This window comes from Pseudomonas sp. AF03-9 (assembly GCF_020515815.1).
Taxonomy (GTDB): Bacteria; Pseudomonadota; Gammaproteobacteria; order Pseudomonadales; family Pseudomonadaceae; genus Aquipseudomonas.
On record NZ_JAHPJF010000005.1, the window covers coordinates 1 to 57,671 of the forward strand.

The window sequence follows — 57,671 nt, forward strand, 5'->3', positions numbered from 1 at the left end:
ATCCCGCTCCCACATTTTTAACCGAGCAGGTCCTTCAGTACTTGGGTGAATGCGCGATTGCTGTCTTCTTCGTCAGCGTGCCGACCCTCCCGCACCACCCACTTCCCGTTCACCAGCACATCCCGCACCTGCCGATCCCCACCGGCAAACAACCAGCGATTGAGAATGCCATCGTCGCTCGCCGTCGCCAGGTACGGATCATTGCCGTCCAGCACCAGCCAATCCGCGCGCCTACCCACCTCCAATCGACCAATCGGTTGGCCCAGCGCCTGTGCGCCGCCGTCCAGTGCCGCATCAAACAGCGTGCGGCCCACCATCGGTTGATCGCTGCGATACAAACGGTTGCGCCGCTGATCCCGCAGGCGCTGGCCGTATTCCAGCCAACGCAATTCCTCTACCACGCTCAACGACACATGGCTGTCGGAACCAATCCCCATGCGCCCGCCTTGCGCGAGAAAGTCTACCGCCGGGAAGATCCCGTCACCCAGGTTCGCCTCAGTGGTCAGGCACAGCCCGGCAATCGCCCGGCTCTTGGCCATGCGCGCGACTTCATCCGCATCGGCATGAGTGGCATGCACCAGGCACCAGCGTTCATCCACTGCAACATTGTCGTACAGCCATTGCAGCGGGCGCTTGCCGCTCCAGGCCAGGCAGTCGTCGACTTCCTTCTGTTGCTCGGCGATGTGGATATGCACCGGGCAGGCTTTGTCGCTGGCGCTCAGCACTGCGCTGATTTGTGACGGCGTGACCGCGCGCAGCGAGTGGAAACACAGCCCCAACTGCTGCGCCGGTTGCGCGGCGAGGATGGGCTGCAGGCGCGCTTGCAGTTCCAGATAGCTTTCAGTGCTGTTGATAAACCGTCGCTGGCCCTCATTCGGTGCCTGGCCGCCAAACCCGGAGTGGGTATAGAGCACTGGCAGCAACGTCAGGCCGATGCCGCTGCTGGCCGCCGCCTGGCTGATCTGGCGTGACAGCTCGGTACGGTCGGCATACGGCTGGCCGTTGACGTCATGGTGCACGTAGTGGAATTCGGCCACCGAGGTGTAGCCGGCCTTGAGCATTTCGATATACAGCTGGCGCGCGATCACCTGCAATTGCTCTGGGCTGATCTTGCCGACCATGCGGTACATCAGCTCGCGCCAGGTCCAGAAACTGTCGTTCGGGTTGCCCGCCACTTCGGCCAGACCGGCCATCGCACGTTGGAAAGCGTGGGAGTGCAGGTTCGGCATGCCCGCCAAAACCGGGCCTCTCAGCCGTTCGGCGCCGTCTGCGTTGGCATTGGCCGCAACCTCTGTCAGCAGGCCATCGGCGCTGACTTCAAGACGTACGTCATTGGCCCATCCATTAGGCAGCAGTGCGCGTTCGGCAAAGAAAGCGGACATGATCAGAGCACCCCGGTCGTGTGTTTATTTGTATATACATATACAGACGTTTGCCTGCTCGGTAAACTCCGGCAATCTATGCATCTTTTCCACCTGCAAGGATTCCCTGTGCCGACTCCGCCCGCCAACTCTTCGCTGGCTGCCCACATGGACGAAAGTCCGGCGCCCTTGTATGCCCGCGTCAAACAGATGATCAGCCAGCAGATCCTCAACGGCAATTGGCCGCCCCATTACCGCGTGCCGTCGGAGAGCGAACTGGTCAGCGAGCTGGGCTTCAGCCGCATGACCATCAACCGCGCCCTGCGTGAGCTCACCGCCGAAGGGTTGCTGGTGCGAATGCAAGGCGTCGGTACGTTCGTCGCCGAACCCAAGAGTCAGTCAGCGCTGTTTGAAGTGCACAACATTGCCGACGAGATCGCCTCCCGCGGTCACCGGCACACCTGCCAGGTCATCCACCTGGGCGAAGAGGCCGCCGGTTCCGAGCGCGCCGTCGCCTTGGAAATGCGCGAAGGCGGGCGGGTGTTCCACTCGTTGATCGTGCACTTCGAAAACGATATTCCGGTGCAAATCGAAGACCGTTTCGTCAATGCCCTGGTCGCGCCGGAATACCTGCAACAGGATTTCACCCAACAAACCCCCTACGCCTATCTGAACCAGGTCGCACCGTTGACCGAAGGCGAGCATGTGGTCGAGGCGATCCTTGCCGACGCCTCCGAGTGCAAGTTGCTGCAAATCGAACCCGGCGAACCCTGCCTGTTGATTCGTCGCCGCACCTGGTCGGGCCGCCAACCGGTGACCGCAGCACGTTTGATCCACCCCGGCTCGCGCCACAGTCTCGAAGGACGTTTCAGCAAATGACTGCAGTCAAAGTCTGGCGCGCCGCCGATTACGTGCGCATGCCGTGGAAGAACGGCGGCGGCAGCACCGAAGAAATCACCCGTGATGCGGGCCAGGGCCTGGACGGTTTTGGCTGGCGCCTGTCGATTGCCGATATTGGCGAGTCGGGCGGCTTTTCCACCTTCGCCGGTTACCAGCGCGTGATCACCGTGATCCAGGGCGCTGGCATGGTGTTGACCGTCGATGGCGAGGAGCAGCGTGGCTTGTTGCCGCTGCAGGCGTTTGCGTTCAAGGGTGACAGCCAGGTGTCATGCCGCCTGATCACCGGGCCGATCCGCGATTTCAACCTGATCTATTCGCCACAGCGTTATCACGCGCGGTTGCAGTGGATCGACGGCGAGCAGCGGTTTTTCAGCACGGCGCAGACGGTGCTGGTGTTCAGTGTCGCTGATGAAGTGAAGGTGCTGGACCAGAAACTTGGCCATCACGATTGTCTGCAAATCGACGGTAACGCCGGCCTGCTGGACATCGCCGTCAGCGGCCGCAGCTGCATCATCGAACTGACCGCACGCGGTTAAAAGTGTGGGAGCTGGCAAGCCAGCTCCCACATTTGTTTCCCGCTGTTGATTCGATCTGTTTCCAACCGGCGCACCAACTTGTTACCGAACGCCCCAGCATGGCGCAAAGCCATGCGGACAAGACAACTATCCCCCGCCACAAAACTCCCCCGTAAGAAATTTCATCCAACGCGGAAGCCTTAATTTCCAAGGCTCGCACGCTCTTTCCAAAAAATTCTCAACAGCTCCCTCAGCAAGTTGGCCGCTCGATTGCATATGCTTGTATGTACAAGTAAAGATGTGTGCGTAAGAGTCCGCTTCGCACCAATCAGGTATGCGCATCGATCGCTGAGGAGTTCTTGTTGTGACCAAGCCTACTAAATACCGTGACGTAGAAATCCGCGCCGCCCACGGTAACAAGCTCACCGCCAAAAGCTGGCTGACTGAAGCGCCGCTGCGCATGCTGATGAACAACCTCGACCCACAAGTGGCCGAGAACCCGAAAGAACTGGTGGTGTACGGTGGCATCGGCCGTGCGGCGCGCAACTGGGAGTGCTACGACCAGATCGTCGAAAGCCTCACCAACCTGAACGACGACGAAACCCTGCTGGTGCAATCCGGCAAGCCGGTCGGCGTGTTCAAGACCCACAGCAACGCCCCGCGCGTACTGATCGCCAACTCCAACCTGGTGCCGCACTGGGCCAGCTGGGAACACTTCAACGAACTGGATGCCAAGGGCCTGGCCATGTACGGCCAGATGACCGCCGGCAGCTGGATCTACATCGGCAGCCAGGGCATCGTCCAGGGCACCTACGAAACCTTCGTCGAGGCCGGGCGCCAGCATTACAACAGCGACCTGACCGGCCGCTGGGTGCTCACCGCCGGCCTCGGTGGCATGGGCGGTGCACAACCGCTGGCGGCTACCCTGGCCGGCGCGTGCTCGCTGAACATCGAGTGCCAGCAGGTCAGCATCGATTTCCGCCTGGCCAGCCGCTACGTCGACGAGCAAGCCACCGACCTCGATGACGCCCTGGCGCGCATTGCCAAATACACCAAGGAAGGCAAGGCGATCTCCATCGCGCTGCTGGGCAATGCCGCCGAAATCCTGCCAGAACTGGTCAAGCGCGGCGTACGCCCGGACATGGTCACCGACCAGACCAGCGCCCACGACCCACTCAACGGCTACCTGCCCGCCGGCTGGACCTGGGACGAATACCGCGCCCGCGCCAAGACCGAACCGGCCGCCGTGATCAAGGCCGCCAAACAGTCGATGGCCGTGCATGTCAAAGCCATGCTGGACTTCCAGAAACAAGGCATTCCGACCTTCGACTACGGCAACAATATCCGTCAGATGGCCCAGGAAGAAGGCGTGGAAAATGCCTTCGACTTCCCTGGCTTCGTCCCGGCCTACATCCGCCCACTGTTCTGCCGTGGCATCGGCCCGTTCCGCTGGGCGGCCCTGTCCGGCGACCCGCAGGACATCTACAAGACCGACGCCAAAGTCAAAGAACTGATCCCCGACGACGCCCACCTGCACAACTGGCTGGACATGGCCCGCGAGCGCATCAGCTTCCAGGGTCTGCCGGCGCGCATCTGCTGGGTTGGCCTGGGCCAGCGCGCCAAGCTCGGCCTGGCGTTCAACGAAATGGTACGCAGCGGCGAGCTGTCGGCGCCGGTGGTGATCGGCCGTGACCACCTCGACTCCGGCTCGGTGTCCAGCCCGAACCGTGAAACCGAAGCCATGCAGGACGGTTCCGACGCTGTGTCCGACTGGCCACTGCTCAACGCCTTGCTCAATACCGCCAGCGGCGCGACCTGGGTTTCGCTGCACCACGGCGGCGGTGTGGGCATGGGCTTCTCCCAGCACTCCGGCATGGTGATCGTCTGCGACGGCACCGACGAAGCGGCCGAGCGGATTGCCCGCGTGCTGCACAACGACCCGGCGACCGGAGTGATGCGTCACGCCGATGCCGGTTACCAGATCGCGATCGACTGCGCCAAAGAGCAGGGCCTCAATCTTCCGATGATCAAGTAACTAATGTGGGAGCGGGCTTTTGTGGGAGCGGGCTTGCTCGCGAAAGCGGACTTTCAGTCAATGCATCTGTAGCCGACCCACCGTATTCGCGAGCAAGCCCGCTCCCACATTTGATCTGCGCTGATCTAGATAACAATCCACCAGAGGTTGAACCGACATGGCTGCAAATGACACCACCCCGTTGATCGAGAAACGTTCGATCGACTACATCCCGGAAGCGGAAAGACACGGTCGTCTGTTCAGCCAATTCACCCTGTGGATGGGGGCCAACCTGCAGATCACCGCGATTGTCACCGGGGCCCTGGCCGTGGTGCTGGGCGGTGATGTGTTCTGGTCGTTGATCGGTCTGTTGATCGGCCAACTGATCGGCGGTGGCGTGATGGCTTTGCATGCGGCGCAAGGGCCCAAGTTGGGCCTGCCGCAGATGATCTCCAGCCGGGTGCAGTTCGGGGTGTACGGCGCGGCGATTCCGATTGTGCTGGTGTGCCTGATGTACCTCGGGTTCACCGCCACCGGCACCGTGCTGTCCGGCCAGGCGCTGGGCCAGTTGTTTGGCGTCAGCGACAGCGTCGGCATCCTGATCTTCGCCAGTGTCATCGTGCTGGTCACGGTGCTCGGTTACCGGGTGATTCACTTCATCGGCCGCGTCGCCAGCGTCATTGGGGTGATCGCCTTTGTTTATCTGTTCAGCCGCCTGATGGGCCAGACGGACGTGGGTGCACTCCTGCAAATCCGTCACTTCAGCTGGAGCAGCTTTTTGCTCGCGGTGTCGCTCGCGGCGTCCTGGCAAATCGCCTTCGGCCCTTACGTGGCGGACTACTCGCGTTACCTGCCAAGCCGCACGTCGTCGGTGAAAACCTTCCTCGCCGCTGGCGCAGGTTCGGTGATCGGCGCCCAGGTGGCGATGATCCTCGGCGTGTTTGCCGCCGCCATGTCCAACGGCCAGTTCGCCGGGCATGAAGTGGCCTACATTGTCGGCTTGAGCGGCACGGGTGCCACGGCTGCGCTGTTGTACTTCAGCATCGCGTTCGGCAAGGTGACCATCTCCACGCTGAACTCCTACGGCAGCTTCATGTGCATCGCGACCATCATCAGCGGCTTTCGTGGTCGCCTGGAGGTCACGCGCCTGCAGCGCCTGGTGTTTGTGCTGGCCATCGTGGGTACGGCGACCCTGATCGCACTGCTCGGCCAGCACTCGTTCCTCGGCGCGTTCAAGTCGTTCATCTTGTTCCTGCTGGCGTTCTTCACGCCCTGGAGCGCGATCAACCTGGTGGACTACTACTGCATCACCCGCGAGCGCTATGACGTGCCGGCGCTGGCCGACCCCAATGGCCGCTACGGTCGCTGGAACCTGCTGGGTATCAGCGTCTATGTGTTCGGTGTGCTGGTGCAGTTGCCGTTCATCTCCACCAAGTTCTACACCGGCCCCCTGGTGGCCGCCCTGGGTGACGTGGATATTTCCTGGATCATCGGCCTGGTACTGCCCGCCGCCCTGTATTACGTGTGTGCGAAAAAATGGCACGGCAGCGTGCCCGATCAATTGATCCTGCCGGTAGAGCAGGGCGCTGCACCAACGACGACAAACGGGCTGGTTGCACAAGCCTGATGGGACGTGGACATGGCTGGATGCCTACTGACTGCCGTAATCCATTTCAAGATTGGGAGCGTCACAACAATGAAAATGCATAAGACCCTGTTGGCCACCTTGTTCTCTGCTGGCGTGCTGGCATCAGCCGGTGCCCAGGCAGCCGGCTGGTGCGAGTCTGGCAAGCCGGTGAAGTTCGCCGGGCTGAACTGGGAAAGCGGCATGTTGCTAACCGACATCCTGCAAACCGTGCTGGAAAAAGGCTACGACTGCAAAACCGACAGCCTGCCAGGCAACTCCATCACCATGGAAAACGCCCTGAGCAGCAACGACATCCAAGTGTTTGCCGAAGAATGGGTGGGCCGCAGCGAAGTCTGGAACAAGGCCGAGAAGGCCGGCAAAGTCGTCGGCGTCGGCGCCCCGGTGGTGGGGGCTATCGAAGGCTGGTACGTGCCGCGCTACGTGATTGAAGGCGACGCCAAGCGCAAGCTGGAAGCCAAGGCCCCGGGCCTGAAAAACATCGCCGACCTGGCCAAGTACGCCGCCGTGTTCAAGGACCAGGAAGAACCGTCCAAAGGCCGTTTCTACAACTGCCCGGCCGGTTGGACCTGTGAGCTGGACAACAGCGAAATGCTCAAGAGCTACGGCCTGGAAAGCACCTACACCAACTTCCGCCCCGGTACCGGCCCGGCGCTGGATGCGGCGGTGTTGTCGAGCTACAAGCGTGGCGAGCCGATCCTGTTCTACTACTGGTCGCCAACGCCGCTGATGGGCCAGGTCGATCTGGTCAAGCTGGAAGAAAAACCCGGCGTGGATAAAAGCGTGAGCATCAAGGTCGGCCTGTCCAAGACCTTCCACGAGCAGGCCCCGGAACTGGTGGCCGTGCTGGAAAAGGTCAACCTGCCAATCGACCTGCTGAACCAGAACCTGGGGCGCATGGCCAAGGAACGAATTGAGTCGCCGAAACTGGCGAAGATCTTCCTCAAGGAACATCCTGAAGTCTGGCACGCCTGGGTGAGTGAAGACGCAGCCAAGAAAATCGACGCGGCCTTGTAGGTCAAGCGTGCCCGGCTACCCTGAGAGGTCAGCCGGGCGCCTGGCTACAACCCATTGGATCGAGAGCACGCTATGTTTCCTGAGAGTTTTACGTTTTCCATCGCCGACTGGGTCAACGGTTGGGTGGACTCACTGGTCACCAACTACGGCGATGTGTTCCGGCACATCTCCGACACCCTGTTGTGGGCCATCGTCAACCTGGAAGGGCTGCTGCGCGCAGCGCCCTGGTGGCTGATGCTGGCCATCGTCGGCGCTGTCGCCTGGCACGCCACGCGCAAGGTCGTGACCACGGCGGTGATCGTCGGTTTGCTGTTTCTGGTGGGGGCGGTCGGCCTGTGGGACAAGCTGATGCAGACCCTCGCGCTGATGATGGTCGCCACGGTGATCTCGGTGCTGATCGGCATTCCGCTGGGCATCCTCTCGGCACGCAGCAATCGCCTGCGTTCGGTGCTGATGCCACTGCTGGACATCATGCAGACCATGCCCAGCTTCGTGTACTTGATCCCGGTACTGATGCTGTTCGGCCTGGGCAAGGTCCCGGCGATTTTCGCCACGGTGATCTACGCCGCGCCACCGCTGATCCGCCTGACCGATCTGGGCATCCGCCAGGTCGACGGCGAAGTCATGGAAGCCATCAACGCTTTTGGTGCCAACCGCTGGCAGCAACTGTTCGGCGTGCAACTGCCGCTGGCGCTGCCAAGCATCATGGCCGGGATCAACCAGACCACCATGATGGCCCTGTCGATGGTGGTGATCGCCTCGATGATCGGTGCCCGTGGCTTGGGTGAAGACGTACTCGTCGGCATCCAGACCCTCAACGTCGGGCGTGGCCTTGAAGCCGGCCTGGCGATCGTGATTCTCGCAGTGGTCATCGACCGCATTACCCAGGCCTATGGTCGTCCACGGCATGAGGCGAGCAAATGACTACTGTCAGCAAAATCGAAGTTAAAAACGTCTTCAAGATCTTCGGCGCCCGTGACAAGGAGGCGCTGTCGTTGATCAGCCAGGGCAAGACCAAGGACCAGGTGCTGGCCGAAACCGGCTGCGTGGTCGGCGTGAACGACTTGTCCCTGAGCATCGGCACCGGCGAGATCTTCGTGATCATGGGCCTGTCGGGCTCCGGCAAATCCACCCTGGTGCGCCACTTCAACCGCCTGATCGACCCCACCAGCGGCGCGATCCTGGTGGACGGCGAAGACATCCTGCAACTGGACATGGACGCCCTGCGTCAATTCCGTCGCCACAAGATCAGCATGGTGTTCCAGAGCTTCGGCCTGCTGCCCCACAAGAGCGTGCTCGACAACGTTGCCTACGGCCTGAAAGTGCGTGGCGAAAGCAAGCAGGTCTGCGTTGATCGCGCCCTGCACTGGATCGAGACCGTGGGCCTGAAGGGCTATGAAAACAAATACCCGCACCAGCTCTCCGGCGGCATGCGCCAGCGCGTCGGCCTGGCCCGCGCATTGGCGGCCGACACCGACATCATCCTGATGGACGAAGCGTTCAGCGCCCTCGACCCGCTGATCCGCGCCGAGATGCAGGATCAGTTGCTGGAGCTGCAAAAGACCCTGCACAAAACCATCGTGTTTATCACCCACGACCTCGACGAGGCTGTGCGCATCGGCAACCGCATTGCGATCCTCAAGGACGGCAGGCTGATCCAGGTCGGCACGCCACGGGAGATCCTGCATTCGCCGGCGGATGAGTATGTGGACCGATTTGTTCAGCGGCGGGCGGCGGTGGTCTGAGCCAAAAGGTGTGGTGCGCCTGCTGGCCCTTTCGCGAGCAAGCCCGCTCCCACATTTGGAATGCATTCCCCCTGTGGGAGCGGGCTTGCTCGCGAAGACGTCGGCAACGCTGCACAAGAATCAACGAAGGTATGAAGATGTCCCAGCCAACAAAAATCACTATCGCGGATACGCCATTGCACTGGCAGGACGTGGTCGCCGTCGCCCGCCACGGTGCGGTCCTCGAACTCTCCGGCCAGGCCTGGGCACGCATCGACAACGCCCAAGCCATCGTGCAGCGCATCGTCACCAGCGGCGAGCGTGCCTACGGGGTGAACACCGGCCTGGGCGCGTTGTGCAATGTCTCGCTCGCCGGCGAGCAACTCAGCCAGCTGTCTCGCAACACCCTGCTCAGCCACGCCTGCGGCGTCGGCCCGGTGCTCAGCGACGAGCAGACCCGCGCGATCATCTGCGCCGCCATCATCAATTACAGCCAGGGCAAATCCGGCCTGCACCCGCAGGTGGTGCACGCGTTGCTGGCACTGCTCAACCACGGCATCACGCCGCAAGTGCCGTCCCAGGGTTCGGTGGGTTACCTGACCCACATGGCCCATGTCGGCGTGGCGCTGCTGGGCGTCGGCACGGTGAGCTATCGCGGGCAGATCGTTCCGGCGCAACAGGCCCTGAGCGCCGAAGGCTTGCAGCCGGTGGTGCTGGGCGCCAAGGACGGCCTGTGCCTGGTCAACGGCACGCCGTGTATGACCGGCCTGAGCTGCCTGGCCCTGGCTGATGCGCACCATTTACTGCAATGGGCCGACGTCATCGGCGCCATGAGTTTCGAGGCTCTGCGCGGCCAGATCGACGCGTTCGATGAGCACATCATCGCCCTCAAGCCGCACCCCGGCATGCAGCACGTCGGCAGCAATTTGCGCGCGTTGCTCGACGGCAGTGAAGTGATCGCCAGCAGCAAAGGCCTGCGCACCCAGGACGCGTTGAGCATCCGCTCGATCCCGCAGATCCACGGCGCCGCCCGCGATCAAGTCGAGCACGCCACGCGCCAGATCGAAACCGAACTCAACAGTGCCACCGACAACCCGCTGCTGCTCGGCACGCCGGAGAATTACCGCGTCGTATCCCAGGCCAACCCCCACGGTCAGTCGGTCGCGCTGGCGGCGGATATGCTCGCCATCGCCATGGCCGAGATCGGCTCGGTGGCCGAGCGTCGCCTGGACCGCCTGATCAACCCCCATGTCAGCGGCTTGCCGGCGTTTCTCGTCAGCAACCCCGGGGTCAATTCCGGGATGATGATCGTGCAGTACGTCGCCGCGTCCCTGTGCGGGCAGAACCGCCAGCTGGCGCAACCGGCGGTGCTCGACAATTTCGTCACCTCGGGCCTGCAGGAAGACCACTTGAGCATGGGCACCAACGCCGCACTCAAGCTGCACCAGGTGCTGGCCAACGTCACCCAGATCCTTGCCATCGAGTACCTGCTGGCGGCCCAGGCGTTTGAATTCCTCAAGGACCGGCGCTTCGGCGCCGGCACCGACCGCGCCTGGCGCTTGCTGCGTGAAGTCGTCCCGGCCTATGAGCAGGATCGCTGGCTGGCGCCGGATATTGCCGCTGCCGCCCAGTTGCTCAAAGACACCGCATTACCCGATTTGCACTAAAAACAATTCAAAGGAGTAGGAATGTGACTGCGCTAAACCTGATCCCCGGCCAACTGAGCCTTGCCCAACTGCGGGCCATCTACCAGCAGCCGGTGACCCTCAGCCTGGATAACAGCGCCTCGGCGCAGATCGAAGCCAGCGTGGCGTGTGTCGAGCAGATCCTCGCCGAGAACCGCACCGCCTACGGTATCAACACCGGTTTCGGCCTGCTGGCCTCGACCCGTATCGCCAGTGAAGACCTGGAAAACCTCCAGCGGTCCCTGGTGCTGTCCCATGCCGCCGGTGTGGGCGAGCCGATCAGCGATGCGCTGGTGCGGCTGGTCATGGTGCTCAAGGTCAACAGCCTCAGCCGGGGCTTTTCCGGGATTCGTCGCCAGGTGATCGACGCGTTGATCGCGCTGATCAACGCCGAGGTGTATCCGCACATTCCGTTGAAAGGCTCGGTGGGGGCTTCCGGCGACCTGGCGCCGTTGGCGCACATGTCCCTGGTGCTGCTGGGCGAAGGCAAGGCGCGCTACAAGGGCGAATGGCTGCAAGCCAGCGACGCGCTCAAAGTCGCCGGCCTGACCCCGTTGACCCTCGCCGCCAAAGAAGGCCTGGCGCTGCTCAACGGCACCCAGGTGTCTACCGCGTATGCCCTGCGCGGCCTGTTCGAAGGCGAAGACCTGTTTGCCGGCGCACTCGCCTGCGGCGGCCTTACCGTGGAAGCGGTGCTGGGTTCGCGCTCGCCGTTCGACCCACGTATCCACGCGGCGCGTGGCCAGCGGGGGCAGATCGATGCGGCCGCGGCCTATCGCGACCTGCTGGGCGAAAGCAGCCAGGTGTCGCAGTCGCACCAGAACTGCGACAAGGTCCAGGACCCGTACTCCCTGCGCTGCCAGCCGCAAGTCATGGGCGCCTGCCTGACCCAGTTGCGCCAGGCAGCCGAAGTGCTCGTGGTGGAAGCCAATGCCGTGTCGGATAACCCGCTGGTGTTCGCCGCCGAAGGCGACGTGATTTCCGGCGGTAACTTCCACGCCGAGCCGGTGGCCATGGCCGCCGATAACATGGCGCTGGCCATCGCTGAAATCGGCTCCCTCAGTGAGCGCCGCATCTCGTTGATGATGGACAAGCACATGTCCCAACTGCCGCCGTTCCTGGTCGGCAATGGCGGGGTCAACTCCGGCTTCATGATCGCCCAGGTGACTGCCGCCGCACTCGCCAGCGAAAACAAGGCACTGGCCCATCCCCACAGCGTCGACAGCCTGCCGACCTCCGCCAACCAGGAAGACCACGTATCCATGGCCCCGGCTGCCGGCAAGCGTCTGTGGGAAATGGCCGAGAACACCCGTGGCATCCTGGCCGTGGAGTGGTTGGCCGCATGCCAGGGCCTGGACCTGCGCGAAGGCCTGAAAACCTCGCCGAAGCTGGAACAGGCGCGTGGCATCCTGCGCAGCAAAGTGGCGTTCTACGATAAGGACCGCTTTTTCGCGCCGGACATCATCGCCGCCAGCGAACTGCTCGCCAGCCGCTGCCTCAACGAGCTGCTGCCGGCCCAGTTGCTGCCGAGCCTGTAATGTGTGGGAGCTGTCGAGCCCCAGCGTGGCTGTGAACACGGCAGCACTGGCGATGGCAAGCCAGCTCCCACAGGGATGAGTTTCACCGACCACTGACGGAGGCGTTGATGAAAACGCTATGGCAACACTGCCACATTGCGACCCTGGCCCACGGCAAATACTCGATCATCGAGGATGGGGCTCTGGTCACGGCAGGATCGCTGATTGAATGGATCGGCCCACGCAGCGACGTGCCCGCAGCGGACTACAGCGCTATCCATGACCTGCAAGGCGCCTGGGTGACCCCCGGGTTGATCGACTGCCACACCCACACGGTGTTCGGCGGCAATCGCAGCGGCGAATTCGAGCAGCGCCTTGAAGGCGTGAGTTACGCCGAGATCGCCGCCAAGGGTGGCGGTATTGCCAGCACCGTGCGCGCCACCCGTGCCGCCAGCGAAGATGAGCTGTTCGACAGCAGCCACAAACGCCTGCGCAGTTTGTTGCGCGACGGTGTGACTACGGTGGAGATCAAGTCCGGCTACGGCCTGGACCTGGCCAATGAACGCAAGATGCTGCGGGTGGTCCGTCGCCTCGGCGAGGCGCTGCCGGTCAGCGTGCGTGCCACCTGCCTGGCGGCCCATGCGTTACCGCCGGAGTACAAGGACCGCGCCGACGACTACATCGAGCACATCTGCAGCGAAATGCTGCCGACCCTGGCGGCGGAAGGGCTGGTTGACGCGGTGGATGCGTTCTGCGAATACCTGGCGTTTTCCACCGAGCAGGTGGAGCGCGTGTTCAAGGTCGCGCAACAACTGGGCTTGCCGGTCAAGCTGCATGCCGAGCAGCTCTCGTCACTGCATGGTTCCAGCCTGGCGGCGCGTTACCAGGCGTTGTCGGCGGATCACCTGGAATTCATGACCGAAGCAGACGCCATCGCCATGGCCGCCGCCGGCACCGTCGCCGTGTTGCTGCCGGGCGCGTTCTACTTCCTGCGGGAGACCCAATTGCCGCCGATGGATGCCCTGCGCAAACACGGTGTGAAGATCGCCATCGCCAGCGACCTCAACCCCGGCACCTCGCCGGCGTTGTCGGTGCGCCTGATGCTGAACATGGCCTGCACCCTGTTCCGCATGACCCCGGAAGAAGCCCTGGCCGGCGTCACCCAGCACGCGGCCACCGCCCTGGGCATGGGCGATACCCACGGTTCGTTGGAAGTAGGCAAGGTCGCCGACTTTGTCGCCTGGCAGATTGATCGCCCGGCCGACCTGGCTTACTGGCTGGGCGGCGAGCTGGATAAACGCGTCGTGCGCCATGGCGTCGACGTCACCGTCTAAGGAGCAATGCTGTGGATAAGGTTCTGAACTTCAAACGAGGCCGCGTGCCGCTGCTGATCAGCATGCCCCACGCCGGCCTGCGCCTGACGCCTGCGGTGGCGGCCGGGCTGATCCCCGAGGCGCAAAGCCTGCCGGACACTGACTGGCATATCCCGACGCTGTATGACTTTGCCGAGGACCTCGGCGCCAGCACCCTGGCTGCCGAATATTCGCGCTTTGTGATCGACCTGAACCGCCCGTCCGACGACAAGCCGCTGTACGTCGGTGCCACCACCGGGCTGTACCCGGCGACGTTGTTCGACGGCGTGCCGCTGTTCCGTGAAGGCCTGGAACCGAGCAAGGCCGAGCGCGCGACCTATCTCGAGCAGATCTGGGGCCCGTACCACCAGACCCTGCAAGACGAACTGACGCGGCTCAAGGCCGAGTTCGGCTACGCCTTGCTCTTCGATGCCCACTCGATCCGCTCGGTGATCCCGCACCTGTTCGACGGCAAGCTGCCTGACTTCAACCTCGGCACCTTCAACGGCGCCGCTTGCGACCCCGCGCTGGCCAGCCAGCTGGAAGCCATCTGCGCCGAGCATCCGCAATACACCCACGTGCTGAACGGGCGCTTCAAGGGGGGGCATATCACCCGTCACTACGGCAACCCGGCGCAGGACATTCATGCGGTGCAGTTGGAGTTGGGGCAGTGCACGTACATGGAAGAGGTCGAGCCGTTTCGGTATCGGGCGGATCTGGCTGAGCCGACGCGGGTGGTGCTCAAGCAGTTGCTGGAAGGGTTGTTGGCCTGGGGGCAACAGCGATACGGCTGAAATCGCTATCGCAGGCAAGCCAGCTCCCACAGTTGACCGAGTTCCACCTTTGGAATGCAGTCAAAGGTGGGGGCTGGCTTGCCTGCGATGACGGCCTTACAGTCGCCCCAGTGCAACTGCCCGTCGCCCCAGTTCGTGTTCACCCAGGTCTCACTGGGTAAGGTTGTGCAATAACAACAGCCGAGTGAGACCACCCCCATGCAAAAAACCTTGTTGAGCTTGATCGGCGCCGCACTGCTCAGTGCGCAAGCCATGGCCGCCGAGCCGGCTTCCTGCAAAACCATCCGCATGGGCGTGGTCAGCTGGACCGATGTGGTGGCCACCTCCGGCATGGCCGATGTGCTGCTCAACGGCCTGGGCTACGACAGCAAGCAGACCAGCGCCGTACAGCAGATCATCTTTGCCGGCATCCGCGACAAGCGCCTGGATGTTTTCCTCGGCTACTGGAAACCGGCGATGGACAACAATATCGCACCGTTCCTCGCGGCCAAGCAGGTCAAGGTCTTCGATACCCCCAGCCTGGCCGACGCCCAGGCCACCCTGGCGGTGCCGCAGTACGTGGCGGACGCCGGGCTGAAGACCTTCGCCGACATCTCCCGCTTCAAGGACAAGCTGGGCGGCAAGATCTACGGCATCGAGCCCGGCAGCGGCGCCAACACCGACATCCAGAAAATGATCGATACCGACCGCTTTGGCCTTGGAGGCTTCAAGTTGGTCGCTTCCGGCGAGGCGGGCATGCTGGCGGCGGTGCAGCGCGCGGTGAATCGCAAGGAATTCGTGGTCTTTGTCGGTTGGACCCCGCACCCGATGAACATCAACCTGCAGATGGCCTACCTCACCGGCAGTGAAGACGTATTCGGCCCCGACGAAGGCCGCGCCACGGTGTCCACCGTCACCGCACCGGACTTCGCCGAGCGCTGCCCGAATGCCAATCGCCTGTTGCAGAACCTCACCTTCACCGCCGCCCAGGAAAGCCAGTTGATGGTGCCGATCATGGAGCGCCAATCGCCGCAGGATGTGGCCAGGCAGTGGCTGCGCGATCATCCCGAGGATGTGCAGCGTTGGTTGGCTGGGGTCACGGCGTTTGATGGCCAGGATGGCGTGGCAGCCGTACAAGCCAGCCTCAAGCCCTGAGGCCCCCCCTGTGGGGGCTGGCTTGCCTGCGCCCACATTTGCTCTCAAGTGTCAGGGAGACTGATGCATGGCCGACTACCCGATTTCTGCGCAAATGCTCGCCTTTGTGGATAAGACCGAATCTTTCACCAACACCGACACCTCCCTGGCCGGCCTGCGCCAGAACTACAACCGCATGTGCCAGGCGTTCACCCCATCACCGCCCCAGGGGCTGACGGTTGCGGACTCCAATTTGGGTGGCGTCGGCATCCGCAGCTACCTGCCCACCCCAACCACCCCATCCGACGGCTGGCCGTGCCTTCTTTATATGCACGGCGGCGGCTGGGTCGTCGGCGGTTTGGATTCCCACGACTTCATCTGCTTCGAATTGGCCAGTGCGCTCCAGGTGCTGGTGATCGCCATCGACTACCGCTTGGCCCCTGAATACCCGTTCCCGGCGGCGTACGACGATTGCCGCAGCGTGTGGCAGGCGCTCCAGGCGGGGCAGGGGCCGTATGCCATCAACCGTCAGCGTCTGGTGGTGGCGGGGGACAGTGCCGGTGGCAACCTGGCGGCGGCGTTATGCCTGGGGTTGCGCGACCACGGGCAGCCGTTGCCATTGGCGCAAGTGCTGATTTACCCAGGGTTGGGCGGGGCGGCGGATTTGCCGTCCCGGCGTGATTGCGCGGATGCGCCGTTGCTGAGTACGGCTGATACCGACGCCTACTTGGCCTTGTATCTGTCAGACGGGGCACAATCCTCACCCTATGCCATGCCGTTGCGTGCCGAAACATTCAGGGGTTTACCCAAGGCCTTCATCGCCGTAGCCCAATTCGACCCGTTGCGCGACGACGGCAGGCTGTACGCCGAACGCTTGCAGGCCGCAGGCGTCAACACGCTCCTGTATCCCGGCAAAGGCCTGGTGCACGGTTGCCTGCGGGCGCGTGGGCAGGTGGCGGAGGTGGATCAACTCTACACTCACCTGCTGCATTACCTCAGGAGCGAAGGGCTGACACAGGTCTAAGCGCGCAAGGACATGCTCATTGCACAATTCGGGTTTATAGTGCCAGACGGCAAAATAATAGACGTCCCCCCAGGGATGAACTCGACCCCTTACGGAGCGCGCAATGCAGACTTGGTTTCCGCAGATCAAACCCTACGCCCGGCACGATCTGGCCGTCGATGACACGCATACTCTGTACGTCGATGAAAGTGGCTCCCCCGAAGGTTTGCCCGTCGTCTTCATCCACGGCGGTCCCGGCGCGGGTTGCGATGCCAACAGCCGCTGCTATTTCGACCCGAACCTCTATCACATCGTCACCTTCGACCAGCGCGGCTGCGGGCGTTCCACGCCGCGCGCGAGCCTGGAAAACAACACCACCTGGGACCTGGTCGCCGACCTTGAGCGCATCCGCGAACACCTGGGCATCGACAAGTGGGTGCTGTTCGGCGGCTCCTGGGGGTCGACGCTGGCCCTGGCCTATGCGCAAACCCACCCCGAGCGCGTGCTTGGCCTGATCGTGCGCGGGATTTTCCTTGCCCGCCCGCAAGACATCCATTGGTTCTACCAGGAAGGCGCGAGCCGCTTGTTCCCGGATTACTGGCAGGACTACATCGCGCCGATCCCGGCCGATGAGCGCCACGACATGATCGCGGCCTACCACAAGCGCCTCACCGGCAACGACCAGATCGCCCAGATGCACGCGGCCAAGGCCTGGTCCGGTTGGGAAGGGCGCATGCTCGGCCTGTGCCCGAGCCCGCAGCATGTGGAGCGGTTTTCCGAGCCGCAGCGTGCGCTGTCCATCGCGCGGATCGAGTGCCACTACTTCACCAACAACTCCTTCCTGGAGCCCAACCAACTGATCCGCGACATGCACAAGATCGCGCACCTGCCTGGCGTAATCATCCACGGCCGCTACGATATGATCTGCCCGCTGGATAACGCCTGGGAGCTGCATCAGGCCTGGCCCAACAGCGAGCTGCAGGTGATTCGCGAGGCGGGCCATGCGGCCTCCGAGCCTGGAATCACGGATGCGCTGGTGCGGGCGACTGGCGAAATGGCGCGCCGTTTGCTTGACTTGCCGCCTGAAGAAGCATGAAGGGCCTGTTGCAACGGGTGCGTGGCGCCCGGGTCGAGGTCGCAGGCGAGGTTGTCGGGGCCATCGACCAGGGGTTGCTGGTGCTGGTGGCCGTCGAGCCGGGCGATACGCCCGAGAGCGCCGACAAACTCCTGCACAAGCTGCTTAACTATCGGGTGTTCAGCGACGACGAGGGCAAGATGAACCTGTCCTTGAAGGACATCGACGGCGGTTTGCTGCTGGTGTCGCAGTTCACTCTCGCGGCGGATACCAAGAGCGGGCTGCGGCCGAGCTTCTCCACGGCGGCCCCTCCGGCGCTGGGAGCGGCGCTTTTCGAACATTTGCTGTTACAAGCGCAACAATTGCATGGCGAGGTGGGGTCCGGGCGTTTTGGCGCCGATATGCAGGTGCATTTGGTCAATGATGGCCCTGTGACCTTCCTGCTTCAGACATGAATGTATTAAAAACGACTTTTAATGCCTAAAAACGCAGGATTTCACTACAAATACTTGGTCGCCCCTGATGCGTTGTCTCGCAGGCTACTAGATAATCGCGCGCTACGGGGATCAGCGTTGTTTGGTCCATTTTTGACTTAGGTAGAGACTTGTCCGATCACCAATGGGGAATCATTTTGACCCAGGGGAGTCGGAACAATGCTCGCCAACCTGGCATATAGATAGCTGGCCGTTGGTTTTTTGATCTGTTTTCGGCGAGGGTTGCTCGTGATTGTTAGTCCCTGTAATGCACCAAAATTGTCTGCCAAACGGTTACGAAACGCACTGGTGACGGGCTCTGCCCTGTTTTGCCTGTTCGGCGCGGGTCAACTGTGGGCATTCAGTCTGGATGATGTGTCGGCCAAGGCTAAAGAGCTGGCCGGGCAGAAATACGAAGCGCCGCGCAGCAATCTGCCGAACGAATTCCGCGAAATGAAATTCGCCGATTACCAGAAGATTCGTTTCCGCAACGAAAAAGCTGAGTGGGCCGACCAGAACACGCCGTTCAAGCTGTCCTTCTATCACCAGGGTATGCACTTTGATACACCGGTGAAAATCAACGAAGTCACGGCCGACAGCGTCAACGAAATCAAATACGACCCAACGCGTTTCGATTTCGGCGACATGAAGCTTGATCCAAAAGCCACCGAACAGCTGGGTTATGCCGGTTTCCGTGTGCTGTACCCGATCAACAAGGCCGACAAGCAAGACGAAATCATGACCATGCTCGGCGCGAGCTACTTCCGCGTCGTCGGCAAGGGCCAGGCCTATGGCTTGTCCGCCCGTGGCATGGCGATCGACACCGCGTTGCCGTCCGGTGAAGAATTCCCCCGGTTCACCGAGTTCTGGATCGAACGTCCGAAGCCGGGTGAAAAACAGCTGGTGATCTTTGCCCTGCTGGATTCCCCGCGTGCCACCGGCGCGTATCGCCTGACCCTGCGTCCGGGCACCGACACCATTGTCGACGTGAAATCCCAGATGTACCTGCGCGACAAGGTCAGCAAGCTGGGCGTTGCCCCGTTGACCAGCATGTTCCTGTTCGGCGCGAACCAGCCGTCCAAAGTGCTCAATTACCGTCGTGAGCTGCATGATTCCAGCGGTCTGTCGATCCATGCCGGCAACGGCGAGTGGATCTGGCGCCCACTGAACAACCCGAAACACCTGTCGGTCAGCAACTTCAGCGTCGAGAACCCGAAAGGTTTCGGCCTGCTGCAACGTGGTCGCGATTTCAGCCACTACGAAGACCTCGACGACAACTACGACAAGCGCCCAAGTGCCTGGATCGAGCCTGAAGGCGATTGGGGCAAGGGCACCGTCAACCTGGTTGAGATTCCGACCGCCGACGAAACCAACGACAACATCGTTGCGTTCTGGAGCCCGGAAAAACTGCCGGAAGTCGGCCAGCCGCTGGATGTCGCCTACCGTCTGCACTGGACCATGGACGAAAAATCCCTGCACCCGGCCGACAGCGCCTGGGTCAAGCAGACCCTGCGTTCCACTGGTGATGTGAAACAGTCCAACCTGATCCGTCAGCCGGATGGCAGCGTGGCTTATCTGGTGGACTTCGAAGGCCCGTCCCTCAAGGCCCTGCCTGCGGATGCCGCGGTGCGCAGCCAGGTCAGTGTTGGCGACAACGCCGAAGTGGTCGAAAACAGCGTGCGCTACAACGAGCACACCAAAGGCTGGCGCTTGACCCTGCGCCTGAAGATCAAGGACGCCGGCAAGCCGACCGAGATGCGTGCGGCCCTGGTGCAGGACATCGTCAAGCCTGAGCCGGAGAAGGATTCGAGCCACGTGCTCAAAGCCGACAAAGTGCTGGCCAAGCAACACGAGAAACAAGCCAAGAAAGACGCGAAAGACAAGGAAGCCAAGCAGCCAGAAGCTGCCCCAGCCACACCGGAACCGGCCAAGACTGAACAAGTCCTGACCGAGACCTGGAGCTATCAGTTGCCTGCCGATGAGTAATTCCCAAGCCACGCCAGAGACTCTGCAAGAGTACCTGGCGCATCTCCCGATGACCGCTGAGCAGCGCGCCGAACTGGCGGGCTGCAAGTCCTTCAGCGAACTGCACGAACGCTTGTCGTCGTCGACCTTTGACGCGCCAACCGACGCCGCCCAAGCGTCGGTCGGCCGCCGGTTGACCCTCAACAGTGCCGAAGAACTGCAAGACGCCGAAATGCTCACGGTCGATGCCGAAGGGCGCGTGTGCCTGAAAGCCACGCCGCCGATCCGTCGGACCAAAGTGGTGCCGGAGCCTTGGCGCACCAACATCCTGGTGCGCGGTTGGCGCCGGCTGACAGGTCGCACCAACCCGCCGAAGCCGCCGAAAGACGAGCGTGTGCTGCCGGCTGCGCGCTGGCGTACCGTGGGTTCGATCCGTCGTTACATCCTGTTGGTGCTGATGCTCGGCCAGACCATCGTCGCCGGCTGGTACATGAAGGGCATCATGCCGTACCAGGGCTGGTCGCTGGTCGACTTCGACGAGATCCGCAACCAGACCCTGCTGCAGACCGCCACCCAGGTACTGCCTTACGCCCTGCAAACCAGCATCCTGATCATGTTCGGGATCTTGTTCTGCTGGGTCTCGGCCGGTTTCTGGACCGCGTTGATGGGCTTCCTGGAACTGCTGACCGGTCACGATAAATACCGCATTTCCGGTAAAAGTGCCGGTGACGAGCCGATCCCGAAAGACGCCCGCACCGCGCTGGTGATGCCGATCTGCAACGAAGACGTGCCCCGGGTATTCGCCGGCCTGCGCGCTACCTTCGAATCGGTGGCCGCCACTGGCGACCTCGACCGTTTCGACTTCTTTGTGCTCAGCGACAGTAACGACGCCGACATCTGCATCGCCGAACAGCAAGCCTGGCTCGACGTGTGCCGTGAAGCCGGTGGTTTCGGCAAGATCTTCTATCGCCGCCGTCGCCGTCGCGTCAAACGCAAGAGCGGCAACCTCGACGACTTCTGCCGTCGCTGGGGCGGTGAATACAAGTACATGGTCGTTCTCGACGCCGACAGCGTGATGAGCGGCGAGTGCCTGACCAGCCTGGTGCGCCTGATGGAAGCCACGCCGGATGCCGGGATTATCCAGACCGCGCCGCGTGCGTCGGGCATGGACACCCTGTATGCGCGCATGCAGCAGTTCGCCACCCGTGTGTACGGCCCGCTGTTCACCGCCGGCCTGCACTTCTGGCAATTGGGTGAATCCCACTACTGGGGTCACAACGCGATCATCCGCATGCAGCCGTTTATCGAGCACTGCGCCCTGGCGCCGTTGCCGGGTAAAGGCGCGTTTGCCGGTGCGATCCTCTCCCACGACTTCGTCGAAGCTGCGCTGATGCGCCGTGCCGGCTGGGGCGTGTGGATTGCCTACGATCTGCCGGGCAGCTACGAAGAACTGCCGCCGAACCTGCTGGACGAACTCAAGCGTGACCGACGCTGGTGCCACGGCAACCTGATGAACTTCCGCCTGTTCCTGGTCAAAGGCATGCACCCGGTGCACCGCGCGGTGTTCCTGACCGGCGTGATGTCGTACCTGTCAGCGCCGTTGTGGTTCTTCTTCCTGGTGCTGTCCACCGCGCTGCTGGCGGTGAACACGCTGATGGAACCGCAGTACTTCATGGCCCCGCGCCAGTTGTACCCGCTGTGGCCGCAATGGCATCCGGACAAGGCGGTGGCGTTGTTCTCGACCACCATCGTGCTGCTGTTCCTGCCGAAACTGCTGAGCATCATCCTGATCTGGGCCAAGGGCGCGAAAGAGTTCGGTGGCAAGTTCAAGGTGACCGTGTCGATGCTGCTGGAGATGCTGTTCTCCATGCTGCTGGCGCCGGTGCGGATGATTTTCCACACCCGTTTCGTACTGGCCGCGTTCCTCGGCTGGGCGGCAACCTGGAACTCGCCGCAGCGTGACGATGACTCCACCCCATGGAGCGAAGCGGTCAAGCGCCACGGTCCGCAAACCGTGCTGGGCTTCTTGTGGGCCCTGCTGGTGGTCTGGCTGAACCCGAGCTTCCTGTGGTGGCTGGTGCCGATTGTCGGCTCGCTGATGCTGTCGATCCCGGTGTCGGTCATCTCCAGTCGGGTCAAGCTGGGCCTCAAGTCCCGTGACGAGAGCCTGTTCCTGATCCCTGAGGAATACAATCCGCCGCAGGCGCTGTTGTCGACCGAGAAGTACACCCACGAAAACCGTTGGCATGCGCTGAACGACGGCTTCGTGCGTGCCGTGGTCGATCCGCAGCAGAACGCCTTGGCCTGCGCCCTGGCCACCTCGCGTCACCGCGAAGCGGAGCCGATCGAGTACCTGCGTGCCGAGCGTGTGCGCCATGCGTTGAAAGTCGGCCCGGCCGGCCTCAACAACGGCGAACGTGTGGCGTTGCTCAGCGACCCGGTCGCCCTGGCCCGCCTGCACGAGCAGGTCTGGAGCGAAGGCCACGCCGAATGGCTGGGGGCCTGGCGTCAATCGATCAAGTCCGATCCTCACGCGCCACTGCTGCCGCTGCAACCGCAAGTCTCCCAGGCCCAACCGGCCTGATTCAGACGCCCCCGGAGGTTCACTCCGGGGGCATTTGAAACGCTGGTCCTACAGCGTTTCGCGCTTCTTCCTTTAAGCGCTAACTCCTTGTTATTTCGAAACAAAAGACCCCGGTTCGAGGCGTATTGCCGTGCCTGCGACTGGGTTAGCATCGCCGCGCAAATTTGATTCGCCACGGGGATTTTCATGCTCAAAAGGTATTGTTCGGCACTGCTGATAGGCGCTGTCGCATTGATGGAGGGTGGCCCGCTGTATGCCGGTGCGTTGGACGATGCGGTGCGGCGCGGTGTGCTGAAGGTCGGGACCACGCCTACCTATGTGCCGTTTGAAATGACTGACCGGCAGGGACGCATTGTCGGTTTCGAAATCGACCTGCTTCAGACGATGAGTCGTGCGCTGGGGGTTGAGCTGGAGTTGGTGGCGGTGCCCTACACCGATTTGCTGCCGGGGCTGCTGGCCAACAAGTTCGACCTGATCGGTAGCGGCATGACCGTCACCCAGGAGCGTAATCTCAAGCTGAATTTCAGCGACGCCTTTATCGTCGTCGGCCAGACCGTGCTGCTGCATCCAAGCCTGGCGGGCAAGGTCGGCAGTGTCGAAGAACTGGACGAGGCCGGCTACCGTATCGCCGTCACCGAGGGCACCACCGGGGAATTGGCCGCGCAACGTTTTCTGGGCGCGGCGCGGCTGAGCAGTTTTGCCACGCCCGAAGAAGGCGTGCGGCAGGTGGTGGAAGGCAAGGCCGATGCCTTTATCCACGATGCGCCCTACAACCTGATCGCCAGTGGCCGGCCGGAAAACAGCAGCTTGCTGGCCCTGGAGCAGCCCTTCACCTACGAGCCCTTGGCGTTCGGCCTGAAAAAGGGCGATTACGACAGCCTCAACTGGATCAACCATTTCCTCAATCAGGTGGCTCAGGACGGCACCTATGATCGGCTGCACGACAAGTGGTTCAGGGGTACCGACTGGATGGCGGACATTGAGTGAAAGTCATAACTGCTTACACATCCGCCGGTTGCCGAATCCAGGTGCTGAAGTGTCTGCCCCTGGGGTTCTTCCGGAATTTGTGGGGCATTTCCGACATACGCCGACAACAAATACCCGTGAAACCTTTGTGACGGCAGACGAGTGGGTTAGGATCGCACCCCGAAATGGTGCAGCCCTTTTGCGCGCCGACCTCATAAGAATCGTTCAGGGGACTTGATGATGAAAAAGTATCTTTCGATGCTGCTGCTTGGCGTCACCGCGCTGGTCGCGGCCACTGCGGCCCAGGCCGGCGCGATCGACGATGCGGTCAAGCGCGGCACGCTGAAGGTCGGCATGGACCCGACCTACATGCCGTTCGAAATGACAGACAAGCGCGGTGAAATCATCGGCTTCGAAGTCGACATCCTCAAGGCCCTGGCCAAGTCCATGGGCGTCAAGCTGGAGCTGGTTTCCACCGGCTACGACGGCATCATCCCGGCCTTCCTGACCGGCAAGTTCGACATGATCGGCAGCGGCATGACCCTGACCCAGGAGCGCAACCTGCGCCTGAACTTCAGCGAACCGTTCATCGTGGTCGGCCAGACCCTGCTGATCCGCAAGGATCTGGAAGGCACCATCAAGTCCTACAAAGACCTGAACGACGAGAAGTACCGCCTGACTTCCAAGCTCGGCACCACCGGCGAGATGGTCGCCAAGAAGCTGATCTCCAAAGCCAAGTACCACGGCTACGACAACGAGCAGGAAGGCGTGCTGGACGTGGTCAACGGCAAGGCCGATGCCTTTGTGTATGACGCGCCGTACAACGTGGTCGCCGAGAAGAAAGTCGGCAACGGCAAGCTGGTGTTCCTCGAAGAACCGTTCACCTTCGAACCCCTGGCGTTTGGCCTGAAAAAAGGCGATTACGACAGCATCAACTTCATCAACAACTTCCTGCACCAGATCCGTAACGACGGCACCTACGATCGCATCCATGACAAGTGGTTCAAGAGCTCCGAGTGGCTCAAGGACATGGAATAAAGGTTTAGACCGAGTCGCGCCCTTCGCGAGCAAGCCCGCTCCCACATTTTGACCGCATTTCATGTTGGAACTCGGTCGAGTGTGGGAGCGGGCTTGCTCGCGAAGACGGCCTGACAAGCAACACAAATCGCGGAATTTGAAATGAAACAGAAAAAAGCCCAATGGCCCTGGCACCTGCTGACCGTGGTCGTGCTGGTCGGTCTGGCTGGTGCCTTGTATTACGCCACTTCGCTGATGTCCTACGAATGGCGCTGGAACCGCGTACCGCAGTACTTCGCCTACCAGGCTGAAACGTCCCAGCGCGCGGCGGATATTTCTACCGTGGTTGAGTTGGTGCGCAAAGGCGATGTCGCCGAAGTGACCCTGCGCAACGACGCGGGTGCCCTGCAGACGCTGACCGTGGCCGACAACAGCCTGCAAGTGGCGCGCGGCGATGACGTGGCCGAAGGCGACGTGATCGGTGTGACCCGGCATTGGGCGTTGGGCCCGTTGATGTGGGGCTTGTGGACCACGCTGTGGCTGTCGGTGGTCTCCGGCATCCTGGGGCTGGCGATCGGGCTGGCGACCGGCCTGTGCCGTCTGTCCAACAACCCGACCTTGCGCGACCTGTCGACCATCTACGTCGAGTTGGTGCGCGGTACGCCGCTGCTGGTGCAGATCTTCATCTTCTATTTCTTTATCGGCACGGTGCTCAACCTGTCCCGGGAATTTGCCGGGATTGCCGCGTTGTCGCTGTTCACGGGCGCCTACGTGGCGGAAATCGTCCGCGCCGGCGTGCAGTCAATCACCCGTGGCCAGAACGAAGCTGCGCGCTCCCTGGGCTTGAGCGCCAGCCAGTCGATGCGTCACGTAGTGTTGCCGCAGGCATTCAAGCGCGTGCTGCCACCGCTGGCTGGGCAATTTATCAGCCTGGTGAAAGACACTTCGCTGGTCTCGGTGATCGCGATCACCGAACTGCTCAAGAGCGGTCGCGAGGTGATCACCACCTCGTTCTCGCCGTTTGAAATCCTGTTCTGCGTTGCAGGCCTGTACCTGCTGATCAACCTGCCGCTGTCGAAAATGGCCAGCCGGCTTGAGCGGAGGCTCGCCCAAAGTGATTGAAGTCCGCGATCTGGTAAAAGTCTTCGATACCCGTGGCCATGTGGTGCGCGCGGTCGACCACGTCACCACCCAGGTGGCCAAGGGCGAAGTGCTGGTGGTGATCGGTCCGTCGGGCTCCGGCAAGTCCACTTTCCTGCGCTGCCTCAATGGCCTGGAAGAGTTCGATTCCGGCTCGGTGAGTATCGACGGCCTGCAACTGGCTGATCCGAAAACCGACGTGAACGCCTACCGTCGCGAAGTCGGCATGGTGTTCCAGCACTTCAACCTGTTCCCCCACATGACCGTGCTGGAAAACCTCTGCCTGGCACAAAAAGTCGTGCGCAAGCGCGGCAAGAAAGAGCGCGAGGCCAAGGCCCTGGCCCTGCTGGAAAAGGTCGGTATTGCGCAGAAGGCCAACGAGTTTCCGTCGCGCCTCTCCGGCGGCCAGCAGCAACGCGTGGCGATTGCCCGTGCGTTGGCGATGGAGCCCAAGGTCATGCTGTTCGACGAACCCACCTCGGCGCTCGACCCGGAAATGGTCGGCGAAGTGCTGGACGTGATGAAGACCCTGGCCCTGGAAGGCATGACCATGGTCTGCGTCACCCACGAAATGGGCTTTGCCCGCGAAGTGGCGGACCGCGTGCTGTTCTTCGATCACGGCAAATTGCTCGAAGACGCCGCCCCGGCCGAATTCTTCGACGCGCCAAAAGACCCACGCGCCCAGGCCTTCCTGCGCCAGGTCCTGTAACTTGTAGTGAGCGGGCTTGCCCGCGCTGGGTGGCGCAGCCGCCCCAAACGGTCCACCGCGGTGTTTTAGGAAGACCGAGGCGCCTGGATTTGGGGCGGCTGCGCCACCCAGCGCGGGGCAAGCCCGCTCACTACGGGGTCAGAGCTGGAATTTGCCCACCAGCGCCTGCAGATCCATGCTCAACCGCGTCAACTGAACACTCGCCGCCGCCGTCTCTTCGCTGGCGGCGGCGGTGTGTTCGGACACGTCGCGCACCTGCAACACGCTGCGATTGATCTCTTCGACCACCGCACTTTGTTCTTCGGCGGCCGCGGCAATCTGCGGGTTCATTTCCTGGATGATCGCCACCGTGCGCGCAATCGCGGCCAGTGCCTCGCCGGCGTCGCGGGTCAGGTCGACGCTGTCGTCGGTCAGGTTGCGGCTGCTGTCCAGCGTCTCGGCCACGTGCTGGGTGCCGTTGTGCAGGCTGAGGATCAAACCTTCGATCTCTTCGGCAGACGCCTGGGTGCGTTGCGCCAGGCTGCGCACTTCATCGGCCACCACCGCAAAACCTTCGCCGGCACTGCCCGCGCGTGCGGCCTCGATGGCGGCATTCAAGGCCAACAGGTTGGTCTGCTGGGACACGGACTTGATCACGTCGAGCACGCTGGCGATCTTCTGGCTTTCTTGCTGCAACGTCAGCATTGCGCGGCCTGAAAGTGCCATTTCTTCGGCCAGCTGGCCGATCTGCTCAACCGCCTGCGCCACCACCTTGTCGCCGGCACTCGCTTGGCGGTCAGCCTCGTTTGCCGCGATTGATGCTTGCTCTGCATGCCGGGCGACTTCCTGGGCGGTGGCGAGCATTTGGTTCATCGCGGTGGCGACCTGATCGGTTTCATCTTTTTGCTTGTTGACCCCGTTGCGGGTCTGCTCGGTGACGGCTGATAACTCGGTGGCCGCGCTGGCGATCTGCCGGGCGCTGTCGCCGATGCCGCTGATCAGGTGGCGCAGGTTGTGGGTCATGTCCCCGATGGCGTGCTGCAGTTGGCCCAGTTCATCGCGGCGTCCCACCGGCATGTCGTGGCTCAGGTCGCCTTCGGCGATACGGTTGGCGCGGGCCAGCACTTCACGCAGTGGCACCGCAATTTGCCGGGCGATCCACCAGGCGGCCAGAGTGCCGAGCAACAGTGCGACGACGGTCACACTGATCAGCAGCAGACGGGTCTTGCCGGCTTCGTTGTCGCGTTTGAAGGTTTGGCCTTGGCTCATCTGCTCGCTTTGTTCCAGTAATTGATCGAGCTGTTGTTCGAAGCGGTTCTGCACGGTTTCGGTGTTGAGTTGGGCTTGCTTGAGGTTGAGTAGCTGCTCGCGGTAATTGGCGATGTCGCTCTTGAGCAGGGTCGAGTCCACCGGCAGAGCCGTGACAGCGGCCAGTGCGGCCTCCAGCGCCTGCAACGCGTCGCTGACTGCCTGGGCGTAGGCCTCCAGCGATGCGGCGGCCCATGCGGGGCGCTGGGCGCCTTCATCGGCACGGACCATGGCCTGGCGCAGGTTTTCGATGGCATCCAGGGCTGTCTGATCTTGCTGGTCGGGCAGCTCACTGGCGAGTTGGGCCAGGGTGTCGCTGGCTTGCTGTGCGGTCTTGTCCAGTGGGCTGCGGGCGTTTTCGCGGTGCTCGATCAGGGGCGCTAGCTCGCTGAGTGCCGCCTTGAAGTCGGTGACCAGGCGTGTGGCCTGTTCAAGGCGCTGGCGGTCGGCCGGGTCTCGCATGCGGCTTGAAAGGGCGGCCAGATGGGTTTCGATGGTCTCGATGTGTGTGGTGAGTTTGCCCCGGCTGTTCGGGTCCGTCAGCGTGCGGTAGACGATGCGATCAGCACGCATGGCTTGGCCAGCAACCGCCAATTGCCCCAGGGTCGTCAGGTTGGTGGAGCGGTAGATCATGGCATTCAAGGCTTGCCAGCCGGTGACGGCGATGGCGAAGCTGAGCATCAGCACTTGCCCGAAACCGATGGCAAGCTTGACGCGGACGCTGGCGTTGACCAGCAAACGGGTCAGCCGGGAAAACATGACGCACCTCCAAATCGAATTAAGCGTTTCGCAGTAAAGGAAACGCTAAATCGATTTGGCTCAGTGCCGGGCTGATAACTGCGTAGGAAATTTCACAAGCTGCTAATTAAATGCGGAAGCGTCCTACCAGTGTTTGTAGGTAAATCCCTAGGCGTGCCAGCTCGGCGCTGGATGCGGCCGTTTCTTCACTGGCTGAAGAGGTTTGTTCGGACACGTCCCGCACGTTCAACACACTGCGGTTAATCTCTTCGGCCACGGCGCTTTGCTGTTCGGCGGCGGTGGCGATCTGCGAGTTCATCGCCTGGATGGTCGACACCGTGCGCGTGATGCTCGCCAGTGCGCTGCCGGCGCGGCGCGTCAGCTCGACACTGCTGTCGGTGAGATCGCGGCTGTTGTCCATGATGGTCGCGACCTGTTGGGTACCGCTTTGCAGGCCGACGATCAGTTCTTCGATCTCTTCGGTGGACTTCTGGGTGCGCAGGGCCAGGCTGCGCACCTCGTCGGCCACCACGGCGAAGCCACGCCCGGCTTCACCGGCACGTGCGGCTTCAATCGCGGCGTTGAGCGCCAACAGGTTGGTTTGCTGGGCCACGGACTTGATCACGTCGAGCACACTGCCGATCTTGTCGCTTTCGCGTTTCAGATCGCCCATGGCCACGGTCGAGTTGCCGACTTCGCTGGCCAGGCGTTCGATCTGGGCGATGGCTTCGCCGACCACTTTGTCGCCTTCGCGGGCTTGCTGGTCAGCAGCGACGGCGGCTTCGGAAGCTTCCTCGGCGTTGCGTGCCACTTCTTGCACGGTCGCGGCCATCTCGTTCATCGCGGTAGCGACTTGGTCGGTCTCGACTTTTTGGCTGTTGACCCCGGCACTGGTCTGTTCGGTCACGGCCGACAATTGCTCGGCGGCGCTGGCGATCTGGGTAACACCGTCGCTGATGCCGCCGATCAGTTCACGCAGGCCGACGGTCATGCTCTGCATGGCGCGTTGCAGCTGACCCAGTTCGTCCTGGCGCGCGGAGTCGAGGTTGTGGCTCAAGTCGCCGGAGGCTACGCGCTCGGCGACCTTGAGGGTCTGGTTCAGTGGAATGATGATCTGGCGAGTGATGGCCCACGCGGCAATCAGGCCGAACGCCAGTGCGAGTACGGTGGCCAGTGCCAGCATTTGCTTGGCTTGGGCGGCATCGTTGTCACGCACCACGGTCTGGGACGCGGTGAGTTTTTTGCTGCGCTCGAGCAGGATGTCGCCTTGCTCGGCCATGATTTTCATGGCAGCGACGCTGGCAACCTGGGAGTCACGGTACTGGCTGACGGCGGCGCGGTAGGCTTGCAGCGAGACGCTGGCCTGTTGCAGGTTGGTCGAATATTGATCAGGGACCTGGCCGTTCAGGCTGGCGATTTTCTTCAGGGCGTTGTCGATGGCGTCCAGCGCAGGCTGCTCGGCTTCGACCTTGCCGCTGTAGGTGTAGCCGCGCACTTGGAAGCGCGCTTGCTGGATCAACTTACTCAGGTCTACCACGCTGTTGAACTGCGTGACGCTGTCGCCTTGCAGCAGGGCTTTCTCGATTTCGCCGACTTTGAGCACCGCGTTGTCGGCGGTATCGCCCAGCTTGCTGCGCGCATTTTCACGGTTTGCCCCGGCCTGGACCATGGCCTCGAATGCGCGGCGGTATTGCTCGACGGCGGCCAGTTGATCGTCCACCAGGAGGTTGTCGGCCGGCTGATCGATCATGCCGTCGGCGGTTTTCAGGCCGGCTTCCAGTTTCACCAGCAGCGCATTGACCGCCGCCGGGCCTTGTTCGCCGCGCCGCATTTCGTAGTCCAGGCGCGCCAGGCGCAAATCCTTGGTCAGTTCATTGACGCTGGAGATGAAACCCAGCTTGTCGCCACGGCTGATCACGCCACTCAGGCCGCTCCAGCCGGTGAAGGTAATCATGAGCGTGAGCAGTAACACCAGGCCAAAACCTACACCCAACTTGGATTTGACGCTGACATTCCCCAGCTTTTCGGCTAACCAACGATACATGCTGCGAACTCCCCTGGAACAAGGCTTGGACTTATTCAGGGTGTATCGGCCTGTGTCGGGGATTCTGTAGCGACGCGATCAGATGCCTGGGGGCGGGTCAGAACAGTCGGGCCAGGAGGGCGGTGACGGCGGTTTCGACGCGCAGGATGCGGGCGCCCAGTTGCACCGGCTGCAAACCCGCCTTGGCCAGCAAGTCGACCTCGTAGGGAATCCAGCCGCCTTCCGGGCCGATTGCCAGGGTCACCGGTTCGTCCAGCCCACGCGGGCAGGCCGGGTAGTCGCCGGGATGGCCAATCAGGCCAAGGGTGCCAGCGGCCATGGCCGGCAGGCGATCCTCGACGAACGGCTTGAAGCGTTTCTCGATGATGATGTCGGGCAGCACCGTGTCCCGCGCCTGTTCCAGGCCGAGGATCAGTTGCTCGCGAATGGCTTGCGGCTCGAGGAATGGCGTCTGCCAGAAACTTTTTTCCACGCGGTAGCTGTTGAGCAGCACCACCTTTGGCACGCCCATGGCCGCCACGGTTTGCAGGACCCGGCGCAGCATTTTCGGACGGGGCAGGGCCAGCAGCAGGGTCAGCGGCAGCTTGGCCGGCGGCGGCTGGTCGAAGCTGACTTGCAGTTCGGCCTCGCTGTCTTCCAGGCGTAGCAGTTGGGCATTGCCCATCAGCCCGCCGATGCGGCCCACGCGCAGGCTGTCGCCGACGGCTGCGCGGTGGACTTCCTGCATGTGCACCAGGCGCCGATCACGCAGCACCACACGGTCGGCCGCAATGAAGTCGGCGTCTTCCAGTAGCAGCAGGTTCACGGCTGGGTCGCTGGCGGCTGGTCGTCGTCGGCTGGCTGATCATCCGGGTGGTCGCCACGCTTGGTGATCAGGCTGCTGAACAGGATGCCGATCTCGAACAGCATCCACATCGGCACGGCCAGCAGGGTCTGGGAGAAGATGTCCGGTGGCGTGAGGATCATGCCGACCACAAAGCAGCCGATGATCACGTACGGGCGGATCTTCTTCAGGTACGCCACGTTGACCACGCCGATCCACACCAGCAACACCACGGCCACCGGGATTTCGAAGGCCACGCCAAAGGCGAAGAACAGTGTCATCACGAAGTCGAGGTAGCTGGTGATGTCGGTCATCATTTCCACACCGGCCGGTGTGGCGGCGGCGAAGAACTTGAAGATCAGCGGGAACACCAGGAAGTAGGCGAACGCCATGCCGGTGTAGAACAGGCAGATGCTCGACACCAGCAATGGCACCGCGATGCGCTTCTCATGCTTGTACAGGCCCGGTGCGATAAAGCCCCAGATCTGGTGCAGGATCACCGGGATCGCCAGGAACAGCGAGACCATCATCGTCAGCTTCAACGGTGTGAGGAACGGCGACGACACGTCGGTGGCAATCATCGTCGCGCCGGCCGGCAAATACTGGCGCAGGGGCGTCGAGACAAAGGTATAGATCTGCTGGGTGAAGGCGAACAGCCCGGCAAAGATGATGAAGATCGCCGCTACGCAACGCAGCAGGCGGGTACGCAGCTCGGTGAGGTGCGAGACCAGCGGCATGTGCTGGTCGTTTTCCGGTTTATCAGCGCTCATGGGGCTCGCGGCGGCAATGTAGGGTCATGGGGCGCGGGCGACGCAACGGGCGTCGGCGCAGGCTCGGTGGGCGCAACAGGTGGGGTCTGGGTGGTCGGTGCGATGCTCTGCTCGGCCACGGGCTCGACCGGTTTGGCGGGCTCCTGGACCGGCGACAGGATCTTGCGCGCCTCTTGCTCCAACGACAGGATATGTTCGTTGTGCAGCTGCCGGCGGATCTCGTCGGCGCCGATTTCCCGTTCAACTTCCTGTTTGATCGCATTGAAACTGCGTTTCAGGCGGCCGATCCACAGGCCGGCCGTGCGTGCCGCACCGGGCAGGCGTTCCGGCCCCAGTACCAGCAGGGCCACAAGGCCGACGAGCAGCAGTTCAGAGAAGCTGATACCAAACATTAGTCAGTGCTCACGAGTCTTTGCGGGTCGGCTCTTCGACTTTCTCAGCCTGCACGTCGAAAGTACGACGCTCGGTGATCGGCTGGGTGGCCTGCGGGTGCACTGGCTGCGCCGGTGGCACTGGGTTGGCGGCCGGGTCGGCAGGTTTTTCGTCGTCGTTCATGGCTTTGCGAAAGCCCTTGATCGATTCGCCGACGTCCGTGCCCAGGTTCTTGAGTTTCTTGGTGCCGAATACCAATACCACCACCACCAGAATGACGATCCAGTGTTTCCAGTCAAAAATACCCATGCTGCAAATCCTCAGTAAAAGTTATTCAGGCGGACGGGCGCGATGCCTTTTCGGCATGCCCGGACAAGCCGAAACGACGGTCCAGTTCATCCAGCACGGCCTGCGGATGCTGCCCCAGTTGGGCGAGCATGACCAGGCTGTGGAACCACAGGTCGGCGGTTTCGTAGATCACATCGCTGCAGTCGCCGCTGATTTGCGCGTCCTTGGCAGCGATGATCGTCTCGACGGATTCTTCGCCGAGTTTTTCCAGGATCTTGTTCAGGCCCTTGTGGTAAAGGCTGGCGACGTAGGAGCTGTCGGCGTCCGCGCCTTTGCGGTCTTCCAGCACCTGGGCCACGCGGTTCAGGGTATCGCTCATGTCTAGTGTCCTGCGGAGTAGATGGCGTGCGGGTCTTTGAGCACCGGTTCGACAACCTTCCACTCGCCGTTCTCGAACACGCGGTAGAAGCAGCTGTGACGGCCGGTGTGGCAGGCGATGTCGCCGATCTGCTCGACCTTGAGGATCACCACGTCGGCGTCGCAGTCGATGCGCATCTCGTGCAGGGTCTGCACGTGCCCGGACTCTTCGCCCTTGCGCCACAGTTTGCCACGCGAACGTGACCAGTAAATGGCGCGCTGCTCAGTGGCGGTGAGGCTCAGGGCCTCGCGGTTCATCCAGGCCATCATCAATACGCGCCCGGTCTTGTAGTCCTGGGCAATGGCCGGCACCAGGCCGTCACTGTCCCATTTGATCTCGTCCAGCCAGTCTTTCATGTTCGGCTCCGGCAATTTGCGACAGTGTATAACCGGATCGGCTATCGGCGCACGATCAGATAAACGCCCACGGCGACCATGATACCGGCCGGCCAGTGGCCCAATTGATTCAACGGCCCGCCCAGGGCCAGCACAATGCCGCCGGTCAGGTGCGCGGCGCCGAGCAGGCGCAGGAACCAGTCGTCCTTGCGCTTGTGCCACGGCGGCGCCGGGTCCTTGGCGTGGGGCTGGGACATGCGCTCCAGCAGGTCGCGGGTCATGTTGGCCAAGTGCGGTAGTTGTTCGAACTGGCTGTGCAGATTGCCGATCAGGGTTTTCGGGCTGACCCGCTCGCGCATCCAGCGTTCGAGGAACGGCTGGGCGGTGTTCCATAGGTCGAGGTCCGGATACAGCTGGCGGCCCAGGCCTTCGATGTTCAGCAGGGTCTTTTGCAGCAGCACCAACTGCGGCTGCACTTCCATATTGAAACGTCGGGCGGTCTGGAACAGACGCATCAGTACCTGGCCGAAGGAAATGTCCTTCAGCGGTTTTTCAAAGATCGGTTCGCACACCGTACGAATGGCAGCTTCGAATTCGTTGAGTTTGGTTTCCGCCGGCACCCAGCCCGAATCGATGTGCAACTGCGCCACGCGGCGATAGTCACGCTTGAAGAAGGCGAACAGGTTGCGTGCCAGGTAGTCCTGGTCTTGCGGGGTGAGGCTGCCGACGATGCCGCAGTCGATCGCAATGTATTGCGGGCTCCACGGGTTGACGGTGCTGACGAAGATGTTGCCGGGGTGCATGTCGGCGTGGAAGAAGCTGTCGCGGAACACCTGGGTGAAGAAGATCTCCACGCCACGCTCGGCGAGCATCTTCATGTCGGTGCGCTGGTCGGCCAGGGTCGCGAGGTCAGTGACTTGCACGCCGTAGATGCGCTCCATCACCAGCACTTTGGGGCGGCACCAGTCCCAATACACCTGCGGCACGTACAGCAGCGGCGAGCCTTCGAAGTTGCGCTTGAGCTGGCTGGCGTTGGCGGCTTCGCGCAGCAGGTCGAGTTCGTCGTAGATGGTTTTTTCGTAGTCGGCAACCACGTCCACCGGGTGCAGCAAGCGCGCATCGGCGCTGAAGCGCTCGGCGGCGCGGGCGAGGATGAACAGCCACGCCAGGTCCTGGCCGATGATCGGCTTGAGGCCCGGGCGGATCACTTTCACCACCACTTCTTCGCCGCTCTTCAGTTGCGCAGCGTGCACCTGGGCGACCGAGGCGGAGGCCAGCGGTTCGACGTCGAAACGGCTGAATACTTCACTGATCTTCCGGCCCAGCTGTTCTTCGATCAGCTTCATCGACTGTTGCGAGTCGAACGGCGGCACGCGGTCTTGCAACAGCATCAGCTCGTCGGCGATGTCTTCGGGCAGCAGGTCGCGGCGGGTCGAGAGGATCTGCCCGAACTTAATGAAGATCGGCCCCAGGTCCTGCAACGCCAGGCGCAGGCGCGCGCCACGGCTCAGCTCCAGCTTCTTGCGCGGGAACCAGCGCCACGGCAGCACATAGCGCACCGCCAGCAGGAACCACGGCAGCGGCAGGGCGAACAGCAGGTCATCGAGTTGGTAGCGGATTACGACGCGCTGGATACGGAACAAACGGCGGACGGCGAGCAGCTTCATGCGTTATCGCTTGGATCAAGGGAACGGCTCAGGCGCTCGAAGCGTGCCTCAAGGCGTTCCAGGTCGATTTTGGCCTTGTCGAGTTCACGAAAGCGCGCTTGCGCTTCCCGTTGTCCGACCAGGGTGCGCGATTCTTCGCTCAGGTATTCGGCGAGGTTCTGGTTGAGGCTGGCGAACCCTTGCTGATACCACCGCGAACGGCTGCGCAGGTGCCCGCTGATCAACTGGGTGGCCACCGGGCCGATCCAGCGTGACAGCTCGTATTCCCAATCCAGCTCCAGGTCTTGCAACACGGCGGCCAGGTCCATCAGCACCGAACTGTCGCCTTCCAGTTCGACTTCGGTGCTGTGCAGGATCGCGGTCTTGTTGCGGCTCAGGGCCAGGTGCAACAGGCTGGAGGCCGGCGCACGCAGGGTGCAGTCGGCATCACAGGCCCAGGTGCTGGCGAGCAGCAGGCCTTCATCGCTGGGCAGGATAAACAGCTGCACGGCGGGGCTGCGGCAATCGACGGCAATCACCTTGCCGGTCAAGTGCGCGAGCCGCGCCAGGGCGGTGCTGTCCAGGCGCAGCACACGGTTGAGGCCGTGCTCAACGCTGGCGAGAAGGCCCTGGAGCAGCATCAGGGCTTGATGCCGCGGTGCAGGGCGACGATGCCGGACGTCATGTTGTGGTAGGTCACGCGGTCGAAACCGGCTTCTACCATCATCGACTTCAGGGTTTCCTGGTCGGGGTGCATGCGGATCGATTCGGCCAGGTAGCGATAGCTTTCGGCGTCATTGGTGATCAGCTTGCCCATCAACGGCATGAAGGCGAAGGAATAGGTGTCGTAGACCTTGGACATCAGTGCGTTGGTCGGTTTGGAGAACTCCAGCACCAACAGGCGGCCGCCCGGCTTGAGTACGCGCAGCATCGAGCGGATCGCGTCTTCTTTATGGGTCACGTTGCGCAGGCCGAAGGCGATGGTCACGCAGTCGAAATGGTTGTCGGGGAACGGCAGCTTTTCAGCGTCGGCCTGGACGAATTCGATATTGCCGGCCACGCCTTTGTCGAGCAGGCGGTCGCGACCGACCTTGAGCATCGAACCGTTGATGTCCGCCAGTACCACCTGGCCGGTGGGGCCGACGAGCTTGGAGAACTTGGCTGCCAGGTCGCCCGTGCCGCCGGCGATGTCCAGCACGCGATTGCCGGCGCGCACGCCGGACAGCTCGATGGTGAAGCGCTTCCACAGGCGGTGCATGCCGCCGGAGAGCACGTCGTTCATCAGGTCGTACTTGGCCGCAACGGAGTGGAACACCTCAGCGACTTTTTCCGCCTTTTGGCTTTCCGGGACGTTCTTGAAGCCGAAGTGAGTGGTGGGTTCGGCATCGCTGCCTTTGCGCTGATCAGTCATATCGCTGTCACCAAAAGAGAATGCGGCACATGATAATCCCCAAGGCCTGCTTTGTCTTGGCAAGGCTCAATCTGTAGTGAGCGGGCTTGCCCCGCGCTGGGTGGCGAAGCCGCCCCCCGCAAGGACGCCTGGGAGTTTCAGAAAGACCGCGTTGCCTGGGTTTGGGGCGGCTGCGCCACCCAGCGCGGGGCAAGCCCGCTCACTACAGATTGTCGAGTTGCGTATAGGTAAGATGGATGGTCACCGAGACCTTTTGCCGCATCGAAGGTATCCAAACCGCAATAAAGAGGAGTCATTGCAATGGCCCGTATTACCGTTGAGCGTGCACATTCCCTGGGTAAAGAAGGCGCTCGGGCAAAGGCCGAGAAGTTGGCGCATAAACTCAAGGAGCAATATGGCCTGGAGCCATCGTGGTCTGGCGATACCTTGAACCTCAAGCGTTCGGGGGTTAAAGGCACGGTATTGGTTGCAGATGATTCGTTGCGTATTGATGTGGAACTGGGCCTGTTGATGTCGGCCATGAGTGGCACCATCAAGTCCGAAATCGAGAAAGCCCTGGATAAGGCATTGGCGTGATCCGAGTGTTCTAGGGTGCCGATTCTAATTTTTCCTCCTACTTTGTGCCCAAGCCCTCAACTCCTGCGGGCCGTTCCTCCACCCTATTTCGCGTGAGGTGCACCATGGCCAAAGTTATCTTGAAGAAAAAAATCGATGCCCCGACTACTGCCCTGAGCGAGGTTAAAACCTACGCCCGCAAGATCTGGCTGGCGGGCCTTGGTGCGTATGCCAAGGTTGGAAGCGAGGGCAACGAGTACTTCAAGGAACTCGTCAAGGCGGGTCAACATATTGAAAGTAAAGGTAAAAAAGTTGCAGTTGAACAACTTGACGCCGCCAATAGTCAGATTGACCAAGTAAAGAGTAATGTCTCCTCTGTCAAAGGTCTGGTAGAAGTTCAGCTGGATAAAGTTGAAAAAGCTTTTGATACTCGTGTTGCAAGTGCCTTGAATCGAATCGGCATTGCGTCTAAACATGACGTGGAGACACTCTCTGCTAAGCTCGAAGAGCTGACGGCATTGCTCGAACGTGTCGCGCGTAAACACTAAGGAGACATCGGGATGGCTGTTCAAAAGAAACCTCAGAAAGAAGGCAGCTCGTGGGTCGGGAAAGTTGAAGAATATTCCCGCAAAATCTGGCTGGCTGGTTTAGGCGTTTACTCGAAGATCGACAGTGACGGCAGCAAACTCTTCGAGACTCTGGTTAAAGACGGCGAGAAGGCCGAGAAAGTAGCCAATAGCGCAGTTGGTAAAAAAGTAACTGCCGCCAAGGCAACTGCCGGTTCGCGTATCAGTGATGCGAAGAAACAAGTACTGGGTACTTGGGGCGAACTGGAAGGGGCTCTGGACAAGCGCCTCAACAGTGCCATTTCGCGTCTGGGCGTGCCGAGCAAGGCTGAAGTCAAAGCGCTGCACAGCAAGGTCGATACCCTGACCAAGCAAATCGAAAAACTCACCGGCGCCAAAGTGGCTCCAGTGAAAGCCGCCGCCAAGCCTGCCGCTAAAACAGCGGCTGCCAAACCGGCTGCAAAAACCGCCGCCAAGCCGTTGGTGAAAGCGGCTGCCAAGCCTGTGGCCAAGGCGCCGGCAAAAGCCGCCGCCAAGCCAAAAGCCGCCGCCAAGCCAGCGGCCAAAACGGCCGCTGCTAAACCTGCTGCCAAGCCAGTGGCTGTTAAAGCCGCCGCCAAATCCGCTGCAAAGCCAGCGGCGAAACCTGCGGCTAAAACCGCTGCCGCCAAACCTGCCGCCAAGCCAGCAGCTGCTAAACCCGCCGCTAAACCGGCAGTGGCCAAGCCAGCCGCGAAGCCTGCTGTCAAGAAGCCAGCGGTCGCCAAAAAGCCCGTCGCACCGAAGCCAGCTGTCGCGGCCAAGCCTGCCACGGCGCCTACCGCTTCGACCGCCAACTCGGTGTCTGCTCCGACGCCTGCGGCAACCCCGACTGCAGCGCCGGCAACCCCGACGCCATCCAGTCAGTCCTGAGTTCTACACGGACACAAAAATGCCCGTCCTGCAGAGGCCGGGCATTTTTTTGTTTGTGGCCAAGCGCTCGGCCCATGTGTGCGTCAGTTATAAGTGATTGAAATGGTGACAGTGCTGTCCACCGTTCCCTGAGCAAGGGGGGCCGTGTTTTTCTGGTACGCGGCCTCAACGCTCAGGACTGCCTGTTTGCTGGCTGTCGCTATTGTGCGGCTGCGCTGGATGGGGATGCCCATGGCGTACATCACCGTTTTTTCAGTGGGCGTCCCCGCCCTTATTCGCACGGCAACGCCCTTCGCCGTTCCCGTGCTGGCAAATATTGCCGGTATGAGCGTATCGGGAGTGCCGGTAAACAGGAACGTTACATTCCGGATGTCCGATTCGCATTCGGCGGTGATGTCGAATTCCGTTGCTCCAATAACGCTGATGTCATCGAAATCCGACACTTTGACCGTTGGTAGGGTGATGGTGCGGTTCACGTCTTTGGCCGCCAGGTTACACGTTCCAGCATTGATCTGGCCGGCAAAGCGTAACGTGCCTGTCGTGGCCGCCTGGGCAGCAGGAATGGCCAGGCTTGCACTGATTGCCAGCAGTAGGGGAAGGGGTCGGACGTTCATGGGTACTCCCAGGTTTTAGTTGTAAGTGATGTTGACAGTGGCGGCGTTGAACAGCCTGTCTTGGCTGACCGTGCCGTTCTTGTGATAAACCGCGCTGAGTGGCAAGACCGCGCGATTGCCGGAAACGGTCACCGTGCGCGCGTTGTCGGTACTAGGCGAGATGGTTCGCTGGACCCCATCGATGCGTGAACCGAACCACAGGGTTACCCCAGCCGTACTGCCGGTGTTGGCGAAGAGCACGTCGCGGGCTCGTACCGAGGTGAAGTGAGGTCACGCTTCATCTTCTGTTCTGTTAATGAAATGGACGGGGGGTGTAAGGCGTAACCGACCCTCCCGGCCGGATGAAGGTGGCCAGGCAGCCAGGCTGTGGTCAGTTGTAAGTAATGGAAACGGTTGCCGTGCTATCCAGGGTGCCTTGGGTGATCGCCTTGCCGGTTACGTGGTAGGCCGCCCACATCGGCAGTACGGCCTTGTTGCCGCTTGTCGCAATCGTTCGGCTGCGGTCGGCAGGGGAGCCATTGGCAGGGAAGGTTGCTCCGCTTGCACCGCTTCTCAGCCAAAGTGCCGTGCCACCCGAGGTGCCGACGTTGGCGAATAGCAGTCCGTTGTCAACGGATGGCGTACCGGTGAGTAGGAAAATCACGTTGCGAATGTCGGATTCGCATTCTGCCGTAATCTCGAAATTCATTGCTCCCGTGAAAACGGCCGAATCAAAATCCGAAATCTTGACCGTGGGCAATGTAACGGTGCGGTTTTCATCGCCGGCAGCCAGGTTGCACGTGCCGGCGTCGACCTGGCCGGCAAAGCGTAACGTGCCTGTCGTGGCCGCGTGGGCAGCAGGAATGGCGAGGCTTGCAGTGATTGCCAGCAGTAGGGGAAAGGTTCGGATGTTCATGGGGACTCCCAGGTTTTAGTTGTAAGTGATGTTGACGGTGGTGGTACTGGCCAGCGTGCCTTGGCTGACCGTGCCGTTCTTGTGATAAGCCGCGCTGAGCGGCAAGACTGCGCGATTGCCCGAGACGGCAAGCGTGCGAGTGCCATTGGTACTGATGGTCTGGGGAACGCCGTTGATGCGCGAGTACAGCCAGAGGGCCACGCCCCCGGCGGTGCCGGTATTGGCAAACAGCAAACTGTTGCCTGGGGCGGGCGTGCCGGTAAACCGAAAGGTGACATTGGAGGCGTTGGTGCAGGTGGCGGTCAGGTCGAAGTTGTGCACGCCTGCGGAAACCACGTCTTTCAAGTCGCCGACTTTTATCGGGGGCAGGGTGATGGTGCGATTGACGTCACCGGCTGCCAGGTCGCAGGTGGCTGCGGGCCTGACAAAGCGTACAGGGCTGCCGAGTTGTAGACGGAAACGCTCTGGAGCGATAACCCAGGTCTTTTCCCAGAACATGCCGCTCGGTACTGTCCCGCTGGTCACAGGGCCGATTTTGTAGAAGGTGGCCTCCGCTGAGGTGAAGCTGGGAATTTTCCCGTAAACCTGTTGGTAACCTTGGTTGTACAGTGCGAAGGCGGCGGGGCCGCCGCCGGCCCACGTCATCGTAATGCGCAAGCCGATGCCTGGAACCTCGGTGTGGTAGGCGCCGGTAGCCGGGTCTTGCAGGCGTGAATATCTTCCAAACACTCCGGTGGGGGTGGCAACGGTGCAATTTGCAAAGTAGGCGGGAGCCGTACCGCTGAAGGCTTGGCGAGTGATGACACTTCCGACAGGAAGGCTGTCCGGGACCGTGATGTTCGCGGGCAGGTTCAAGGTGAACGTGTCATTTTGAAACCTGTCGCACCTCGCTTGGGCGGCGATCGGCATGCCAAGCGCAAGTAGTGTCGAAGCCAGCAGGATGGGGGACTTCATCTTCATGTCCTGTAATCAGAAGAGGTTATTGGGAACCGCGGGCGCGAGGTGCGCGCCCGCAGGATCAGCCACGTGTGTTGGCAGAGCACGTGCCAGCATTCAGATGACGTAAACGCGGTGTCGCATCTCCCACCGGGTCTTTCTGCAGGCCGTATTGCAGGCGGCAAGAGGCGTCGTCATTGCTACCCCACTTGACGGTCAACAGCCCCTGATCCTTCGCAACGCGCACAAACGCTTTGCCGCCCTGGCCAACAATGCCCACGCTGGCGCCATCCTCATCGAACACATCCGAACCGAACGGCAGCGGGCTGCCATCCTCACGCTGCGCCGTGATCAAGAGCGCCTGGCCGCTGACCGTATCGAACTGCAACTTCACCACCGACCCGGCGCGCGGCGCGATGTTTTGTGCGGCGGTCTTGAGCTCCACATCCACGGACAAGTCCTTGGGGTCCAGTTCCACCACGTTCTGGCGGTAAGGCGTGAGGTGGGGCACCACGGCGTAACCGCTCTTGCCGACCTGGGCGCTGTGGTTGCCATTGATCCGCGCGCCCTGTGCACTGGGAGCCTGGACGATGCCGATGGTGTCGCCGAGCTCCGGGGCGAACGTCACGCCTCCCGAGTGAGCGACGATGCCGCCGGTCATGCCGAGGGACGTTGCGCGGTAGCTGTTGCTCTGGCCATACCCTGCGGACAGCACGCCATGGCTCGCCTGATATTTCACGTCGGCGCTCAGGGCGTTGTCACTGCCCTGGGTCCTGCTGCTGCCCACGCCGTAGCTGAACTCGTTGCGCTCACCCAGGGTGCCGCCGAGGTTCACACGTTCGCCGCTGCTTTGATTACCGCGAAAGGCTGTGGTGGTCAGGGTCGGCGAGCGAGCATCCCTGCCCAGTGGCAGGCTCAGGGTCAGATCCACTCGCTTGTCGATCCTGTCGCTCAGCAAGTCCTTGGTGCGCTGGGCGCTGAGGGTGTAGTGCATGCCCCGCCAGCTACCGGTGTAGCCTGCGGTGAAGGTCAGGTTGCCGCTTGCGCGGTTCCAGTAGTTCTGCGAAGAGCCGGTGAGGTAAACCGAGCTGTTGCCCAGGCTCTGGTTGAGGCTGATATCCATTCTGTCGCGCAGGCGTGACAGGTTGTCCAGGCTGCGCCCGTCGATGGCCAGGTCGCGCACCCTCGCGGCGTCGGCGATGCTCAGGAAGCCTTGCGTGGAGTACCGATAGGCACCGAGGGCAAAGTGAGTGCCGGAATCGGTGAAGTTCTTGCTGTAGCGCAACTGCACGCTTTGCCCGTCCCGGGACCCGTGGCCGGGCAGGTTTGCGTTCGAATTGGTCAGGTCCAAGGACAGCGCGCCAAACGGGGTATTGAAGGCCGTCCCCAGTAACTGCGAATGATAGTCCTCACCCACCACCGCCCCTGTGTAGCCGGTCAGCAGATTGTTGAGGCCGTGCTGGTAGGTCGCCTGCATCAGTTTGGGTGGATGGTTCAGGCCGATTTCATCCAGCAGGCCGACGCTCAGTGAATAGCGGCTGTAGCCCGCACGCAGCAGGTTGGCGTTGGCGGCAAACGGCACGATGAATTCGCGCTGGCGGCCATCGGCCTCGGTGACCGTGACAGTCAGGTCACCCCCATAGCCCGTGGGGAACAGGTCGTTGAGCACAAACGGGCCGGGGGCCACGGAGACTTCATCCAGCAACACGCCACGTTGGCGCACGGTCACGCGGGCATTGGTCTCGGCGACACCACGCACCACAGGCGCAAAGCCGGTCATGGAATCCGGCAGCATCCGGTCATCGCTGAACAGGCTGGCACCGCGCAGGCGCACGCTGTCGAACAGCTCGCCCGGGGTGTAGATCTCGCCCACCATCATTTGTGAGCGCAGCGGGCTCAGTTCGCGTTGCACATAGGTGCTGCTGCTTTGATAACCCGAGGCGGCGTCGGTCTGGCTGAAGCTGCCGTTATGACGCAAATGCCAGTCACCCAGATTGAGCCCGGAGTTCAGGCCCAGGTAATGGGAGTTGATCGAGCGGCCGTTCGTGCGTGTATTGAAGGTGTTGACGTTGTAGCGTGCGAAGGCCGCATTGATGCCGCTGTCCCAGTGTTTCGGGTCGACATAGCCGCGTGCTGTACGTGCCATGTAGATCTGTGGAACCTGCAGTGTCAGGCGGTTTTCGCCTGAGTCGAAATGGCTGGTACTGCCTGGCAGGTAGGTTGAAATATCCTCGCAACCGGCAAACTCGGGAATCGGCGCCTGGCCGTCCTCGATGGGTTGTTTTTGCGGTGCGTCCAGGTCGATGCCGAACCTGAGCAGTGCGTCACGCTCCAGGCACATCTGTGCCGAGTCCTGGCCCTCGACCGCGACGAAGGACAACGTTTCGCGGCCAATCCACTGACCGTTGAGGTAGACGTCGCTGCGGTAGTTGCCGGGCAGTACGACGTTGCCCTGGCTGAATTTTGAAATATCGAGCTGCTGGCCACCCGTGCCATCCGGAAAGAAGGCCGGGTTGAACTCGACATTCTCCACCGCGTGGGCGGCCATCGAGTGTGCTCCGCCGAGCAGCAACAAGCTCTGCGCCGTAAGCTTCAGCCGATGACATGTCGGGGACCAGTGTCTTGCTCTGGCAGGCGTGTTCAAGCTCATGTTTACCATTTCCAAAAAAGTGCTGTCCGAATTCGGGCAAGGGGAGGCCCTGCCCAGGAAAAAGGGCATCCAACAGGTGTGTCCGGGGTTGGAGAACTACGGTGTCGGGCTGGCCAGGTCGGTCATTTCGAGACCTTGGCGCTGTGGGAGATCCTTACGCCAAAGTCGTCAAGCGTCTGGAACTCCACCGTGGTCGCAGCCCCCGGCGGTGACTTGAGGCTGGGCAGTTCAAAGCGATTGCGGCCGCCAGGCGCCACCATGTTTTCGGCACCAGAGAGTGCGGCCTTGCGTGTATGGCGCAGCTTTGCCTCCAGCACGTCGATCTGGTCGAAGGTCACGTGGTAAGGCGTGGGGTTATAGACCTCCAGGATTTGGCCGCGCTCGGTCGATTCATGGCGCCATTGCAGTTTTGCCGGCGCGGCGTCGACCCCATAGGGCAGGTTTGGCGGGCGCAGGAACAGCTTGATCCGGGAGCGAAAGGCCAGCTGCAGTTGATTGGCTTGCTTGGCGTCCTGGGACTGTGCGGGTACCTCCAGCAGGTTGAACCAGAACAGGCTTTCCTGCTTCGCCGCCAGGTTGTCGCCCGTATACGCCAGGCGCACCACCTGTTGCTTGCCTGGCTCCATGCGAAAAATCGGGGGAGTGGCGATAAAGGGAATTACGGCCAGATCCGGAGTCGAGTGTTCGTCACCGCTGTCCAGCCAGGCCTGGATCAGTACTGGCGCCTGATTCTTGCTTTCCAGCCTGACGGTGACTTCCTTGTCGTTCTGCGGATAGATGATCCGTGTACTGTTGATTACCACGCTCGCATGCACGGACGTGGCGCCAAACAACGCGAATGCCCATGCCATGAACGGGAATGACAAAGACGAGATAAAGATCGATTTCATGGGCGAGATCATCTGGCGACTGAAGGAGTAAGACTGGCCGAGTGGCGCACCCGAGCGCCGAAGTCGCTCACGGTGGTGAACTCCACTTTCGGTGTGCCGTTGGGGCGATCACGCAGCAGCGGTAGCGCAAACCGTTTCACGTCACCGGCCGGCATCAGCAGACTGTCGTTGGCTTCCTTGTTGGGTGCTTTGCTGAAGCGTCTTCCTTCGCTCAGCAAGTCAACCGAGGTCAGGGAAATATGGTATGGCGTCGGGTTGGTCGCTTGCAGGGCATACCCCTGCTCGTGAGGCACCAGCTGCCATTGCAGTTTCGATGGTGCGCTGGCCACTGGATAGGGCAGTGCCGGCGGGCGCAGGAACACACGCAAACGGGTCCGGAACGCTAGTTCTATCTGGTTGTTTTGCTCGGAATTGGCCGAGCGGGGTGGCACCTCCAGCACATTCAGCCAGTACAGGCTTTCGCGATCGTTGGGCGCTGTTTCACCCAGATAGCGCAGGCGCAGGGCTTGCTGCTGGTTCGGCTCGATACGAAAGATCGGCGGCGAGAGGGTAAAGGGCGTCTGCGCCGTCGCGGGTGTCGAGCGCGCATCGCCGGTATCCAGCCAGGTTTGGACCAGTGCCGGACGGTCGCCCTTGTTCTCCAGGCGCACCACGACCTCCTGCTGTTCAGCCGGAAAGATCACACGTGTGCCATAAATAATCACGCCTGCATGGGCGGTTAGCGCTTGTAGCGTTAACCATCCAAAGGCACAGGTGGCAAGCACTCGGCAGGCCATTTTTTTCATAGTCTCGCAACTCTTCGGATCGGGGAGGGACCTGCGCGTTTACGGCAGGTCCGTTATAGACAAGGCATGCTTGTGCGCAGGCCCTGGCCCCTTAGTCGGCGTACACAACCATAAAACCTACGCGCGTCTTGACCGTACCCTCGGTAGCGGGGGCAGTGGCGTACATTTGCGCGGCCAGCGGGATGACAGCCTGGTTGTCGGCGATCACCACACCTTCGGATTTTTCGGTGTAGACGTTGATTGGGGAGCCATTGCGGTTGGTGACTTCCACCTGTACGTTCTTGGCGTTTTCGGTGTCATCGGGGTTGTCGTAGCCGTCGATGTTCAGTCGGCCGGTTGCTACGTCGATGGCCGGACTGGTGGGGTCGAACGCAACCATTGCGGTGCGGCCGTTGGTGCAGCTGCCTTCACCCGGTGCGCCGATGCGGATGGTGAAGCCAGTCAGGTTGGCACGGTCGCCAGGTTTCGCCAGGCGCGCAGCCGAGACTCCGCCCAGGTTGACGTCCTTGACCACAGCGCCCGTACCGGGTGCCGAACCTTCGATGGTGCAGGTTGTATCGTTGACCAGTCCGCTGAAGTTGATGGTGCCGTCATTGGCGGCATGGGCGGTTTGCGAGATGGCCGCGGCCAGGGCAATAGCAGCAAGTGTAGGCAGAGTATTGAATTTCATAGTATTCCCGATCATGAGTTTTCAGTATGTCCCGTCATTTTGCTAGTTGGCGGGCGGGGCATAATGTGTGCGGGAAAAAGAAAACTGCCTATAGAGAAGTCGCGAGTTTTATCTCGTGATAATTCGAAAAATGCGCTATTCAATCAAAATTGTTGCATTGACTTTGCGGTGTAAGACGCCACTGTAAGGCGCACCTGAAAGAACCGTCCTTATTATTTTCCCGTGTTGATCCACCGGTGTGGGTGGGATATACCGTGTTCGCTATAAGCTAGAGAGTTTTTGGTTGTTCTCACTTAACGGGTTTTTTGATGCCTACTTCTTCTTCCAATACGCATACCCTCATGTTGCTTGATGATCATGAGATGGTTCGACAGGGGATCGAACTAGGGCTGGCCAATGAAGGCGACTTCGATGTGATCGGCTCCTTCGGGACGGGGCGGGAGTTGCTGGAGGCACTTGCACGGCGCCCGGCGGACATAGTGATCATGGACTTTATCCTCGGGCCATCGGACATTGATGGCCTGACCCTGATCCGCGCGTTAAGCCGGCGTTTCAAGCAGTGCAAGCCTATTGTGGTGTCGTCGCACTACACCCCCGCAAGCGTTTCGTTGGCCTTGAAAGCTGGAAGTTGGGGGGTGCTGGGCAAGACCCAGAAGATGACTGAATTGATCGCGGCCATCCGCACCGTCGCCCAGGGGCGGATTTACCTGCAGCCTTGTATGTTATCGGCCATTCAAGGTATGCAACCCATTTCTGAAGGGGAGAACATAAAGACCAAACTTGAGTTGTCATCACCGTTTCGCTTGAACGCTTGTCTTACGCCCAAAGAGCAGGAAGTATTGCGTTGCTTTCTCGATGGCATGTCGGTGAATTCAATTGCAGCAAAGTTTTCGCGCAGTGCAAGTACCATCAGTACGCAGAAACAGTCGGCCTATCGAAAGCTGGGAATCAAAAGCGATAGCGAGCTTTTCAAGTTTACTCGGCAGTTTGGTGAGCCCAGTTAATGAGCGGTTTGTAAGAAGCATCTGTAGTTAGTGGCATTTAACTAGGGGGCATCTACATACTGTAGTGCCAATCTTTCGGTCGCCTGTCGCGCCGGTGGTAACAGATGCGGTGCGACCAGCATCATGATCTGGTAGACAACCACTTGTACTTCGCCTTCTCGGTCGAGAATCCGTTGGTAATCCAGGGAAAACAACAGGGTCATGGTGATCTGCTCCACCAGTTGGCCCAGTGCCTGGGTGCCACTGACCAACTGCCCGCCGGCTTTCAACCGGGCCAGCAAAGAGGCGAGGGTGCGCTTGAGCGCCGTCAACAGGTTGCGAATGCCCTTGGCCAGCTTTGGCAGGCGCCCGGCCAGGTTTGACAGGTCCTGGAACAGAAACCGGTAATGAGCCATGCGCTCGACGATCAGGTGCAGGAACAGCCAGTAGTCCTGGGGCTCCAGCTGCGCGTCCGCCGGCGGGTCGAGCAACGGCGCCAGCTCATTCTGGAATCGTTCGAACAGCCCGAGCACCAGCGGTTCCTTGCCATGGAAGTGGTAGTAGAGGTTGCCGGGGCTGATCCCCATTTCATTGGCCACCTCCATGGTCGATACGTTCGGTTCGCCCTTCTGGTTGAACAGGTGCAGGGCGCATTCAAGGATACGGTCGCGGGTCTTCATCCAGTCTTCTTAATCTGATCGTTGGGCTCAGCGCACCCGCACATAAGTGCCAGGTGCCGCCTCCATCGGTGGGTAATTCTGGTTGCCCAGGGCGGTCAGGGTTTCGCGTTGCACGCCGGAGTGCTGTTGGACCCACTCCAGCCATCGCGGCCACCAGCTGCCGTCGACATGGTTGGCGTCGTAGTACCAGGCGCGTGGGTCGCTGCTCAGCTTGGGGTTTTCGACGTAGTTGGCCTTGGGGTTGCCCGGTGGGTTGAGGATGCTCTGGATATGCCCGCTGTTGGACAGCACGAAGCGCCGCTCGCCGCCCAACAGCTGGGTGGAGCGATACACCGCATCCCACGGCGTGATGTGGTCGTTGATCCCGGCCACGCTGAAGCTGTCCACCGTGACCTTCTGCAAATCGATCGGCGTGCCGCACACCTCAAGGCCACCGGAATGGCTCAGCGGGTTGTGCTTGAAAAAGTCCAGCAAGTCGCCATGCAGCGCGGCGGGCAGGCGGGTGTTGTCGTTGTTCCAGTACAGGATGTCGAAGGCCGGCGGTTCCTTGCCCAGCAGGTAGTTGTTGATCCAGTAATTCCAGATCAGGTCGTTGGGACGCATCCAGGCAAACACCTTGGCCATGTCGCGGCCATCCAGCACGCCTTGCTGGTAGGAGCGGCGCTTGGCCGCTTCCAGGGTCTGCTCGTCGACAAACAAGGTCGCGGGGCTGTCGATCTGGCTGTCGAGCAGGCTCACCAGGTAGCTGGCGCTGGAGACGCGCCGCAGCTGGCGCTTGGCTTGCAGGTGGCCTTGCAGCGCGGCGATGGTCAGGCCGCCGGCGCAGGCGCCCATCAGGTTGACCTCGCGGGCGCCGGTGATCGCGCGGCATACGTTGAGCGCTTCTTCCAGCGCGGCGACGTAGGTGGACAGGCCCCATTCGCGATGCCGCACATCCGGGTTGCGCCAGCTGACCATAAACGTCTGCAGACTGTTTTTCAGGGCGTACTGCACAAAGCTGTTGGCCGGGCTCAGGTCGAAGATGTAGTACTTGTTGATTTGCGGCGGCACGATCAGCAGCGGCTTGGCGTACTGCTTTTCGCTCATGGGCTTGTACTGGATCAGCTCCAGCAGCTCGTTGCGAAACACCACCGCGCCGGGGGTGGTGGCCACTGTCTTGCCGACCTCGAACGCTTGCTTGCTGACCTGGCGCGGCAGGCCGTTGTTGTGCAGCAGGTCTTCGAACAGGTTGGTCACGCCGCGCACCACGCTGTTGCCACCGGAGTTGAGCAGCTCCTTGATGGCCAGCGGGTTGAGCAGGGTGTTGGAGGGGGAGACCGCATCGTTGAGCAGGGAAAAGACGAAGTGCGCGCGGGCGCGGTCATCGGCGCTCAGGGAGAGGTCGTCGATCCAGTGACGGGTCTGTTTCTGCCAGCTCAAGTAGGCCTGCAGACTGCGGCGGTAGAAGGGGTTGAGTTTCCAGGTGGGATCGCTGAAGCGGCTGTCTTTGGGGTTGGGCTCATGCATGGTTTCGCCCAGCAAAACGCGGCCCAGTTGCCCGCTCAACGCCCAGGCATGCCGGGCGGTGTGCACCGGGTTGCGCAAGCCGTGGGCGGCCACGCTGCGCAGGGTCGAGAGCAAGTCCCGCCCCCTGAGGCCGGTGATCGCATTTTGCGCATTGATAAACGCGGCCGGGGTGGGCGCCGGGTCTGTCACGGGTCTTTCTCGCATGAGCCAACACTCCTTCGTCAAGCCATCAAACGGGCACGCCAATTCAGAACCTTAGTCGGTTCCTGGCAAGTTGCGCGGCGGTGTGTCCTTACACCGCCGGGCGTGGATGAATCACCGCACGCATGCGCTCCTCTTCAAGAAACTTCATGATGATCGGCGCCACGGCTTCGGCCCGGGTGATCAGGAACAGGTGGCCGTCATCGATGATGTGCAGCTGTGCGTTGGGAATGCGCCAGGCGAGCATGCGCATGTTGATCAGCGGGATCAGCGGGTCGTCGTCCCCCGCCAACACCAGGGTCGGCTGGCGGATCTTGTGCAGCCAGTGGATGCTGGTCCAGCCCAGCCCGGCGAACAATTGCCAGTAGTAACCGAGCTTGCCGGCCGAGCGCACTTTGCTCGCATGTTCGGCGGCGAGTTTTGAATCGCGGCGGAACGAGCCGCCATAAATCATCGGCGCAATGCGCACCACGTGGGACGGCTGGATATACCGGCGCGGGCTGGCCATCAGCCATAACACCTTCGGTTTGCCCGGCACCATCACCGCGCCTGCCGCCGTGGCCGCCAGGATCAGCTTCTTGCAGCGCTCCGGGTAGTCGTAGGCAAATTGCTGTGCCAGCGCGCCGCCCCAGGACACGCCCACCACGCTGACCTGGCCGTAGTCGAGGTAATCGAGCATGCGCGCGGTGAGCTTGGCCAGGCCGGGAAACCGGTACGGTCGCTTGGGCGTCGACGAACCGCCCACTCCTGGCACATCGAAGGCGATCACTTCGAGGTCTGGGTCCAGGGCCTGGACGAACGGAAACACCAACTCAAGGTTGGCACCGATGCCATTGAAGATCAGCAGCGGCGTCAAGTGAGGCTTGCCCGGGCGCACCGCCGTGCGGATGGTCTGGCCATCCAGGTCGATGGTACGGAAGATGAACGGTTGCGGCATGCTCAAGCCCTGTGAAGTGTTACTGCCGGAATGCAGTCTGAATGTGGGAGCGGGCTTGCTCGCGAATGCGGTGCATCAGTATCAGATGTGCTGACTGACACACCGCATTCGCGAGCAAGCCCGCTCCCACATTTGGATCTCATTTCAATCTAGCGTTCGTGTACGTAGGTGCCCGGCGCCGCTTCCGCCGCGACGTAGGTTTTATTGCCTAATGTTGTCGGCGCCTTCTTCAGCTTCCCCGCCCGCTCCGCCTGCCAAACCTGCCAATGCAGCCACCAGGAGTCGGTGTGCTTGGTGGCATTTTCCTGCCAGTCCAGCGGCGTTGCCGTCAGGCTGTCGCTGGTCTGGTAGCGCGCCTTGGGGTTGCCCGGCGGGTTGAGGATGCTCTGGATATGCCCGCTGCTGGACAGTACGAACTCGACCTTGCCGCCGAACAGTTGCGCCGACTTGTAGCAGGACTGCCAGGGTGTGATGTGGTCGTTGGTGCCGGCCAGTGAGTAGATGTCTGCGGTGACCTGCTTGAGGTCGATGGGCGTGCCGCACACTTCCAGGGCATTGGCGCGTACCAGTGGGTTGTTTTTGAACAGTTCGATCAGGTCGCCGTGGAACGCGGCCGGCAAGCGCGTGGTGTCGTTGTTCCAGAACAGGATGTCGAACACCGGCGGCTCGTTGCCCAGCAGGTAGTTGTTGACCCAGTAGTTCCAGATCAAGTCGTTGGGGCGCATCCAGGCGAACACCTTGGCCATGTCGCGGCCCTCAAGCACCCCGGATTGGTAGGAGTGGCGCTTGGCCGCTTCCAGGGTTTGCTCGTCGACAAACAGCGCCACCTGGGTGTCCAGGGTGGTGTCGAGCACGCTGACCAGCAGGGTCAGGGCGTTGACCTTCTTTTCGCCCAGCGCGGCGTAGTGGCCGAGCAAGGCGGTGCAGGTAATGCCGCCGGAGCAGGCGCCGAGCATGTTGATGTCTTTGCTGCCGGTGATCGCGGTGACGACGTCCACCGCTTCCTTGAGCGCCTCGATATAGGTCGACAGGCCCCATTCACGCTGGGCCTTGGTCGGGTTGCGCCAGCTGACGATAAAGGTCTGCTGACCATTGCGCAGGCAGAAGCGCGCCAGGCTCTTATCCGGGCTCAGGTCGAATACGTAGAATTTGTTGATCTGCGGCGGCACCACCAACAGCGGGCGCTCGTGCACCTGTTCGGTGATCGGCTTGTACTGGATCAGCTCCAGCACGTCGTTGCGAAACACCACGGCGCCTTCGCTGGTGCCCAGGGTCTTGCCCACTTCAAAGGCGCCCATGTTGACCTGGCTCGGCATGCCGCCGTTGTGCACCATGTCCTTGGCCAGGTGGGACAAACCGTCGAGCAGGCTCTTGCCGCCGGTTTCAAAGAAACGTTTGACCGCCGCCGGGTTGGCCGCACTGTTGGTGGGGGCCATGGCTTCGGTCATCAGGTTGATCACGAAGTGGCCGCGGCTGATGTCCTGGGGGGACAGGTTGCTGTCGCCGATCCAGTCGTGCAGTTCCTTGCGCCATGCCAGGTAGGTTTGCAGGTAGCGCTTGTAGAGCGGGTTCTGGCTCCAGGCCGGGTCATGGAAGCGACGGTCATCGCTTTCCGGCACCAGTTGGGACTTGCCGAACATCACGTTCTTGAGTTCGACGCCAAAGTGCGCGACATGCTTGACGCTGTGCAACGGTTGCTTGATGGCTTGGGTCAGCACCATCTTCGCCGAGGCGAGTAAGTCCTTTTTCCGTAACGCGATGATCGGGTTCAGCCCCAGGGTGTTTTCCGAGGCCTGGCGTTTCAAGTCATCGTTGTTCTTGTTACTCATCTACGACGCTCCATTGTCCGAAAGACGAGTACCGGCTACCGCTCTGTGCACCAAGTTTCGATACACGACACAAGCCAGGTACTGCGACTCGGGTGACCGTTGATACCGCATCGTCAAATGCAGGGAACTTGCCAGTTCCATTGGTTACCCGAGTTTAATTTTTTTCGCAAGCGGGCCATTCGTTGGCCACGCGACAGGGCATTCAAGCAGATGAAATTAGAAAATGCCCTCTAAAGAGCAAGACGCCTGGACTAGAGCATCAGCCGCACGACCGATTGGCTCGGGTCGCGGGTTTTGCCAGCGGCTTTGAGTTCGGCCAGATAATCGGCCCACAGCGCATCCTGGCGCACGGCCAGCTGGTAGAGATAGTCCCAGGTGAACAGTCCGCTGTCATGGCCGTCGTCGAAGGTCAATTTCAGTGCGTACTGGCCGGCCGGTTCGATCTTGATCAACTTCACGTTGAGCTTGCCGAATTGCAGGATGGGTTTGCCGTGGCCCTGGACCTCGGCCGAAGGCGAGTGGGTGCGCAGCAGCTCGGCGGGGAGTTGGTAGACCTCATCGGGCCCGTAGGTGAGGCCGAGGGTGTTGGAGGTTTTGTGCAGGTTTACAGCGGTGGGGAATTTGGACATGGCGATAATCCTGAAGAAACCGGCTCAAACATGTGGGAGCTGGCTTGTGTGGGAGCTGGCTTGCCTGCGATGGCATCACCTCGGTATCACTGATACACCGAGGTGCCTGCATCGCGGGCAAGCCCAGCTCCCACACAAGCCAGCTCCCACAATTAAAGCAAAGCGGCCTTACAGGATATAACGAGACAAGTCTTCGTTCTGCGCCAATTCGCCCAAGTGGCTGTTGACGTAATCAGCGTCGATCTTGATCACTTCGCCATTCTGCGCCCCAGCCAGATCGCCGGCACTGAAGGACACTTCCTCGAGCAAACGCTCCAGCAAGGTGTGCAGGCGACGGGCACCGATGTTCTCGGTCTTCTCGTTGACCTGCCAGGCAATCTCCGCCAGGCGCTTGATGCCGTCTGGCTGAAACTCGATGCCCAGGCCTTCGGTTTTCAGCAACTCGCGGTACTGCTCGGTCAGCGACGCATGGGGCTCGCTGAGGATGCGCTCGAAGTCGCCCGGGGTCAGCGCCTTGAGCTCCACGCGAATCGGCAGGCGGCCTTGCAGCTCTGGCACCAGGTCGCTTGGCTTGCTCAGGTGGAACGCACCGGAGGCGATAAACAGGATGTGGTCGGTCTTGACCATGCCCAGCTTGGTGTTCACGGTGCAGCCTTCGATCAGCGGCAGCAGGTCGCGCTGCACGCCTTCACGGGATACATCGACGCCACCGGAGTTGCCGCGCTTGGCCACCTTGTCGATCTCATCGATAAACACGATGCCGTGCTGCTCGACCGCTTCCAGGGCCTTGGCCTTGAGTTCTTCTTCGTTCACCAGGCGCCCGGCTTCTTCGTCGCGCACCAGTTTCAGCGCTTCCTTCACCTTGAGCTTGCGGCTTTTTTTCTTGCCCTTGCCCATGTTGGCGAACAGGTTCTGCAACTGACTGGTCATTTCTTCCATGCCAGGCGGGGCGGAGATGTCGACGCCGGACACTTCGGCGACTTCGATCTCGATTTCCTTGTCGTCCAACTGGCCTTCACGCAGGCGCTTGCGGAACAGCTGGCGGGTGTTGGAATCCGAGGCCGGTGCGGCGTCTTCGTTGAACCCCATGCGTGCCGGCGGCAGCAGGGCGTCGAGGATGCGCTCTTCGGCTGCGTCTTCGGCGCGGTGGCTGACCTTGGTCATTTCCTGTTCGCGCAGCAGCTTCAGGGCGGCGTCGGCCAGGTCACGGATGATCGACTCGACATCGCGGCCCACGTAGCCCACTTCGGTGAACTTGGTGGCTTCGACCTTGATGAACGGTGCGTTGGCCAGTTTGGCCAGACGGCGGGCGATCTCGGTTTTACCGACGCCGGTCGGGCCGATCATCAGGATGTTCTTCGGCGTTACTTCAACGCGCAGTTCTTCGGGCAGTTGCATCCGGCGCCAGCGGTTACGCAGTGCGATGGCAACGGCGCGCTTGGCATCGTCCTGGCCGATGATATGGCGGTTGAGTTCGTGGACGATTTCGCGGGGAGTCATGGACATAATGTTTGGCGGCCTCAAGCCGGAATAAGCCTACGGCTTACTCGGCGAGGTCCTGCTCCTCAATGGTCTGGTTGTGGTTGGTGAATACGCAGATGTCACCGGCGATGCCCAGGGCGGTCTCGACGATTTCACGGGCCGACAGGTCGGTTTTCTTCAACAGTGCGCTGGCGGCCGCCTGGGCGTAGCCACCGCCGGAACCCATGGCGATCAGGCCATGCTCGGGCTCAACCACATCGCCGTTACCGGTGATGATCAAGGACGCGTCTTTGTTGGCCACGGCCAGCATGGCTTCAAGGCGGCTGAGGGAGCGGTCGGTGCGCCATTCTTTGGCGAGTTCAACTGCGGCGCGCACGAGGTGGCCCTGGTGTTTTTCCAGCTGGCCTTCGAAACGCTCGAACAGGGTGAAGGCGTCGGCGGTAGCGCCGGCAAAGCCCGCGAGAACCTGGCCGTGGTACAGGCGACGCACTTTCTTGGCGTTGCCTTTCATCACGGTGTTGCCAAGGGAAACCTGGCCGTCGCCGCCCATGACGACTTTGCCGTGGCGACGTACTGAAACGATGGTGGTCAAGGGGAGAGTCTCCACACAGCGGGGCGAAAATGCCCTGGTGAAAACTGATATGGGGATGGTGGGGGGGATTTCAACCGTGGGGGCGGTGTGCGGACGAGTGGTGTGTATTGATCTGACACACTCTTAAGAACGCTGTAGATCAAATGTGGGAGCGGGCTTGCTCGCGAAAGCGGTGTGTCAGCCGCCGAAAATATTGACTGATCTAGCGCATTCGCGAGCAAGCCCGCTCCCACATGGGCCTGCTGTGTTCTTGGGTTTAGCGGCTCTGGCGTTGTTGTAACAACAGGTTGCTGAACCCAGCGCCAGCCAGTTGTTTCTGCGCCACGGTCAGCTGTTCACGGTTGCTGAACGGCCCCACCAGCACGCGATACCAGGTCGCATCCTTCACCGTGCCGGATTCCACGGTCACCGCCTGACCCAGCAGAATGATCTGCGCCCTCACGCGATCCGCATCCGCCTGCTTCGGGAACGAGCCCGCTTGCAGGAAGAACTTGGTCACCGGCGCCGCTTTGGTCTCGGCAACCGGCGGTGCTGGCGGCGGGGTGATCCCGGCCAGCGCGGCCTGGGCCCGTGCGGTGTCGATCTTTGCCGCTTCCGCAGGCGTGACCGGTGTGGTCGGCACTTGTGGGGTCGGCAGGGTTTTCTCCGGCACGGCGTCAGGTGGCACGATCACTTCGGACTCCGGCAACAGTGTGTAGAAGTCGTACTTCGGCTTCACTGGTGCTGTAGGACTTGGCGCGGTCTTGTTGGCTTCGGCCATTTTCGTGATCTTCTGCTGCTCCTGCTTGACCCGTTTGACGTCATCGCCCTTGCCCGGGTCCAGCTTCATCAGGAACACGATAAACGCGCCGACCGACAGGCCGATGGCCATCCACAGCCAGCCCGGGATCGGCTTCTTCGCCGGGGCCTGGTAGCGGCTGGCGCCGCGCTTGGGTGCAGGTTTTTTCTTGGCAGCCAACTTACATGCGCTCCAGGGTTTCCAGGCCCAACAGTTCCAGGCCTTGCTTGAGGGTACGACCAGCCAGGGCGGCGAGGCGCAGGCGGCTTTGCTTCTGCGCTTCGTCGTCGGCGGTGAGGATCGGGCAGTTCTCGTAGAAGCTGGAGAACAGGCCGGCAACTTCATACAGGTAGCTGCACAGGATGTGCGGCGTGCCTTTCTCGCCGACGCTGTTCAGCACTTCGCCGAACTGCGCCAGCTTGGCCGCCAGTTCCTGTTCGTGCGGGGCATCCAGCACGATATGGCCTTCGACTTCGCTGAAGTCCTTGCCCAATTTGCGGAACACGCCGGCCACGCGGGTGTAGGCGTACAGCAGGTACGGCGCAGTGTTGCCTTCGAAGTTGAGCATCAGTTCGAAGTTGAAGCTGTAGTCACTGGTGCGGTGCTTGGACAGGTCGGCGTATTTCACCGCGCCAATGCCCACCACGCGGGCGATGTTGCGCAGGTCGGCCTCGGCCAGCTCCGGGTTCTTTTCCTTGACCAGGGTGTAGGCGCGTTCCTGGGCTTCGTTGAGCAGGTCGATCAGCTTGACGGTGCCGCCGTCGCGGGTCTTGAACGGACGGCCGTCGGCGCCGTTCATGGTGCCGAAGCCCATGTGTTCCATGTGCATCGGGTGGGTCACGAAGCCCGCGCGACGCGCCACTTCGAACACCTGCTGGAAGTGCAGGGCCTGGCGCTGGTCGACGAAGTACAGCGCACGGTCGGCCTTGAGCACGCCGCTGCGGTAGCGCACGGCTGCCAGGTCGGTGGTGGCATACAGGTAGCCGCCGTCAGCCTTGACGATGATCACCGGCAGCGGCTCGCCATCGGCGGTCTTGAATTCTTCGAGGAACACGCACTGCGCGCCGTTGCTTTCGACCAAGAGGCCCTTGGCCTTGAGGTCGTTGACCACGTTGATCAGGTCATCGTTGTAGGCGCTTTCGCCCATTACGTCGGCCATGGTCAATTTGACGTTGAGCAGCTCGTAGATTTCCTGGCAGTGAGACAGGGAAATCTCACGGAAGCGGTTCCACAGCGCCAGGCATTCGGCGTCGCCGGCTTGCAGCTTGACCACCAGGCCACGGGCGCGGTCGGCGAACTCTTCGGATTCGTCGAAGCGCTTCTTCGCGGCACGGTAGAAGTTTTCCAGGTCCGACAGCTCGTTGCTGGTGATCGGGTTTTCTTGCAGGTAGGCCATCAGCATGCCGAACTGGGTGCCCCAGTCGCCCACGTGGTTCTGACGGATCACCGTGTCGCCGAGGAACTCCAGGACGCGGGCCACGCCGTCGCCAATGATGGTGGAGCGCAGGTGGCCCACGTGCATCTCTTTGGCCAGGTTTGGCGCCGACAGGTCGATGACTACGCGCTGGGCGTCGCCGGCCTTGTGCACGCCGATCTTGGCGTCGGCTAGCGCGGCATCGAGGCGCGAGGCCAGGGCCTGGGTGTTCTGGAAGAAGTTGATAAAGCCAGGGCCGGCGATTTCGGCCTTGGTCACGCTGTCATCGGCGGGCAGCGCGGCGATGATTTTTTCCGCCAGGTCACGTGGCTTCATGCCTGCAGGCTTGGACAGCATCATCGCGATGTTGCTGGCAAAGTCGCCGTGGGTCTTGTCGCGGGTATTTTCCACCTGGATCGCCGGCGTCAGGCCTTCAGGCAACACACCTTCGTTGACGAGTTGGGTG

At 61.6% G+C, this 57,671-nt stretch carries 53 protein-coding genes and 2 pseudogenes (1 of these 55 running past the window's edge); 25 read left to right on the plus strand and 30 right to left on the minus strand.

What is annotated here, in order from left to right:
• Positions 1–17: 17 nt before the first annotated feature.
• Positions 18–1,382: a formimidoylglutamate deiminase gene (locus tag LIY36_RS09400; RefSeq protein ID WP_226455513.1), complete on the minus strand. Its 1,365-nt coding sequence runs from the start codon at positions 1,380–1,382 to the stop codon at positions 18–20.
• 147 nt (positions 1,383–1,529) lie between these two features.
• On the opposite strand from LIY36_RS09400, the gene hutC reads away from it, so the two are divergent.
• The 21 genes and pseudogenes from hutC (at position 1,530) to LIY36_RS09505 (ending at position 26,569) form a co-directional block, all read left to right on the plus strand.
• Positions 1,530–2,240, plus strand: coding sequence for a histidine utilization repressor (hutC, locus tag LIY36_RS09405; protein WP_370694901.1), 711 nt, complete (start codon positions 1,530–1,532; stop codon positions 2,238–2,240).
• Positions 2,237–2,797, plus strand: coding sequence for a HutD/Ves family protein (locus tag LIY36_RS09410; protein WP_192298387.1), 561 nt, complete (start codon positions 2,237–2,239; stop codon positions 2,795–2,797). Before hutC ends, LIY36_RS09410 begins: the two co-directional genes overlap by 4 nt.
• Positions 2,798–3,140: 343 nt before the next feature.
• The gene (gene hutU / locus LIY36_RS09415; RefSeq protein ID WP_124525413.1) at positions 3,141–4,811 is read left to right on the plus strand and encodes a urocanate hydratase; all 1,671 of its coding nucleotides are present in this window, start codon (positions 3,141–3,143) and stop codon (positions 4,809–4,811) included.
• 157 nt (positions 4,812–4,968) lie between these two features.
• On the plus strand, positions 4,969–6,417 hold the full coding sequence (locus LIY36_RS09420; protein ID WP_192298385.1) for a purine-cytosine permease family protein: 1,449 nt from the start codon (positions 4,969–4,971) through the stop codon (positions 6,415–6,417).
• A 69-nt stretch (positions 6,418–6,486) separates the two neighbouring features.
• Positions 6,487–7,452: an ABC transporter substrate-binding protein gene (locus LIY36_RS09425; RefSeq protein WP_192298384.1), complete on the plus strand. Its 966-nt coding sequence runs from the start codon at positions 6,487–6,489 to the stop codon at positions 7,450–7,452.
• Between the two features lie 72 nt (positions 7,453–7,524).
• Positions 7,525–8,376, plus strand: coding sequence for an ABC transporter permease (locus LIY36_RS09430; RefSeq protein ID WP_012721776.1), 852 nt, complete (start codon positions 7,525–7,527; stop codon positions 8,374–8,376).
• A complete protein-coding gene (locus LIY36_RS09435; protein WP_192298383.1) occupies positions 8,373–9,197 on the plus strand; it encodes a quaternary amine ABC transporter ATP-binding protein in 825 nt (274 codons plus the stop codon). Before LIY36_RS09430 ends, LIY36_RS09435 begins: the two co-directional genes overlap by 4 nt.
• A 137-nt stretch (positions 9,198–9,334) precedes the next feature.
• Positions 9,335–10,843, plus strand: coding sequence for a histidine ammonia-lyase (gene hutH / locus LIY36_RS09440; RefSeq protein ID WP_226455515.1), 1,509 nt, complete (start codon positions 9,335–9,337; stop codon positions 10,841–10,843).
• 23 nt (positions 10,844–10,866) lie between these two features.
• Positions 10,867–12,399 (plus strand): histidine ammonia-lyase, encoded by a 1,533-nt coding sequence (gene hutH, locus LIY36_RS09445; RefSeq protein ID WP_192298381.1) that lies wholly within the window; start codon positions 10,867–10,869, stop codon positions 12,397–12,399.
• 107 nt (positions 12,400–12,506) lie between these two features.
• Positions 12,507–13,712, plus strand: a complete 1,206-nt coding sequence (hutI, locus tag LIY36_RS09450; protein ID WP_226455516.1) for an imidazolonepropionase — start codon at positions 12,507–12,509, stop codon at positions 13,710–13,712.
• An 11-nt stretch (positions 13,713–13,723) separates the two neighbouring features.
• Positions 13,724–14,524, plus strand: a complete 801-nt coding sequence (gene hutG, locus LIY36_RS09455; protein WP_226455517.1) for an N-formylglutamate deformylase — start codon at positions 13,724–13,726, stop codon at positions 14,522–14,524.
• Positions 14,525–14,722: 198 nt separating this feature from the next.
• Positions 14,723–15,658, plus strand: coding sequence for a choline ABC transporter substrate-binding protein (locus LIY36_RS09460; protein ID WP_226455518.1), 936 nt, complete (start codon positions 14,723–14,725; stop codon positions 15,656–15,658).
• A gap of 67 nt (positions 15,659–15,725) precedes the next feature.
• Entirely contained in the window at positions 15,726–16,661 is a 936-nt protein-coding gene (locus tag LIY36_RS09465) for an alpha/beta hydrolase (RefSeq protein WP_226455519.1), read from the plus strand.
• A 103-nt stretch (positions 16,662–16,764) separates the two neighbouring features.
• Positions 16,765–17,736 carry a prolyl aminopeptidase gene (gene pip / locus LIY36_RS09470; protein ID WP_192298376.1) on the plus strand — a complete coding sequence of 324 codons (972 nt, stop codon included), beginning with the start codon at positions 16,765–16,767 and terminating at the stop codon, positions 17,734–17,736.
• Complete coding sequence (dtd, locus tag LIY36_RS09475) at positions 17,733–18,170, plus strand: D-aminoacyl-tRNA deacylase (RefSeq protein ID WP_226455520.1); 438 nt, start codon at positions 17,733–17,735, stop codon at positions 18,168–18,170. Before pip ends, dtd begins: the two co-directional genes overlap by 4 nt.
• A 267-nt stretch (positions 18,171–18,437) precedes the next feature.
• The gene (locus tag LIY36_RS09480; RefSeq protein ID WP_318652594.1) at positions 18,438–20,174 is read left to right on the plus strand and encodes a glucan biosynthesis protein G; all 1,737 of its coding nucleotides are present in this window, start codon (positions 18,438–18,440) and stop codon (positions 20,172–20,174) included.
• Positions 20,167–22,775 (plus strand): annotated as a pseudogene (mdoH, locus tag LIY36_RS09485) (glucans biosynthesis glucosyltransferase MdoH). The gene LIY36_RS09480 and the pseudogene mdoH overlap by 8 nt, the downstream one beginning before the upstream one ends.
• Positions 22,776–22,923: 148 nt before the next feature.
• Complete coding sequence (locus LIY36_RS09490) at positions 22,924–23,724, plus strand: transporter substrate-binding domain-containing protein (protein WP_226455521.1); 801 nt, start codon at positions 22,924–22,926, stop codon at positions 23,722–23,724.
• A 219-nt stretch (positions 23,725–23,943) separates the two neighbouring features.
• Entirely contained in the window at positions 23,944–24,741 is a 798-nt protein-coding gene (locus LIY36_RS09495; protein WP_192298371.1) for a transporter substrate-binding domain-containing protein, read from the plus strand.
• A gap of 141 nt (positions 24,742–24,882) precedes the next feature.
• Positions 24,883–25,842 (plus strand): amino acid ABC transporter permease, encoded by a 960-nt coding sequence (locus LIY36_RS09500; RefSeq protein ID WP_192298370.1) that lies wholly within the window; start codon positions 24,883–24,885, stop codon positions 25,840–25,842.
• On the plus strand, positions 25,835–26,569 hold the full coding sequence (locus LIY36_RS09505; RefSeq protein ID WP_017738829.1) for an amino acid ABC transporter ATP-binding protein: 735 nt from the start codon (positions 25,835–25,837) through the stop codon (positions 26,567–26,569). The genes LIY36_RS09500 and LIY36_RS09505 overlap by 8 nt, the downstream gene beginning before the upstream one ends.
• Before the next feature lie 138 nt (positions 26,570–26,707).
• Here LIY36_RS09505 and LIY36_RS09510 read toward each other — a convergent pair whose 3' ends face one another.
• From LIY36_RS09510 to ubiE, 12 genes and pseudogenes are all read right to left on the minus strand, one after another.
• On the minus strand, positions 26,708–28,615 hold the full coding sequence (locus tag LIY36_RS09510) for a HAMP domain-containing methyl-accepting chemotaxis protein (protein WP_226455522.1): 1,908 nt from the start codon (positions 28,613–28,615) through the stop codon (positions 26,708–26,710).
• 106 nt (positions 28,616–28,721) lie between these two features.
• Positions 28,722–29,594, minus strand: coding sequence for a methyl-accepting chemotaxis protein (locus LIY36_RS27805; protein WP_370694902.1), 873 nt, complete (start codon positions 29,592–29,594; stop codon positions 28,722–28,724).
• Positions 29,580–30,638 (minus strand): annotated as a pseudogene (locus LIY36_RS27810) (methyl-accepting chemotaxis protein); the annotation flags it as partial. The gene LIY36_RS27805 and the pseudogene LIY36_RS27810, both read right to left, overlap by 15 nt.
• A gap of 97 nt (positions 30,639–30,735) precedes the next feature.
• Positions 30,736–31,443, minus strand: a complete 708-nt coding sequence (locus LIY36_RS09520) for a 16S rRNA (uracil(1498)-N(3))-methyltransferase (RefSeq protein ID WP_226455524.1) — start codon at positions 31,441–31,443, stop codon at positions 30,736–30,738.
• Positions 31,440–32,231, minus strand: a complete 792-nt coding sequence (gene tatC / locus LIY36_RS09525) for a twin-arginine translocase subunit TatC (RefSeq protein WP_017738833.1) — start codon at positions 32,229–32,231, stop codon at positions 31,440–31,442. Before tatC ends, LIY36_RS09520 begins: the two co-directional genes overlap by 4 nt.
• Complete coding sequence (tatB, locus tag LIY36_RS09530; RefSeq protein WP_192298365.1) at positions 32,228–32,623, minus strand: Sec-independent protein translocase protein TatB; 396 nt, start codon at positions 32,621–32,623, stop codon at positions 32,228–32,230. The genes tatC and tatB overlap by 4 nt, the downstream gene beginning before the upstream one ends.
• A 10-nt stretch (positions 32,624–32,633) precedes the next feature.
• On the minus strand, positions 32,634–32,912 hold the full coding sequence (locus tag LIY36_RS09535; protein ID WP_003171180.1) for a twin-arginine translocase TatA/TatE family subunit: 279 nt from the start codon (positions 32,910–32,912) through the stop codon (positions 32,634–32,636).
• 25 nt (positions 32,913–32,937) lie between these two features.
• Complete coding sequence (locus tag LIY36_RS09540) at positions 32,938–33,270, minus strand: phosphoribosyl-ATP diphosphatase (protein ID WP_003209299.1); 333 nt, start codon at positions 33,268–33,270, stop codon at positions 32,938–32,940.
• Between the two features lie 2 nt (positions 33,271–33,272).
• On the minus strand, positions 33,273–33,665 hold the full coding sequence (gene hisI / locus LIY36_RS09545) for a phosphoribosyl-AMP cyclohydrolase (RefSeq protein ID WP_012721796.1): 393 nt from the start codon (positions 33,663–33,665) through the stop codon (positions 33,273–33,275).
• Between the two features lie 41 nt (positions 33,666–33,706).
• On the minus strand, positions 33,707–35,311 hold the full coding sequence (gene ubiB / locus LIY36_RS09550; RefSeq protein WP_192298364.1) for a ubiquinone biosynthesis regulatory protein kinase UbiB: 1,605 nt from the start codon (positions 35,309–35,311) through the stop codon (positions 33,707–33,709).
• Complete coding sequence (locus tag LIY36_RS09555; RefSeq protein ID WP_192298363.1) at positions 35,308–35,931, minus strand: ubiquinone biosynthesis accessory factor UbiJ; 624 nt, start codon at positions 35,929–35,931, stop codon at positions 35,308–35,310. The genes ubiB and LIY36_RS09555 overlap by 4 nt, the downstream gene beginning before the upstream one ends.
• Positions 35,931–36,701, minus strand: coding sequence for a bifunctional demethylmenaquinone methyltransferase/2-methoxy-6-polyprenyl-1,4-benzoquinol methylase UbiE (gene ubiE / locus LIY36_RS09560; RefSeq protein ID WP_060754560.1), 771 nt, complete (start codon positions 36,699–36,701; stop codon positions 35,931–35,933). The genes LIY36_RS09555 and ubiE overlap by 1 nt, the downstream gene beginning before the upstream one ends.
• 300 nt (positions 36,702–37,001) lie before the next feature.
• Between ubiE and LIY36_RS09565 the strand changes: the two genes are divergently transcribed.
• The 3 genes from LIY36_RS09565 to LIY36_RS09575 all read left to right on the plus strand — a co-directional run bounded on the left by LIY36_RS09565 (position 37,002) and on the right by LIY36_RS09575 (position 38,734).
• A complete protein-coding gene (locus tag LIY36_RS09565; RefSeq protein WP_053140503.1) occupies positions 37,002–37,277 on the plus strand; it encodes a polyhydroxyalkanoic acid system family protein in 276 nt (91 codons plus the stop codon).
• Positions 37,278–37,381: 104 nt separating this feature from the next.
• Positions 37,382–37,804 carry a phasin family protein gene (locus tag LIY36_RS09570; protein ID WP_226455525.1) on the plus strand — a complete coding sequence of 141 codons (423 nt, stop codon included), beginning with the start codon at positions 37,382–37,384 and terminating at the stop codon, positions 37,802–37,804.
• Between the two features lie 12 nt (positions 37,805–37,816).
• Positions 37,817–38,734, plus strand: a complete 918-nt coding sequence (locus LIY36_RS09575) for a phasin family protein (protein WP_226455526.1) — start codon at positions 37,817–37,819, stop codon at positions 38,732–38,734.
• Positions 38,735–38,817: 83 nt separating this feature from the next.
• Here LIY36_RS09575 and LIY36_RS09580 read toward each other — a convergent pair whose 3' ends face one another.
• The 8 genes from LIY36_RS09580 to LIY36_RS09615 form a co-directional block, all read right to left on the minus strand.
• Positions 38,818–39,348, minus strand: a complete 531-nt coding sequence (locus LIY36_RS09580) for a fimbrial protein (protein WP_226455527.1) — start codon at positions 39,346–39,348, stop codon at positions 38,818–38,820.
• A gap of 15 nt (positions 39,349–39,363) precedes the next feature.
• A complete protein-coding gene (locus LIY36_RS09585) occupies positions 39,364–39,588 on the minus strand; it encodes a hypothetical protein (RefSeq protein ID WP_329959605.1) in 225 nt (74 codons plus the stop codon).
• 130 nt (positions 39,589–39,718) lie between these two features.
• Complete coding sequence (locus LIY36_RS09590; RefSeq protein ID WP_226455528.1) at positions 39,719–40,243, minus strand: fimbrial protein; 525 nt, start codon at positions 40,241–40,243, stop codon at positions 39,719–39,721.
• Positions 40,244–40,258: 15 nt separating this feature from the next.
• Positions 40,259–41,197, minus strand: coding sequence for a fimbrial protein (locus LIY36_RS09595; RefSeq protein WP_226455529.1), 939 nt, complete (start codon positions 41,195–41,197; stop codon positions 40,259–40,261).
• Positions 41,198–41,261: 64 nt separating this feature from the next.
• Positions 41,262–43,829, minus strand: coding sequence for a fimbria/pilus outer membrane usher protein (locus LIY36_RS09600; RefSeq protein WP_226455530.1), 2,568 nt, complete (start codon positions 43,827–43,829; stop codon positions 41,262–41,264).
• A gap of 122 nt (positions 43,830–43,951) precedes the next feature.
• A complete protein-coding gene (locus LIY36_RS09605; RefSeq protein WP_370694877.1) occupies positions 43,952–44,719 on the minus strand; it encodes a fimbrial biogenesis chaperone in 768 nt (255 codons plus the stop codon).
• Between the two features lie 8 nt (positions 44,720–44,727).
• Positions 44,728–45,504, minus strand: a complete 777-nt coding sequence (locus tag LIY36_RS09610) for a fimbrial biogenesis chaperone (RefSeq protein WP_226455531.1) — start codon at positions 45,502–45,504, stop codon at positions 44,728–44,730.
• A gap of 91 nt (positions 45,505–45,595) precedes the next feature.
• Positions 45,596–46,174, minus strand: a complete 579-nt coding sequence (locus LIY36_RS09615) for a fimbrial protein (RefSeq protein WP_192298354.1) — start codon at positions 46,172–46,174, stop codon at positions 45,596–45,598.
• A 308-nt stretch (positions 46,175–46,482) separates the two neighbouring features.
• On the opposite strand from LIY36_RS09615, the gene LIY36_RS09620 reads away from it, so the two are divergent.
• A complete protein-coding gene (locus LIY36_RS09620) occupies positions 46,483–47,178 on the plus strand; it encodes a response regulator transcription factor (protein WP_226455532.1) in 696 nt (231 codons plus the stop codon).
• 41 nt (positions 47,179–47,219) lie between these two features.
• Here the strand turns inward: LIY36_RS09620 and LIY36_RS09625 are convergent, their stop codons facing one another.
• The 9 genes from LIY36_RS09625 to argS form a co-directional block, all read right to left on the minus strand.
• Positions 47,220–47,837 carry a TetR/AcrR family transcriptional regulator gene (locus tag LIY36_RS09625; protein WP_192298353.1) on the minus strand — a complete coding sequence of 206 codons (618 nt, stop codon included), beginning with the start codon at positions 47,835–47,837 and terminating at the stop codon, positions 47,220–47,222.
• Between the two features lie 27 nt (positions 47,838–47,864).
• Entirely contained in the window at positions 47,865–49,547 is a 1,683-nt protein-coding gene (phaC, locus tag LIY36_RS09630) for a class II poly(R)-hydroxyalkanoic acid synthase (protein ID WP_226455533.1), read from the minus strand.
• An 88-nt stretch (positions 49,548–49,635) separates the two neighbouring features.
• Entirely contained in the window at positions 49,636–50,481 is an 846-nt protein-coding gene (phaZ, locus tag LIY36_RS09635; protein ID WP_017738853.1) for a poly(3-hydroxyalkanoate) depolymerase, read from the minus strand.
• A gap of 149 nt (positions 50,482–50,630) precedes the next feature.
• A complete protein-coding gene (phaC, locus tag LIY36_RS09640) occupies positions 50,631–52,310 on the minus strand; it encodes a class II poly(R)-hydroxyalkanoic acid synthase (protein WP_226455534.1) in 1,680 nt (559 codons plus the stop codon).
• Positions 52,311–52,561: 251 nt separating this feature from the next.
• Entirely contained in the window at positions 52,562–52,939 is a 378-nt protein-coding gene (locus tag LIY36_RS09645; RefSeq protein ID WP_226455535.1) for a gamma-butyrobetaine hydroxylase-like domain-containing protein, read from the minus strand.
• 168 nt (positions 52,940–53,107) lie between these two features.
• Positions 53,108–54,445 (minus strand): ATP-dependent protease ATPase subunit HslU, encoded by a 1,338-nt coding sequence (gene hslU / locus LIY36_RS09650; RefSeq protein WP_012721807.1) that lies wholly within the window; start codon positions 54,443–54,445, stop codon positions 53,108–53,110.
• A gap of 37 nt (positions 54,446–54,482) precedes the next feature.
• Positions 54,483–55,013, minus strand: coding sequence for an ATP-dependent protease subunit HslV (gene hslV, locus LIY36_RS09655; RefSeq protein WP_003171209.1), 531 nt, complete (start codon positions 55,011–55,013; stop codon positions 54,483–54,485).
• Between the two features lie 256 nt (positions 55,014–55,269).
• Positions 55,270–55,971 carry an SPOR domain-containing protein gene (locus LIY36_RS09660; protein ID WP_192298349.1) on the minus strand — a complete coding sequence of 234 codons (702 nt, stop codon included), beginning with the start codon at positions 55,969–55,971 and terminating at the stop codon, positions 55,270–55,272.
• A gap of 1 nt (position 55,972) precedes the next feature.
• Positions 55,973–57,671: the 3' portion of an arginine--tRNA ligase gene (gene argS, locus LIY36_RS09665; protein WP_226455536.1), read on the minus strand. Its footprint extends 38 nt past the window's final position; only the last 1,699 of its 1,737 coding nucleotides appear in the window; its start codon lies beyond the right edge, outside the window — the gene reads right to left on this strand; the stop codon is at positions 55,973–55,975.

Coding starts and splice junctions, on each gene's coding strand:
- LIY36_RS09490 (WP_226455521.1), top strand. CDS start 22,924: ATGCTCAAAAGGTATTGTTCGGCACTGCTGATAGGCGCTGTCGCATTG.
- phaC (WP_226455534.1), bottom strand. CDS start 52,310: ATGAGTAACAAGAACAACGATGACTTGAAACGCCAGGCCTCGGAAAAC.
- LIY36_RS09410 (WP_192298387.1), top strand. CDS start 2,237: ATGACTGCAGTCAAAGTCTGGCGCGCCGCCGATTACGTGCGCATGCCG.
- LIY36_RS09610 (WP_226455531.1), bottom strand. CDS start 45,504: ATGAAAAAAATGGCCTGCCGAGTGCTTGCCACCTGTGCCTTTGGATGG.
- LIY36_RS09465 (WP_226455519.1), top strand. CDS start 15,726: ATGGCCGACTACCCGATTTCTGCGCAAATGCTCGCCTTTGTGGATAAG.
- ubiB (WP_192298364.1), bottom strand. CDS start 35,311: ATGAAGCTGCTCGCCGTCCGCCGTTTGTTCCGTATCCAGCGCGTCGTA.
- LIY36_RS09435 (WP_192298383.1), top strand. CDS start 8,373: ATGACTACTGTCAGCAAAATCGAAGTTAAAAACGTCTTCAAGATCTTC.
- LIY36_RS09400 (WP_226455513.1), bottom strand. CDS start 1,382: ATGTCCGCTTTCTTTGCCGAACGCGCACTGCTGCCTAATGGATGGGCC.
- LIY36_RS09565 (WP_053140503.1), top strand. CDS start 37,002: ATGGCCCGTATTACCGTTGAGCGTGCACATTCCCTGGGTAAAGAAGGC.
- hutH (WP_226455515.1), top strand. CDS start 9,335: ATGTCCCAGCCAACAAAAATCACTATCGCGGATACGCCATTGCACTGG.
- LIY36_RS27805 (WP_370694902.1), bottom strand. CDS start 29,594: ATGCAGAGCATGACCGTCGGCCTGCGTGAACTGATCGGCGGCATCAGC.
- LIY36_RS09615 (WP_192298354.1), bottom strand. CDS start 46,174: ATGAAATTCAATACTCTGCCTACACTTGCTGCTATTGCCCTGGCCGCG.
- hutI (WP_226455516.1), top strand. CDS start 12,507: ATGAAAACGCTATGGCAACACTGCCACATTGCGACCCTGGCCCACGGC.
- phaC (WP_226455533.1), bottom strand. CDS start 49,547: ATGCGAGAAAGACCCGTGACAGACCCGGCGCCCACCCCGGCCGCGTTT.
- LIY36_RS09605 (WP_370694877.1), bottom strand. CDS start 44,719: ATGAAATCGATCTTTATCTCGTCTTTGTCATTCCCGTTCATGGCATGG.
- LIY36_RS09595 (WP_226455529.1), bottom strand. CDS start 41,197: ATGAAGTCCCCCATCCTGCTGGCTTCGACACTACTTGCGCTTGGCATG.
- tatB (WP_192298365.1), bottom strand. CDS start 32,623: ATGTTTGGTATCAGCTTCTCTGAACTGCTGCTCGTCGGCCTTGTGGCC.
- LIY36_RS09625 (WP_192298353.1), bottom strand. CDS start 47,837: ATGAAGACCCGCGACCGTATCCTTGAATGCGCCCTGCACCTGTTCAAC.
- LIY36_RS09430 (WP_012721776.1), top strand. CDS start 7,525: ATGTTTCCTGAGAGTTTTACGTTTTCCATCGCCGACTGGGTCAACGGT.
- LIY36_RS09570 (WP_226455525.1), top strand. CDS start 37,382: ATGGCCAAAGTTATCTTGAAGAAAAAAATCGATGCCCCGACTACTGCC.
- LIY36_RS09580 (WP_226455527.1), bottom strand. CDS start 39,348: ATGAACGTCCGACCCCTTCCCCTACTGCTGGCAATCAGTGCAAGCCTG.
- LIY36_RS09425 (WP_192298384.1), top strand. CDS start 6,487: ATGAAAATGCATAAGACCCTGTTGGCCACCTTGTTCTCTGCTGGCGTG.
- LIY36_RS09500 (WP_192298370.1), top strand. CDS start 24,883: ATGAAACAGAAAAAAGCCCAATGGCCCTGGCACCTGCTGACCGTGGTC.
- hslU (WP_012721807.1), bottom strand. CDS start 54,445: ATGTCCATGACTCCCCGCGAAATCGTCCACGAACTCAACCGCCATATC.
- LIY36_RS09575 (WP_226455526.1), top strand. CDS start 37,817: ATGGCTGTTCAAAAGAAACCTCAGAAAGAAGGCAGCTCGTGGGTCGGG.
- LIY36_RS09540 (WP_003209299.1), bottom strand. CDS start 33,270: ATGAGCGATACCCTGAACCGCGTGGCCCAGGTGCTGGAAGACCGCAAA.
- hisI (WP_012721796.1), bottom strand. CDS start 33,665: ATGAAAGACTGGCTGGACGAGATCAAATGGGACAGTGACGGCCTGGTG.
- LIY36_RS09495 (WP_192298371.1), top strand. CDS start 23,944: ATGAAAAAGTATCTTTCGATGCTGCTGCTTGGCGTCACCGCGCTGGTC.
- LIY36_RS09645 (WP_226455535.1), bottom strand. CDS start 52,939: ATGTCCAAATTCCCCACCGCTGTAAACCTGCACAAAACCTCCAACACC.
- pip (WP_192298376.1), top strand. CDS start 16,765: ATGCAGACTTGGTTTCCGCAGATCAAACCCTACGCCCGGCACGATCTG.
- LIY36_RS09620 (WP_226455532.1), top strand. CDS start 46,483: ATGCCTACTTCTTCTTCCAATACGCATACCCTCATGTTGCTTGATGAT.
- ubiE (WP_060754560.1), bottom strand. CDS start 36,701: ATGACTGATCAGCGCAAAGGCAGCGATGCCGAACCCACCACTCACTTC.
- tatC (WP_017738833.1), bottom strand. CDS start 32,231: ATGAGCGCTGATAAACCGGAAAACGACCAGCACATGCCGCTGGTCTCG.
- LIY36_RS09420 (WP_192298385.1), top strand. CDS start 4,969: ATGGCTGCAAATGACACCACCCCGTTGATCGAGAAACGTTCGATCGAC.
- phaZ (WP_017738853.1), bottom strand. CDS start 50,481: ATGCCGCAACCGTTCATCTTCCGTACCATCGACCTGGATGGCCAGACC.
- dtd (WP_226455520.1), top strand. CDS start 17,733: ATGAAGGGCCTGTTGCAACGGGTGCGTGGCGCCCGGGTCGAGGTCGCA.
- LIY36_RS09510 (WP_226455522.1), bottom strand. CDS start 28,615: ATGTTTTCCCGGCTGACCCGTTTGCTGGTCAACGCCAGCGTCCGCGTC.
- LIY36_RS09590 (WP_226455528.1), bottom strand. CDS start 40,243: ATGAACATCCGAACCTTTCCCCTACTGCTGGCAATCACTGCAAGCCTC.
- LIY36_RS09600 (WP_226455530.1), bottom strand. CDS start 43,829: ATGAGCTTGAACACGCCTGCCAGAGCAAGACACTGGTCCCCGACATGT.
- LIY36_RS09555 (WP_192298363.1), bottom strand. CDS start 35,931: ATGCTGCTCCAGGGCCTTCTCGCCAGCGTTGAGCACGGCCTCAACCGT.
- LIY36_RS09535 (WP_003171180.1), bottom strand. CDS start 32,912: ATGGGTATTTTTGACTGGAAACACTGGATCGTCATTCTGGTGGTGGTG.
- hutC (WP_370694901.1), top strand. CDS start 1,530: ATGGACGAAAGTCCGGCGCCCTTGTATGCCCGCGTCAAACAGATGATC.
- LIY36_RS09460 (WP_226455518.1), top strand. CDS start 14,723: ATGCAAAAAACCTTGTTGAGCTTGATCGGCGCCGCACTGCTCAGTGCG.